The organism is Thiocystis violascens DSM 198 (assembly GCF_000227745.2).
GTDB lineage: Bacteria > Pseudomonadota > Gammaproteobacteria > Chromatiales > Chromatiaceae > Chromatium > Chromatium violascens.
The window spans coordinates 4,835,997-4,893,667 of sequence record NC_018012.1 but is presented as its reverse complement, the minus strand read 5'-3'; the positions used below and the strand labels follow the sequence as shown (position 1 = coordinate 4,893,667).

Below are 57,671 nucleotides of genomic sequence, written 5' to 3'. Positions count from 1 at the left end.
TTCATGGCCGAGCTGGAACGCATCGATGCCCTGCTCGACGAGCACGGCAAGACCATGCGGGCGATTCGTCACCGGATCACGCCGGACTACTTCAACGCCAAGAACTCCAAACTCAACCGGACCCTGAAGGAAAAGCTCGGCGCACTGGCGGCACGGCCGTATCTGGTGTTGCAGGAGAGCGATGGCGCGGGCTATGCGCTGGCACTGGCGCCGGAGGCGATCCGGTATGGCGCCGTGGCGGCATCCCCGTGAAACGATGCGAATGCCAGCAGACAAACGCGCATCCGAGAAGATGACGCAACAATTTTTGACAGGATGGAGAATCGTCGATGAGCAAGGTTTCAACCACGCTGGTGAGCTTTTTGGGACGCGCTCGCCAGGATCCTAAAACCGGTTATCGAACGGCGCATTACCGCTTTGCCGATGGCTCCATCCAGACCACGCCTTTCTTCGGGTTGGCGCTGCGCGAGGTCATCCGCCCCGAGCGACTGGTCTTGCTCGGCACGGCAGGCAGCATGTGGGACGTGCTGATCGAACAGTTGGCCGTCGAGGGCGAGGATGAGGAGTTGCGTCTGCGGCTGATCGAAGCGGCGACGGAGAATCGCGTGGACGATGTGTTGCTTGCCGAAGTCGTGCCACTGGTTGAACGCGCGCTCGGTCTTCCCTGTGTCCTGCGACTGATCGACTATGGGCGCGACGCCGGCGGGCAGGCGCGGATTCTCGATGCCATCGCCGCCGCCGTACCGGCGGGTCGGGTCGCTCTCGATCTGACCCACGGCTTTCGTCATCTGGCCGCAGTCGGTTTGCTGTCGGCGTTGTTTCTGGAGCGGGTACGGGGGTTGAAGATCGAAGGCGTTTACTACGGCGCACTCGATATGACCGAAAACGATCAGACGCCGGTGATCCAACTCGACGGATTGCTCGCGATCGCGCACTGGATCGATGCACTCGGGCGCTTCGATCAGAACGGCGATTACAGTCTGTTTGCCCCCCTGCTGGAAGCGGACGGCGTGGCGGCGGATAAGGTCGGCTGTTTGCGTGACGCGGCGTTTTTCGAGCGGACATTGAATCTGAGCGATGCCAGACGGCGTATCCAGACCTTTTTGCCCGCGCTCGATCGCCCGCTCGCCGGGGTCTCGGGATTGTTTCAGGACGCACTGCGTCAACGGCTCGCTTGGGTGCGCGGCGGCACCCTGTCCGAACATCAACGCCGTCTGGCCGAGTTCTATCTGGAACAACGCGATTATGTCCGCGCCGCCATCCTGGGCTTTGAGGCGGTGATCACGCAGGAATGTGACCGGCGCAAATTCAACCCGCTGAATTTTCAGCAAGGACGCGAACCAGCAGAAAAAGAATTCGAAGCGGAAATGAGGGCCGGTGATATTCCGCGCGTGGTGTGCGATGCGTATTGGTTGCTCAAAGATCTGCGCAACGCGCTTGCGCATGGCAACCCGCCGAAACGGGAGGATGTACTCCAAGTGGTCGTCAACCCCGAACAATTGCCGCTCGAACTGCGCCGGGCATTGGATCGGCTGACTCAATTCGTCACAGCGTATGAATAACCACGCATTGGTCCGGAAAGACCACGATCAACCACGTCGGCAGGAGTGACGCGCGATGCCTGAAATGCTTGAAGCCACCTTCCAGATCGTCACCCCGATGTTCCTCGGCGGCGCCAATCAAACCCCCGAGGACGGTATCCGTCCGCCATCCGTCAAGGGCGCTTTGCGGTTCTGGTGGCGGGCGTTGAATTGGGGGCGCTGTTTACGGGAAGCCGGCGGCGACGAGTCAGCCGCGCTCCGGTTGTTGCATGGTCAGGAAGCGCGATTGTTTGGCATTGCCGCCAACGGTGAAAACACCGGGCAGAGTCTTTTCATGCTGCGCGTCAGCCGCCAACCCAAACTGGCGACTGAAATGCAGTGGCCACAGAACAACACCGGTAGCGGCTATCTCGGTTATGGCCTGATGGCAACGACTCAGGCACCCCATCGCCAGGGCATTCGTGAAGGTGTCGAATTCGATTTGGAACTGCGTTTTAAACCGAAAACGGATCAAGCCGACATCGATGCGATCAAGAAGACGCTGCATGTCTGGAGTCTGTTTGGCGGGTTGGGAAGCCGGGCGCGGCGCGGATTCGGCTCAATCACGCTACGCCAGCTCAACGCTCAGGACATGACTTTAGATCAAGCCGGGTTTGAGGTAGGAGTACGCAACTTGATGCGCGAAACGGAGAACATTGCCGATTTTCCGCCTTACACCGCCTTCAGCGAACACGCCCGCTTCGGTATCCTGGCCACCGACACCGACGCACGGCGGATACACAGCCAAGCCGGGTTGATCTATAAAACGCATCGCGGTCAAGCCAGTACCTTGCGCGGCGCGGACAAGATTCCGTTTGGCCTGCCCCTGCAAGGCATCGATCAAGACAGCCGCCGCGCAAGTCCTCTGTTGTTTCACGTTCATGCCCTGCGCAACGGCCAATTCGCCGCCGCAGTGCTCTATTTACCTGCGCATTTCCACCACGATCCTCGTTACCAAGCATCTGACTTGACGGCTTTCAATCGTGACGTTGCGCGGTTCGTGCCAGCGACGGTGTCCCGCCCATGACCACGCCAACGACCTTTCATTTCACCCTCGGCCCGGTCCAGGGCTTTGTCGCCCAAGCGCGACGGACCCGCGATTTCTGGGCCGGTTCCTTTCTGCTGTCGTGGCTGGCGGGCGCGGCGATGCAGGCGGTCAAGGAGCAGGGTGGGGAGATCAAGTTTCCGAAGCCCGAGGATGGCTATCTTCACTGGCTGACCGGGAAAGGTCAGGGCGAAGCACCGCGCCAAGGTTGTATTCCCAACCGGTTCAAGGCGATTCAAGCCAAGGTGCCAAGCGATTTCGATCCGCTGAAAATCGAGCAGGCGGTATGCGGTGCGTGGCTGGCGCTGGCCGAAGCGGTCTGGCAGCGCGATCTACAACCCCATGTGCCAGACCCGGAGCAAGCGCGGGCGATCTGGGAACGCCAGTGCGCGCAATTCTGGGACATTGCCTGGGCGCTCGGCAACGACGATGCCCTGCTGGATCGACGGAAGAACTGGCGCACCCAACTGCCGCCGGACGAGGCGGGCGTCAAATGTTCGATGATGGCCGGTTGGCAGGAACTCTCGGGCGCGACGCATCCCAAGGATGAGCGGCTCACGGCATTCTGGAAGCCTTTCCGGGAGCCTTTGCGCAAAGAATTCAATCGCGATTTCGACCCCGATGAAGCACTCTGCGCCATCGCCTTCATCAAGCGCCGGTTCGTGAAGGGCTTTGCCGATCTGCGGGTCTCCATGCCCGGCGGTTGGACACTGCACGGCTGGCGGGTCGATGGTCAGATGCCCTCGACGCTCGACCTCGCGGCGGCGCATTGGGTGGCGCAACTGAACAATGTGCATGAGGATGTGCTGAAGTCCTTGGCGGCTACCGTCGAGTTGCTGCTTGAGGTGTCGCCGCTCCTTGGAACATCCGACGGCGGCCTAGGCAAGCTGCGCTGCGTTCGTGACACCGGTCAGGAGTCGCTCAAGCGCCTGCATTCCAGCGCCCTCTTCGCGCATGTCCTCGACAACCGCAAACTCTGCCCGGACCGCGAGCGCGTCAAGGCGGTCAGGCAGGCGCTCAAGGCGCTAGGCCAAGCAACACCGCCGTCGCCCTTCTACGCCATTCTGAGGATGGACGGCGACAGCCTCGGTCAACTGCTGCAATCCGATCCGGAGGCCCCGCCGAAAATCTCCGAGGCGCTCAATACCTTCACCGCTGCCGTGCCTAAAATCGTCGATGACCGCAACGGCTTTCTGATCTACGCCGGTGGCGATGACGTATTGGCACTGTTGCCGCTGGAGGATGCGCTAGGCTGCGCGACGGCGATTCGTGCCAGCTATCTCGCGGCGTTCAGGCAGGCTTTTCACGGGGATGGTCGCTCGACCATCTCGGCGGCCGTGACCTTTGCCCATGTCAAGATTCCGCTCACCCGGATGCTGCGCGATTCGCACCAGTTACTCGATGACATCGCCAAGGACGCGACCGGACGCGATGCGCTGGCGGTGCGCGTAGCCAAGGCCAGCGGCGAGGCGCTGCAATGGGCGCGGCCCTGGGAAAAGGCATTCTGCCAGACGCAACCGCACCGGCTGGAAATCGAATGTCTTGCCGACGACTTCGCGAACGCCGCGAATCGCTCGGCGGATGCCACCGACCGCGCGGCGTTCAGCAGCAAGTTTTTCTACAAGATCCGCGAGCGATTCGAGTTTCTCAATCCATCGGGCGATCCATCCAGCGCCCTGTTCAACGAGCAGGATGCCCGGTCATTGCTGGCGGTCGATTATCTGGCCTCCGGCGTCAACGACGGGCGGCGCGACAAGTTGAAGATCGCGGATGCCGAGCGCTTGATTGCACCGTTATTGGAGCAGTGCCACCCGGTGACGCGCCTGAACGATGCGGGCAGTTTGACCTTCCCGCTCAGCAATTGTTTGGAACCCGACGGCGCGCTACTGGTACGTTTTCTCGCCCAAAAAGGAGTTGAAACCCAATGAGCGATTCGATTCAACACTGGCGTTTCGATCCGCTCGATACCTGGTTTTTCCGCGAAGCGCGCGGTTTCGATACCAGCGGCAGCAATGCCTTGAGCAGCCTGTTTCCGCCCCCGGCGCGCACCGTTGCCGGGGCGTTGCGGACCCTGATCGGTGAACAACAGGGCGTCGATTGGGCGCGGTTCGCGGACGCGGGCGAATACGCCGATCTCAAGCAGATCATCGGCAGCGGCGACGATCTCGGCGCGCTGCGGTTAACCGGACCCTATCCGCAGTGGAACGACGAACGTCTCTATCCCGTTCCGCTGCATCTGCTGGCCAAGGATGACGACTATCGTTTTCTCGCGCCCGGCGAGGAGGATGCGGCGGTCGTCTGCGATTTGGGTCGGGTACGGTTGCCGCGCATCGTCGAACAGCCGGACAAACCGCTCCCCGGCGCAAAACCGCAGGAAGACGGCTGGCTGACGGGCGAAAACCTGCAACGCGTTCTCAGAGGGTGTAGACAAAATCAAACCGTTGTGGTCAACCGCCGCAGCAGGATGCGCGCCTCCGCCAGCCAAACCCAGGTTTCGGAGACCGCTGGCAGACGGTCATGATGCATGATCAATCGACGGGCACGCTCATTCCACGCATGGGTGCGCTCGACAACCCAGCGCTTCGGCAGCGGAACGAAGCCGTCGGCGTTGGCGATCACCACTCGGTCAGGCGCCCCGTCCACGTGCCAGGAGCCAACGCTTTTGTTGGCTGGATGGCGCACGACTTCCACGCGGATCGCGTGGGTCTGCTCGGTGGTTTGGGCAAATTGACCGGCGTAGGCGCTATCGACAAACAGCGTGTTGATCTGGGGGTACTTGGCGGCCGCGTCAGCGACGGCGCCCGAGGCGGCATCGCGGTCCTGAAGATTGGCCGCGACCACGCTCACCGCCAACACGAACCCCAAGGTATCGACCACCAGGCTGCGCTTGCGCCCCTTGACCTGCTTGCCCGCATCAAAGCCGCTCGGTCCACCCTGCGGCGAGCCGCGGGTCGATTGCGCATCCAGCACCGCCGCCGTCGGCGCGATCTCACGCCCCTCGCGTTCGCGCCATTGCCCCCGCAGTCGATCATGCATCTGCTCAAACTTCCCAGCCGCACTCCAACGGCGAAACGTCTTGTAGACATTCTGCCAAGGCGCGAAATCGTGCGGCAGCATCCGCCACGCGCACCCCGTGCGCACCACGTAGCAACACGCCTCCAGGATGCTCCGGCGCGACACGCGGGGCGGTTGACCCCGCCCGCCCGGCATCTCAAAGAGAGCGGCGACCAAGTCCCACTCCGCATCGGTCAGACAACTTGGGTAGCTTTGGTCGGGGTCGTGGCGACGATGCGCATCCGTATACCCATACCGACGCGGCGTTGCGCGCGCTTGCGCCTCGAGACCACTCTCGCCCCGGAGGCGCGTGACGCCCGCCTCCCGCAAGGACTTGCGAATCGTTGCTTCATGAGCCTCGATTCCCGTCCGTGCCGCGAGTTCCCGGGCAATCTCTGACAGCGTGGAGGTCGGGCGATCCGTGACAATTTGACGCAATACCGCTTGCTCCGCCTCGTGAATCTTGGGGGGACGACCAGCTTTCGACATCAGCGCACACCAGCTCAGTTGTAGACTGGTATACAAATAGCAGCTCAATTATTTTTGTCTACACCCTCTTAGTCAACGTTATTTTGAGTTTGTTAAAACTCGCAAAAACACCGGCGCGGACTTGACCAATGCGTTCGCCCGCTGGGAAGAAATGCCGGATGTGCAAACCCTGTTGCGCGGCAAGGTCAAGCAAGAGAGTTTTCTGGTCCTGAACGAGGAAGAAGACGGTCTACGCCGCGATCTGGAAGCCGCGCTTGCGGTCAAGGATCGCTGGGACCGACGCGAAGCCCTGCGCCAACTGGCCGCCGCGCTCCAGCAGCGTACCGTGACCGTCTACGCCCGCCAGGGTTTTCATCCCGAAGATTACGCCGAACCGATTGGGCCATTCTGGCTGCTCAAGCCCGGTTACTACCATCCCGACAGCGGGCTTGATTTACGACTCGACGAGGAAGACCCCGCCACATGCATCCTCTAGCCCAAATCCCCCTCGCCCAGGTCGAACTGCACTGGGACCGCGCACTCTCCGGCGGGGGCGAAACGCGCACCCGGCAGTTACGCGGGGCGCTGGCCACGGCCTTTCGCGAGGATGACCTGTTTCACCAGCACGATCCGCTCACCGGCAAATCGCTCTACCGCTATCCCAAGGTGCAATACCGCTGGCACGACGGACACGGCCTGATCCTCGGCTGGGGCGACGCCGCGAGCCGGTTGCTCGGCTTGCCCTGGCTGGATCTCGCGCTGCGGCTTGGCGAGGACACGGTCTCCGTGACCGATGCCGCCCTGACCCTGACGCACGGTCAATTCGCCATTGGCGACCGCCTCGCGTATTACCGGATACAGACGCCGGTGCTGCTGTTCAACCAGGACAACTATCGACGCTATCGCACCCTCGCCGAACGCGAACGGCGCGACGAACGCGACCGACTGCTGATCGCCCATCTCCTCACCGCCCTGCGTGGACTGGATATCGAATTCAAGGGACAGTTGTACGCCGTCTTCACGCAATCCATCGGCCACACCTGTCATTACAAAGGCGAATCGCTGCTTGGACTGCGTGGCGAGTTCGTCACCAACGCCATCCTGCCCGTCGGTTTTGCCTTCGGTCATGCCGTCAGTCACGGCTATGGCGAAGTGATCGCGATGCCAGGCGCTCCCCGGAAGCAGGAGCCCGCCAAATCATCTCGGCAATCGCTCGCCAACTAACATCAACCATCGGGAGTCTCAGCGACATGGCACTCAATCCTCAACATCGCGACAACTTTGAAGACTGGCTGACCGACGAACGCGAACGCCTCGAAGAGCGCACCGAATACGTCGCCGGCGAGGTCTTCGCCATGACCGGCGCGACCGAGCCGCATAACCTGATCGTCACGAATATCGTTCGTGAACTGAGCACACAAATGAAAGGCCGCCCCTGTCGCGTCTATGCCAACGACCTGAAAGTCCACATCGCCCCGGCGGACGCCTGCTGCTACCCCGATGTCCTCGTCATCTGCGACGCGCCAGATTTTCACGATCAGCGCCGCGATGTCGTGCGCAATCCCATCCTCATCGTCGAGGTGCTGTCCAAATCGACCGAAGCCGATGATCGCGGAGATAAATTCGCGCTCTATCGCCATCTGCCAAGCCTGCAAGCCTATCTGCTGGTGACCCAACAGCGACCCCAAGTCGAGATCTATACTCGCGAGACGGACGGTCGCTGGATCATGAGCGACGTTCATGGTCGCGACGCACAGTTCAACATCGCCGCCATTGACGCCAATCTGAGCCTGGCGGAGATATACGACAAAGTCGATTAGCGCCGCCGTTCCCGCCCCCGGAAGCACTGCCATTAAGTTAAGCCGTTCGTGATGAGGCCCTCGAACCATGAGCGGCTTAACGCGCAGAGGCTTAGGATTTTCCGTCCGCCCTTCGACAAGCTCAGGGCGAACGGAAAATCCTTAACTTAATGGCAGTGACCCCCGGAAGGGGTTGAAGCGACGGCAACCCGGCTCTTTAACAATTCGATTTCAAGCAAGGCCATTTAGCCCCTCTCCCCGTTGGGGAGAGGCCTGGCCTGAGCGGAGCCGAAGGGGGTTGGGGTGAGGGGAGACGCACGAGTACCGCCAAAACACCAAAAGGAGCCATCATGGACCTGATTCTAACCACCTTCGGCACCTATCTTCACCGGCAGGGCGAGATGTTCCTGATCAAGGTGAAAGAACAAAAACAAGAAGTTTCCTCGCGCAAGGTGCGCTCGATCCTCATCACCACCGGCGCCAGTCTCTCGACCGACGCCATTCAACTGGCGATCGAAAAAAACATCGATATCGTCTTTCTCGATCAGGTCGGACACCCTTACGGGCGTGTCTGGCACGGTCGACCCGGCTCGACCACCGCGATCCGCCGCGAACAGTTGCGCCTGGCCGATACGGAAAAAGGTTTGCGTCTCGCGCAGGGCTGGTTGCTGCGAAAATTCGACAATCAGATCGAATTTCTGCGCGAAGCGCGCCAGCGCCGAACCCGTCTCTCCGCGGCCCTAACCGAAAAGCGCGACGCACTCCTGGAATTGCGCCAGTCGCTCGCAGCGGTCACCGGCGACCTGGACGAGGTACGCGGTACGATCATGGGTTACGAGGGCCGGGCGGGACGCACCTACTGGGAAGCCGTGAATCTTCTGCTCCCCGACAATTTTCAGTTCGCGGCGCGTTCGCGCAATCCCGCCAAGGACGAATTCAATTGCCTGTTGAATTACTCCTATGGCGTCCTCTATGGCACGGTCGAACGCGCTTGCATACTCGCCGGTCTCGACCCTTACGTCGGTTTTGTGCATACCGACCATTATCAGAAGAAATCGCTCGTCTTCGACCTGATCGAGTGTTACCGCATCTGGGCCGATGAAACGGTCGTGGGACTGTTTGCCGCCCGCAAAGTCAAGCCGGACATGTTCGATCCATTACAAAACGGTCTCATCCTTAACAAACCTGGCAAAGCGGTCTTGATGGAACGCTTTGGCGAGTATCTCGACGAAAGCATTCGCTACCGCAATCGCAACATCAAACGGCGCGAGACCGTGCAACTGGACTGTCACCGCCTGGCCAATGAATGGATTGGGAGACCGGCCGATGAAGATGACATGTTTAGCCCCTCGCCCCAGCGGGGAGAGGGGTTGGGGTGAGGGGAGAAGGTCTAAAACCACATGAAAACAACCGAAACGCTAGTATGGATCATCTATGACATCGTCGAAGACAAACCGCGCACCAAAATCGCCAAGCGGTGCAAGGAAGCCGGACTCTACCGCGTGCAGAAATCGGTTTTTCTGGGAACCCTCGAACGCAACCGGCTGGATGAATTGCGACTTCAAATCGAGGAACTCGCCGATGCAGAGGTCGATTCGGTCTATCTCTTCCCGATGTGCGAGGGCGATTTCAAAAAAGTCATTCTTCTCGGACAGGCATTCGACAAAAAACTGGTCACCGATGAAGTGCGGGCGTTATTTTTATGAGCGAACCAACCGGCAATTGGTCATTGGACACCGAGCGCACCCCGATGATCACGCCATCGGAGGTGCTGGAGCATGTGTATTGCCCGCGCTTCACCTGGTTCATGAACGTGCAGAACATCCCGCAACATGAAGAAACGCGCTTCAAGGTCCAGAAGGGCCGCGAGGTGCATCGGCGACGGGCCACTGAAAATCGCGAATATCTGCGCCGCAAGATTGGCGCGGTCAAGCGCGAAATCGAAGTGTATCTGGCATCGCCAGCCTTGCGATTACGCGGCATCGTCGACGAGGTGCTGTGGTTGAAAGATGGCAGCCTAGCGCCTCTCGACTACAAATATACCGAATCGCGGGAAACCGTCTTCAAAACGCACGAAACGCAGATCGTCCTCTACGCGATGCTGATTCAGGAGATCTATCGACAGCCGGTCACACGCGGCTATCTGGCGTATATCCGGGATGGCAGTCAGCTCATCGAAGTCGCCGTCACCGAAGAGGCCATGACCCAGGGCAATCGCATCAACGCATTAGCGCATACTGTTAGACAATCCGTACTGCGGCCCCAATGATTTGAGTCTTTAGAATCTTGGGGAGATCTCGCCGATGTGCGACTTGAGTGTGGAGCGATCGATTGCGCACCATTTTGCCCCGCTGGACGAGCCGCGCAGCGCGATCCAACGACGGCACCTCTTAAGTGAGATGATCGTGATCACCATCGCGGCGTCCTTCAGTGGCGCCGACGGTTGGGTGGGTGTCGAGACGTTCGGACAGGCCAAGGAGGCGTGGCTGCGCACGTTTCTGAAACTGCCCGCGGGCATTCCGTCGCACGACACCTTCGGGCGGGTGTTTGCGCTCATCGATCCCGCACAGTTTGCCGCCTGCTTTCGCCAATGGAGCGCGTCGGTGGCCGAACTGATCCCCGAAGAGATCATTGCCGTCGATGGCAAGACCCTGCGCCGCTCCCACAGCCGCGGCAAGGGCTTGGCGGCGTTGCACCTGGTCAGTGCCTGGGCGACGGCCAATCGGGTGGTGCTCGGACAGGTCGCCACCGACGCCAAATCCAATGAGATCACGGCCATTCCACGTCTGCTGGAGTGGCTGAAGCTGGAGGGCTGCATCGTCACCATCGACGCCATGGGCTGCCAGACCAAGATTGCCGCGCAGATCATCCACCAGGGAGGGGACTATGTGCTCGCGCTCAAAGGCAACCAGGAAACGCTGGCCGCCGAGGTCGAGGAGGCGTTCATCGACGCCGACGCCAGAGGCTACGCCGGTGTCGATTCGGCATTCCTCGAAACCGTCGAGCGAGGGCATGGTCGTCTCGAAACCCGTCGCTACCAAACCTTGGGCGATCTTTCCGGCGTGCCGCACAGCGCCTCGTGGGAGGCAATGAACATGATCGGCATGGTTGAATCGCGCCGTGAGGTCGCCGGCAAGGTCTCGGTCGAGACCCGCTATTTCATTGGCAGCATCGGCACCAGCGCCGCGCGCTTTGCCCACGCAGTACGCGGTCACTGGGGCATCGAAAACGGGTTGCATTGGAATCTCGATATCGCCTTTCGTGAGGATGAGTGCCGTGTCCGCGATCCGGTGGCGCGCGAGAATCTTGCCGTCCTGCGTCACCTCGCCCTCTCGCGCCTCAAGAATGACGGCACCAAGCTCGGCATCCAGAACAAACGCTTGAAAGCCGGTTGGGACGAGTCCTACCTGTCGAAATTGCTCTTCGAGTCGCCTCAGAGGAAGGGCGACGCTGATACATCGGTACCCGCTAATGTTAGCAGCGCTTGATGCGATTGCCCTGGGCCATGACCCGAACGCGCTCGCTCATCGGGCAGATCTTCGATATTATCCGGACGGGACGCCTACCGGCACGGACCTCCTCGCGGCTTCGGTGCGAGGACTGCTGCTACAAAAATATTTGCGTCTAGCGTTGACTTTGCAATATCCATTTGATTCCGATTGCGAAAAATCGCATTTTTCGATGTAGAACAGGCTCGAAAGAGGCCCTTTCGCGCAGCAACACGGGGTAGAATGCCTAAAAAAGACCCAGTAAATTTTTTGTATATCGCTAATTTAGAAAGATTTATTGGCAAAATGCGGCTGCAGCACCCAATCCAATACAACAAGGATTGAAACGCTCCTGTCTGATGCGTCCAAGGCGTCAAGCGCATGCTGCAGCACCCAATCCAATACAACAAGGATTGAAACGCGAGGATTTCATACAGATCCTCGACCACTTGGGGGGCTGCAGCACCCAATCCAATACAACAAGGATTGAAACGTGTTGAAATCAAAGCGCATCTGTTCCTCGGGGAGGACGCTGCAGCACCCAATCCAATACAACAAGGATTGAAACGCGAAGGATGGCGGTTTCGGTCTGGCGTTCGGTGCTGCTGCAGCACCCAATCCAATACAACAAGGATTGAAACTTGGTAGGTGCCGAGGTGGACGCGGTCGGCGAGGTGCTGCAGCACCCAATCCAATACAACAAGGATTGAAACTGCTGATATCTCTGCTCAATACGGGTCTGTCATGGGGCTGCAGCACCCAATCCAATACAACAAGGATTGAAACACGTGCATCTCGTTCTCCTGTCTGGTCTCGGTTCGGCGCTGCAGCACCCAATCCAATACAACAAGGATTGAAACCTTCGGTGATGGCGCCTGGGTTCCGACCGCGTGGGAAAGCTGCAGCACCCAATCCAATACAACAAGGATTGAAACGCGATCAGAAGCGGAATCTTCATGGTCCCAGCGGAGGGCTGCAGCACCCAATCCAATACAACAAGGATTGAAACGTCGCGCGTCAACCGCTACGCCGAACGCTCAGACCAGCTGCAGCACCCAATCCAATACAACAAGGATTGAAACCATGGGGAGTGTCCTTCTTGAAAATGCCCGGGCGAGGCTGCAGCACCCAATCCAATACAACAAGGATTGAAACCGTGCCATGTCAGATCCTCCTGAGCGGTGGCGGGTGGCTGCAGCACCAGGGCAATCGCATCAACGCATTAGCGCATACTGTTAGACAATCCGTACTGCGGCCCCAATGATTTGAGTCTTTAGAATCTTGGGGAGATCTCGCCGATGTGCGACTTGAGTGTGGAGCGATCGATTGCGCACCATTTTGCCCCGCTGGACGAGCCGCGCAGCGCGATCCAACGACGGCACCTCTTAAGTGAGATGATCGTGATCACCATCGCGGCGTCCTTCAGTGGCGCCGACGGTTGGGTGGGTGTCGAGACGTTCGGACAGGCCAAGGAGGCGTGGCTGCGCACGTTTCTGAAACTGCCCGCGGGCATTCCGTCGCACGACACCTTCGGGCGGGTGTTTGCGCTCATCGATCCCGCACAGTTTGCCGCCTGCTTTCGCCAATGGAGCGCGTCGGTGGCCGAACTGATCCCCGAAGAGATCATTGCCGTCGATGGCAAGACCCTGCGCCGCTCCCACAGCCGCGGCAAGGGCTTGGCGGCGTTGCACCTGGTCAGTGCCTGGGCGACGGCCAATCGGGTGGTGCTCGGACAGGTCGCCACCGACGCCAAATCCAATGAGATCACGGCCATTCCACGTCTGCTGGAGTGGCTGAAGCTGGAGGGCTGCATCGTCACCATCGACGCCATGGGCTGCCAGACCAAGATTGCCGCGCAGATCATCCACCAGGGAGGGGACTATGTGCTCGCGCTCAAAGGCAACCAGGAAACGCTGGCCGCCGAGGTCGAGGAGGCGTTCATCGACGCCGACGCCAGAGGCTACGCCGGTGTCGATTCGGCATTCCTCGAAACCGTCGAGCGAGGGCATGGTCGTCTCGAAACCCGTCGCTACCAAACCTTGGGCGATCTTTCCGGCGTGCCGCACAGCGCCTCGTGGGAGGCAATGAACATGATCGGCATGGTTGAATCGCGCCGTGAGGTCGCCGGCAAGGTCTCGGTCGAGACCCGCTATTTCATTGGCAGCATCGGCACCAGCGCCGCGCGCTTTGCCCACGCAGTACGCGGTCACTGGGGCATCGAAAACGGGTTGCATTGGAATCTCGATATCGCCTTTCGTGAGGATGAGTGCCGTGTCCGCGATCCGGTGGCGCGCGAGAATCTTGCCGTCCTGCGTCACCTCGCCCTCTCGCGCCTCAAGAATGACGGCACCAAGCTCGGCATCCAGAACAAACGCTTGAAAGCCGGTTGGGACGAGTCCTACCTGTCGAAATTGCTCTTCGAGTCGCCTCAGAGGAAGGGCGACGCTGATACATCGGTACCCGCTAATGTTAGCAGCGCTTGATGCGATTGCCCTGGCTGCAGCACCCAATCCAATACAACAAGGATTGAAACTCGAAGCCAAGGCAGGAGTATCCATAAGGCGCTTCGGCTGCAGCACCCAATCCAATACAACAAGGATTGAAACAACACGAAGATTTCCGTGCTCTCCGAACGAAGGACGGGCTGCAGCACCCAATCCAATACAACAAGGATTGAAACGCGCACTGACCGGCAACATCGCCAAGGTCACCGCAGGCTGCAGCACCCAATCCAATACAACAAGGATTGAAACTGCTCGCGCCCCAAACGCATCGCCTCGTGGTACGCCGTTGCAGCACCCAGTCCAATACAACAAGGATTAAAATTTCAACTGCGCCGAAAGCGCGCGCGGATTGATGATATCCAGACATGGCCTTCGCGTAAGGGGCGGGTTTGAAACCCGCCCCTACGTCCGGTTATGACATTCGGTGTCTCGATCCAACCATCATCCAGCCGGGCGATACCCTCATCGGCTCGCTGCCGGTCAACCTCTCCGCCGAGATTCGCGAGCGCGGCGGGCGTTATCCGCACCTCTCGCTCGATCTACCGGCACCGCTACGCGGGCAGGAACTGAGCGCCGCGCAAACGCGCGATCACGGGCATGGGTCGAGGAATTTCGCGTCTGGCGGGGCGACGTCTAGCCGACTGACCGCGACGCAAGCTTGCGGGTCCGGACAAACAAGGTGCGGAGGCGTTTCATAAGCGCCATCGATTCACCTTTCAACATCCTGCAGGCTCCATGCGATGCGTTCCAACCCTCTCGCCCTCACTCTCGTCGTCGCTTTCATGCTCACCACGGGTTGCGCGACGGTGACCCGCGGCACCAACGACACCCTGGTCATCAAAAGGCGCGACTAACATCCTCACCACCGCAGACGGGCGCGACGGTGACCCGCGGCACCAACGACACCCTGGTCATCGAAACCGATCCACCCGGCGCCGACGTGAAACTCTCCAACGGGATGGTCGGCAAGACACCGGCAACCTTCAAGCTGCCCCGGAAAGACTCCCTGGTCGTCGACCTCCACAAGGTGGGTTACGAGGCGGTGAAGGTGAACGTCCGGCCGCAAATCTCTGGCGCCGGCGGTGCCGGCATGGCGGGGAACGTCTTGCTCGGCGGAATCATCGGCGTCGCCGTGGATGCGGGCACAGGGGCGATGAACGATCTCAAGCCCAATCCCATCCACGTGCGGCTCTCCCGTTTGGACGACGATCTCGGCGAGGCGTCGGTTGACGGTGTCGAGCAACGCATGGCTACCCTCAAGACCATGCGCCAGTCGGGCCTGTTGACGGAAGCCGAGTATCGCCGCAAGCGGACGGCGCTCCTGAGTCGTCTATAACGCCTTGAGAGACGCAAGCAACAAGCTCATCGCTCGCGTTTACGATCCTTCAATTTCGGCGCGGGACGCCATTTGTCAAGCAGATGGCCGAGACTCAGGATGGGATGGGGCCACGGCATGCGCGGTCCGGCGTCACGCATGATCACGCGTACCCGCTCGCGCTGCAACGGCGCATAGCAATGGACCTCGCACAGGTTGCAGGCCGGCTTTTCCTCCTGGAAAAGACAGGTGTCGAGCCGGCGCTGGGCATAGTCGAGCAAGCCGGCACAGTCGGCGCAGAGGCCGCCAGCGGTGGCGTGATGGTCGCGACAGTAGATCGCCATCATGGCGGCGATGGTTTTTTTCTCGCGGATGATGCGACGTCCGGCTGACATAAGCGGTCCTTTGGGGTTGAGCGTCAGGTTGAGGCCGCACATCCGGCAACCGACCGACGGTGCGACGAGGAAATTCACGCTTGGAGGCTCTCACCGACGCCTGGGCGTTGCCTTGAGATCGGTCAAAAAGGCGTCTTCCGCGTCAGATCCCAGATGCTTCCAAAGGCATTCTCCAGGCCATTGCCATGGGAGGGGATGTTCAGGCATCAACCCCCGTAGGAGCCCGCTTGCGGGCGACGGGCCACTGCCATTCAGTTAAGCCGTTCGTGGTTCGAGGGCCTCACCACGAACGGCTTAACTGAATGGCAGTGGGGCAACACTTCATGGCAGTGGGGCAACACTTCATGGCAGTGGGCAACACTTCATGGCAGTGGGGCAACGGGTGGGCGCAGGGAAGGCATCCTGGCGGGTCGCGTCGCCCGCAAGCGGGCTCCTACGGATAGAGCGTCGCCCGCAAGCGGGCTCCTACGGGTTGGGTCTTTCACGGAAATCGCCTCGGGGCCGAGCTGCGTCAGCGCATCATTACGCCCGCGCTGTCTCCAGGCGCCGCCCCAGCATCCGATCCGCTACCCGCAGTGCGTTGGCGTAGATGGTCCAGGTGTAGGGCACGCTGCCGCCGGTGGGCATGAAACTGCCGTCGGTGACGTAGAGGTTCTCGACCTCGTGGGCACGGCAGTCCGGATCGAGCACCGAGGTGGCGGGGTCGGTGCCGAAGCGGCAGCCGCCGGCCATGAGATTCGCTGGCGGCGCGCCGCTGACGCTGGAACTGACGCGCACCGCGCCCAGTTCGCGCAGCACTCGTTCGCCCCGCGTGGCCAGATAGCGTCCGACCTCCAGGTCGTGCGGGTGATGGCCGATGCGGATGCGCGCGACCGGCTGACCCCAGCGGTCCTTGAACTGGGGATCGAGGGTGACGCGGCAGTCGTCGGTCGGGAGCCAGTCGCCAAAGACTTCGAAACGCAGGGTGCGGTCGGTGCGGAACCACTGCTCCAGGCGCCGTTTCAGCGGCGCGCCCCACAACAGTTCGCCGTCGCGCCACTTGGCGCGGTTGGCCTTGCCGGTGGGATTGGGATGGGCGAGCAGGAATTCGACGATCCCGCCCTTGTGCCGGCCGGGCGCGAAGTCCGGATCCTCGATCAGATACCAATCGTCGAGCGCGCGATTGACGAAGGGCCCCATGACCTTGAGCTGGGCGGCCCGCTCAGGCGTCAGGCGCGCGTATTCCAGATCGCCCGAACCGGACCCGCCAGCGGAGAACAGCAGGTTGCGCCCGACCTGACCCTGGTTGTTGGCTAATCCATTGGGGAAGCGCGGACCGGGCGAGTTGAGCAGCAGCCGGCTGGTCTCGACCGCCTGACAGGCGACGACGAAGCGCTTGGCGGTCACCCGCTGGAGGCGGCCGTCGGCGTCGACATACTCGGCCGCGGTGACCCGGCCGCGTGGGTCGCTCAACAGACGGTGCACCTTGGCCTTGGGGCGGATCTGGCAGCGGCCGGTGGCGAACGCCGGGTCGAGCAGGGCCGCGCGGGCGCCGCCTTTGGCGCCGCTGGCGCAGCCGAAGCTGCCGCAGTAGCCCGAATACTCGCAGGCACGCCGTCCCAGATCCGGGCGCGAGAGGATGGCACGCGGCACCCGCAGGGAATGAACGCCGAGCGTCGCGCAGGCGTCGTCGATCCAGGCGGAGACCGGATGCTCGGCGGTGGGCGGATAGGGGAAGTCCGGGCTAGATCGCGGCTCTTGACCCGGATGCGGGGTGATCGTCCCGGAGACCCCGATCAGGCGCTCGACGAGGTCATAGTAAGGCTCTAGGTCGGCGTAGCCGATGGGCCAGTCGACCCGGTTGGCGCCGGCGATCGGGCCAAGCTCGGACAACTGGCGAAAATCCACCGGCTTGAGCCGATGGAAGAAGCCGCTCATCAGGTTGCTGGAGCCGCCGACCAGGTTGCCGTTCCAGAAGTCCCAGCCGGATTCGGAGGTCGGCGTGGCGGTCCAGCCGCCCTCCCCGTCCGGCTCCTCGATGACGTGCTGTTCGTGACGCAACTCCGGGGTGTAGACGCTGCGCCGGCAGCAGGCCAGTTCGTCTTTGTAGAAGTGCTCGTCGCGCAGCCAGGGGCCTTTCTCCAGCACGATGACGCTCTGGCCCGCCGTGGCCAGGGTGTAGGCGACCGGCGCGCCACCGGCGCCGCTGCCGATGATGCAGACATCGCAATCGGTGGTCATGGGGCGATACTCACGGTTCGATTTTCAGAGAGGTCGGTAGAGCCGGCTTCCAGTCGGAGCGGCGACTCGTTCGGCTACCCGGCGAGCGATAGCGCGCCGGACGTTTGGCCGCCCAACCGCCACGGGAAATCCTTAACTTAATGGCAGTGGCCCTCATGATGCGTTCGACAACCGCCAGGCCGGAACGACTCGGTTACGCCCGGTCTCCTTCGCGCGGTACAGCGCCGCGTCAGCCGCGGCAACGATCTCCCTGGGCCCTGGATAGCGGCTATCGTTGATGGCGACACCGACGCTCGCCGTGAGTGCGTGCCCAGGAAAACGCTCCTGGAGCATCTGTCCCCGACGCTCGATTTCTTTCCTGATCCGCTCCGCATACACGAGCGCGGTCTGCTCGCTGGCGTCCAACAGGACAAACAGAAACTCCTCGCCACCGTAGCGCCCGAGAAAATCGCCGGGCCGGGTCAGACTACGCATGGTATCGGCCACGATGCGCAAGACGTCGTCGCCCGCTTGGTGGCCAAAACTGTCGTTGAATACTTTGAAGCGATCGATATCCAAGAGTCCCACGGCAAAACGCCGCCCCGATTCGGCTGCCTGGCGGAAAGATTGGTTCAGAAAGCGCTCCATGGCGCTCCGGTTGTGGAGTCGGGTCAGTGGGTCGATCTCGGCCTTGGCTCGCTCCTGCGCGAAGATTCGGCTGCGCTCCAGGGCAATGCCAAGCTCGCTGGCGACTCGCATCACTTCCGCCAGTGGACCGATCCCCACGGGGGCTTCATCGCGTCCGTTGGACAGACACAGCACGCCCAGCAGCCGCCCATGATTCATCACCGGCACCACGGCCGCCTCGGATGCCTCCAGGCTGGCGAGGATCTCTGCGTTCTCGGGGGACTCCCTGATCAGGGTCGGTCGGTGTTCCCGCAGACAGCGCACCAGATCGCCGGATAGGGTCAGGATGGCCAGTTCCAGCGGCGGGCGGGGATTGGAGGACATTGGCGCCGGCAGGGCATGGGTCGCCACCAAGCTGCGGCGCTTGGGCTCGATCTGCATCATGAGCAGGCGCCGGATCCCGAATTCCCGCTGGAGCGCCTCCAGGGTTCGGGGAATGAATTCGTCCGGGTCCAGACTGTGGTGGGGCGCGGTGTAGCTCGCGCGGGATCCCGCTGGCATCGGCGCTCGATGTCCGGAATCGGCCCGGCTCAGACCGATCACGGTCGACACCAGATTTGCCCTGAGCTGCTGGGACGACGGGAACTGAAGGCCATAAAAGGCGCCGATCTCGGAGATTTCCTTGTCGGCCCGTTCCAGAATGTCCGGGAGATCGATCCGCTCCAGGGGCACCAGCGTCACGACGTCCGGCGATAACGCTGGGCTGCCGCGGGTGTTTGTCGAGCCGATTCCCTGGGTCCAGGCGATGAAGTCGGCCAGGACGACGATCGCGACCTCTTGCGCCTGCAGGGGCGTGAGTCCGGCATCGGAGAAGGAACTGTGGTGCAGTCTCTGCACCCGGCAGATCAATTCCGGCAATTGCCAGCGTTCGCCGATGACCGCGCCGACCGTGTCATGCGAGACGCCGAAATAGGTCTGCTCATCCTCTCTGACGGGATTGCCGCTATTGCTGGACGCGGCGAGAAAATCGCTATAACGGACGCGTCCATGGGACTCCAGAATCATCTTCCCCAGGTCGTGCAGCAGCCCGGCGGCATAGAGCGAATCGGGGTCGGGATGCTCCAGCCGCTCCGCCATGTCGCGACTCAGAATCGCGACCAGCAGGCTGTGCTGCCAGAAGTAGAGACGGTCGAAGACACCCTTGTCGCCGCGCTGGATCAAACCCTCGTAGAAGAGCAGGTGCAGCGCCGCCTGGCGAACGGCGGACAGGCCCAGCAAGGTGACCGCGCGGTGGATGGAACGAATGTGGCGGGGAAAGCCGTAGAAAGCGGAATTGACGATGCGCAGAACCTTGGCGGCCAAGGCGGGTTCGGTCTCGATCACATGCGAAATGGCACCCACTCCCGCGTCTTCGTCGCGGGTGAGTTGCAGCAACTTAACGGCCGCGGCCGGCGCCGGGAGCAGTTCGCTCACCTCCCCGCGTAATGCGGCTCGCACGGCCTGCGCGTTTCTGTCCGGATCGTCCACTCCTTCTCTCCCTCACGCCGTCCCGCGCCGATGTTGTCGCCCGAAGGGGTTCCGCATTCATCATTTTAGGTGAAGAGACCGTGCGACGAATCACATTTTGGCGTGAAGGGATGGCGCGAGCGCGGCTGGACAGGCTTCGCGCAAGGGACAGTCCGGACAGATCGGGCGGGCGCGGCACGCCTGCTTGGCGTGCTGGACGATCAGCGCGTGATATTCCTTGAACAGCGGCACGTCAGGACCGAGGGTCTGCTCGAAGCCCGCCCGGATCTGCTCGTAGGCTTCGTCGCCGGCGATCGCGCCGAGCCGCGCGAAAATCCGGCGGGTATAGGCATCGACGACGAACACCGGCCGCTCGAAGGCATAGAGCAGCATGTCGTCGGCGGTCTCAGGGCCGATGCCGTTCACCTTCAGCAGCGCGCGTCGCAAGGTCTCCGTGTCGAGCGCGCCCCATCCCTCAAGACCTCCCGCCGCCAGATACTCGACGCAAAAAGCGCTCAGGCGACGCGCCTTGAGGTTAAAGTAACCCGCCGGACGCAAGGCTTCGGCCAACTCCGCCGGATCCAGCGCCAGGATCGCCGCGGGTTCGAGCGCACTCGACGCACTCAGACGCGCCAGAGCCCGTTCGACATTGCTCCAGGCCGTGTTCTGGGTCAGCACGGCGCCAATCATGACCTCGAAGGGGCTCTCGGCGGGCCACCAATGCTGATGCCCGTAGGCCGCGAACAAGGCCGCATGGACCCACCGCAACCGTCCTTCGTCGAATTCCAGATGATTGACTTGTCTGCGCAAGGGTGCGGACCTATCGGTTAAACTCTCTCTATCGACACGGCGCGCGGACTGCAAAGTCGCCATCGCGATGACCTGGTTCGCCTCGCCCCCGATCGCCACCCGCGCGCCCCGAGGATTTTGTCCCATGACATGCAAGCCCGTCGCCGTCCGCCTGAACCTGCTCGCGCTTCTCGCCATCCTGACCTGCATGCCAGCCGAGGCGGTCGACGTGGTCTTGACGCTGGACCGGTCGCTTAGCATGAAGGCCAACGATCCGAACCGGGACAGCACCAAGGGGGCGGAACTCTTCGGCGAACTCCTCGGCGCCGAGGATCGTCTGGCGCTGACGACATTCGCGCAAGAGAGCGAACGTCTGCTGGCGCTGACGCCACTGTCCGGCACCGGAACGCGCGAACGGGTTTCCTCCCTGATCAAGCAAGTAAGGATGGATGGCATACGGACCAATTTCGAGGCCGCGCTGCGCACCGCCTATCGGCTCTATCCGGACCAACCCCCGGATCCGGCGAACGAGCGGGTGCTGGTGCTGTTTTCCGATGGACAGCTCAACCTCGGAAACGAGGATGCCAACCAGACCTCGCGCGCCGCCGTCATCAAGGAAATCATCCCAAAATTTCAGGCGGCCGGCATCCGGATCCTGGGGGTCGCCTTTTCTCCCGAGGCCGACCTCGCGTTTCTCCGCCGCCTTGCCGACGCCACGGGCGGCCAGGCATTTCGCGCGGACAAGCCCGCGGATATTTACGACGCCTTCGTCCGGCTGTTCGAGCAGACCGATCAACCCTTGACGGCGCCCGTGATCGACGGCGAGGTCAAGGTCGACGCCAATGTCCGCGAATTGAAATTGCTCGTGAAGCGCGACACGGGCGATGGGCCGATGCAGCTCACCGATCCCAGCGGCCGGACGTTCGGCGTGGACGAACAAACGCCAGGGGTGGATTGGAAAAGCACGCCGTATTTTGACCGCATCTCGATTCAACAGCCAGAGGCTGGATCCTGGAAAGTCACCTCGGATAACGCGGACAAGAAGGCATATATCGAGAGCGATCTCGATTTGCACGCCACGCTTCCGGTGTTGGCGAGCCTGGACGAGACGGTGACCGTCGTCGCCAAATTGCTGTATCGCGGCGTGGCGGTCGATCCAAGCCTCATGAAAAACACGCGCTTCACGGCCACCTCGCTCGACGCGTCCGGGGTCATTCAGCAGCAACTCGAATTGCAGCCAGGCGCGAGCGATCCGACCGCCCGGAATTATCGTGGCACGTTCGCCTTCAGCACGCCGGGCCTGTTCCAGGTGCGCGTCAGCGCCGAGGGGGTGGATTTTCAGCGCCAAAAGACCTACTTCCTGACCATCCTGGGGACCGAACAACCGGAGTCAGCCAATGCCCAAGCAGGAGCCGGCTCGCCGGACAACGCCACGGACGCGGACTCGCCGGATTCCGATCCATCCAACCAGCGCGCCGCATTCTTCATGCTCTTGTTGGGGAATCTCGGCCTTTTAGCCCTCGCCGGCGTTGGTGTCGGCGTCTGGTGGTGGCGCCGACGCGGCCGAATCGAACCGGACGAGGTCGACCCGGATGACTGACGCCGCCCCACCATTCCAACCAGACCAGCGCATGACCAACGGGGACAACCTCCCATCATGACTCCGGCTCACTATGTTTGGATCTATGGCCTGGCCGAGGCACTGGCCCTGAGTCTGGTCTTGACCGCGCTGTTTGGAATTCAGTGGTGGCGCCTGCGCCGGGATCGTCAAAAATTGGAGCAAACCCGTCGGGCGATCGCCGGCATGCTCAAACAAGAGATCGGCAGGATCACAAGCAAACCGACCGCAAGACCGGAATTACGCAAGAGCCGGGCAGACTGCCTGGCCGCACTAGCGAAGCCATTTAAAACACGGCAACTGGCTGACGAAGAGGCTTGGAGAGCGGTCATGGAAAACGTCGGACAGTGCTTCGACCACTTGATGCGGACCACTCAAGAGGTGTCCGAGCCAGGCCATCCGTCGGTACTCGACGCAAGCGATGACACGGACGGATTGTCGACCGCGGAACTGGATTCGGGGATCGATTCACTGCTGACCGGATATCAAGCGGGCAAGTCCGCGATCGAAACCAATCGGGAGGCAACCGCCGAGCTGAAACGCAACTACCAACAATTGCAGCTTGCCAACCGGAATCTCCGGCATAAACTCCAACTGGACAAAAACAGCGATCTGTGGCAACTGTTCGAGACTTACGAACGCAACAACGCCGTGTTCATGAAAACGCTCTCGGTGAAGGAGCGCAGTTACAACCTTCTTGTCAAGGAATTCGAGGCGCTGCGGGAAAGCCTTCAACATCTCCAGGCGATCATCGGCAACTATCGAAAATCAGTGCATAAATTACTGCTCGAACGAAGCGGTCTCGCCGAGGAGAACAAACAGCTTCGCGAACAGCATGAGGTCACGGACCGGCTCGTGACCCGCTTGAATCGCAATTACGACACCTTGCGCAACGAATACACAAAATTGTTTGAAACGATCCGATAACGGCCTGCGACCGACTGAAGACATCAGGTTCGATCAACGACATCCGCGCTATCGCTTTCCCAATATTGACGGTGTTTTTCCAGTGCATCCGCAAGCGCTTTCGGGGTCATTTTACCCTGCCTGACCAGCACTTCGCCAAGCGGGATATTCTGTCGAGCGAGTACCGTCATTGCCGCCGTGCATGCGTCGAGCGCCAGAATCCCCAGCGCATCGACGGCCTCGCAGAAGGTCGCCATGTGCTTCCATTGATAGGCGCGCGCACGGGTGACATCCTCAATGGTCAGGGTTCCCTGCTCGATGAGCCGAAACAAAGGGTAGGCATTCAGCTCTTTTTGGACCCTCGCGGCTTGCGCGATATCCGCCTCGCTCAGGATGTCGTTCAGAACCAGAAATCGGCCGAAAAGAACCGGAACATCCAGGAAGGCCATCGCGTCGTCATTCATCATTCGCCTTCCGACACCGTGGCGCCTTTCGACACGATCACGACCCCCTCACGGGAGACGGTGAAACGCTCGCGGTCGCGTTTCGCATCGAAACCGATCCGCTCTCCGGCCGGAATCTCGATGTCTTTCTCGACGATGCAGTGGCGCAGATGAGCGCCCTCCCCTACCACCACGCCATCGAACAGGATCGACGCCTCCACGATGGCGCCGTCGTTCACGCGCACCCGCGGAAAGAGGATCGAGTGATTGACCCCGCCTCCGCTGATCACGGTGCCGGCGGCCAGCATGGAATTGACGAAGACGCCCTCGTTGCCCGTCACCGCGCCGGGAACGGTGCGGGCCGGCGGATATTGTCCCTGATAGGTATTGATGGTCCAGTCCGGCTGATAGAGATCGAGCGGCGGTTGCGCGAGCAGGAGCGCCATGTTGGCCTGATAATAGTCATCGATGGAGGCCAGATCGCTCCAATAACGATCCGGCGTCACGCGCCCGCGCGTTTGGCCGAAGCGATAGGCGCAGACACGATGATCCTGCGTCAAGGGGGCAATCAGGTCGAGCGCAAGGTCATTGTCCGAAATGGCGCCGCGTTCGATCCGAGCCAACCGTTCAAGCAGAAATGGCTTGTCGAACAGATAGACGCCCATGGTTTCGAGATGCTCGTCGCCCTCCGTCCCCCTTTCGTCGGGACGCCGATCAACCATGACAGGCTCGGTCAATCCCAGAATGCGTTCCTCGTCATTGATCGTGACCCGCGCCTGGGTTGCCGATCCCGGATCCGCAGTCGCGCGCACCGCGACCGTGATCTGAGCATCGGATTCGCGATGCGCCCGCGCCAGTTCGGCGTAGTCCATGCGGTAAACCGCGCCGCCGTCGAGCACCAGCACCTGACTGGCCCGATTGCGTTCGATCAGATAGCGATTCTGGCGAATCGCATCGACCGGACCGGCATACCATTCCTGGCTCTCGCGCATCTGCGGCGGCACCGGGGTGATGAATTCGCGCAGTTCGGGATTGAAGATCGACCAACCGTCGCGCAGATGCTTATGCAGCGAATGGCTCTTGTATTGGGTCAGAACCAGAACCTGGCGCAGTCCCGAATGCAGACAATTGGCCAGACTGAAATCGATGACCCGATACTTGCCGCCGAACGGCACCGCGGCCTTGGTGCGGTGGATCGTCAGCGGATCGGGACCGGCGCCGCGATCGATGGCAAGCACGAGGATCAGGGTATCGGCGGACATGGCGCTTCTTCGGATAAATGGAGACCGGTCGTCACAGCCGCGCAGTCTAGCGGGAACGCGGGTCGAAAAGCCAATCCCCGTGGTCGTCGCCAGCCATTTTCATTCTGACGTAGGAGCCCGCTTGCGGGCGACATGATCTGCAAAAGCCTTTTGGGGCTGCCAACCCCCATCGCCCGCAAGCGGGCTCCTACGATGGCGGATGACGCCAAGATGACACGCCCTAGGACACCGCCACCTCGGCGGGCAGTGCGGCGATCCGAACCTCATCCGCCGTGAAATCCCCGCTCGGAACACCATTCACCCGTGCCTCCCGCACCGGACCCGAAACGGGCGGGGCGAGTCGGATGCCGCCCGGCGGGAGTCGCAGGTCGCCGCCGAGACGGACCGCGATCCGCCCCTCGGCCGTGCGCCATAGCGCCAGATCGAGCTTGCCGTACCAGGTTGGCAGACCCTTGACCGAAACCTCTCCAGCGTCCAGCCACGCGGACGGAATCCCCGCGCCGACGACCAGCGACTGGTCGGATTCGCGCTCGTAGGCGAACATGTCCCGAAAGGCCAGGCAGTATTCCGAGCCGATCCAGGCGTGCGGCAGATCGCCATGATGTCCGGGCGCGCGGGAATCGTGCCAGGCGATTTCGGGCCATTGATTCCAGACGGGCGGGCGACGTTCGGCCAGGAAAAAGCGCGCCAGTTCATGGGCGTCGTCCCGGCGGCCCAGTCGGACCAGCGCGCCGACGATGCGGATCTCGTAGGGGGTGTAATTGGTCCAGGGCACCGGATGCTCGCCGTGCATGGCCCGGAAGCGTTCCATGAAAAGGTCGAAACTGCGGTGCAGGGCGACGGCGGGCAGGTGGTGCGTCTCGTCGATCAGGGTCAGGGCATTGGCGGTCGCCGTGGGGTCCGGGTCGGCCCACTCCACCGAACCGGGCAGGAAGTCGATCCCGCGCGTGTCCATGGTGCGGAGGATGGAGTCGTGGAGCGTGGCGCGGAAGTCGTCGCGCAGTCGGGCGAGCCGATCCGCCTCGACGCCCTCCCTCATCAGCGTCGCCAGTTCCACGGCGTCCTTGAGACCCCGCAGCGCCCAGAAGTCGTCCCAGTAGGAATGCACCGGATGGGCCAGATAACCTTCGTGGCTTACCGATTCGGTCAAGAGTCCATAACAGGCGCGCCGGTCTCCCGAGCGATAGTCGTCGGTGAGTCGCTGGGCGCGCAGGTGCTCCAGATACCCGACGGCCTTGCGGACCGCGGGCCAGAGGTCTTCCACCAGTCGGCGATCCCCGGTGAAGCGGTAATAATCCGCCACCGCGAAGATGAGCTGACCGTGGCTGTCGTGCTCGGGCAGCCAGTCGGCGCCGTCTTTGTCGACGCAGCAGGGAACATTTCCGTCCGGTGCCTGATAGGGGGCGTACCAGCGGATGAACGCCTCGGCCTCTTGATGTCGTCCCAAACGCAGCAGCGCGGCGGCCATCCCTGCCCCATCGCGAATCCAGGAGCGGGTGTAACGGCGCGGGCCGGGTTGGAACGCCGGACCGTCACGGTTGATCAGGATGTGTGCCAGCGAGCCTTTGCAGGTGTCCAAATACTCCTGCACCAGGGCCGGCAGCTTGAATTCGACCGCGCCCACCACACGCGACCACTGCTCCAGCGCCAGCGCGAATTGATCCGGACCCGTCACGCCAGCCGGCAGCGAGTCACGCGGATCGGATGTGGCGAGCGGCCCCTGCATCGGCTCCAGCGGCGCGGCGAGATAGACCTCGCCGACCGCGCCGGGCTCCAGCGCCACGTCGAATCCCAGGGCGCCCGAGGCGTAGCCGAAGGGGTCGCTGACCGCCGTCGCGACAGGGAGCCCGCCGGCTGCGAGAGCGTCGCCGATCGTCCCCTCGTCGAAAGCCGCCGCGCCGAAGGCGGTCGGCGCGGTCAGCGGAACCAACGCCAGTCTGCCGTTGACCCAGACCGCGCCGTCGCGCTCGGCGATCTCCTGGATCGGACTGACCCCGCCGATGTCGCGCCAGCCCTGCCAGGACGGCGAGACCTGGAATGGACGCAGCACGGCATGAATGGCGATCGCATGGCGTCGGGTTCCGCGGTTCTCCACCCGGTAACGCAGATAGATCCAGATCCGACCCGGCGCGCCCGTCGCGCAGGCGGTCACGGTCAATCCGAGGTCGATCCCGGACACGGACGAGGCATCGCCCCAGGTCCAGATGGATTCGGGAATCGGCAGAGGGGGTCGGGCCAGTCCCTGACGGAGCGCACAATCGGCCCAGGTCACCAGCGCGCCGTCGACGACCAGACAGGGCTCGATGGAGAAGCCCGCGCGGAGAATCTCGATCATGCCCTCCTCGTTGAAGAGCGCGGGCACCGCGCCGTCGGGCACGTCCACCGGCGTCCAGTAGCTCTGTTCCCGAGAGAGCCAGCGGGGATAGCGTCCGCGCGGCGCATCCGCCGCCAGACGGTGGAAGAAGTCGTTGACCGAACGCGCGAACGACTCGGGCTGGACCGCGATGGAGACCAGTCCGGGAACCCGGTCGTCCTCGCCTTCATCGAGCGCGAGCCGCAGGAAACGCGAGCAACCGCCCGGCAGATAGACAGGGTTTTGCGCGCCCGCCGCCCGTGGCGCCGCATAGAGAGCGCGCCAGGACGCGCCGTCATCGCTGGCCATCACCTGGAAACATCGCGCCTGGATCGAATCCCAGTGCAGAATGAGCCCCCCATAGTCCCGTTCCTCCCGGAAATCGAGATCCACCCAGGCGGGCAGCCGGTCGGCGCGCCAGCAGGTGTCGGGGCAGCCGTCCAGGACGCAGGCGGCGGCATGATCGGGCTGGGCGCCCGAGGCATGGATCAGCGGCATTTCCGCCGGGGTGCGATCCTCCAGGCGAAGATCGGCGATCCAGAGACGACCCGCGCCGCCAGGACCGGCGGCCACCACGATCTCGATCGCGCCCACCTCGCGGGCCACGCCGCCTCCGGCCGGTCCCCAGCCGAAGTCGATGGCGCTGCCAGGGATGCGCAGGGTGCGCCAATCCGTCTCGAACGCGAAAGATTCGTCGCGAAACCGCCAGACATTGGCGCCGCTCGGGTCCACCAGCTTGAACTCGAAGGCATTCGCCGGCGCCGAGGCGCGTACCTCCAGCACGAAGGCGTAACTCTCCGGCAGGATCAGCGGCAAGCCTCTGCGCGCGACCACGAAGCCGCCTCCGGCCCCGAAATCGAACTCCAGACACATGGCCTGGCCGCTCGGGGCCACATCAGGCAAAAGTTCCAGCCGGGCCTGCCCGGAGGCGACAGGAGACCAGTCGGAAAGATCGGCGAAATCGTCCAGCGTCAGGATTTGCATACAGGGATACCGGTCAAGAATGGCGCGCGTTCCGGGCAGTAAGATGTCAGCCCAGGGAGCAAAGGATGACACGCGACAAGGCGTGTGTATAAGCTATACTGCGTCAGTTTCAAAGTCACTCGAAACCACCCGGCCCACCCGATAGCGGCCATCCCTTCTTCATCATTCCTCGACTCCCGCGATGCGTACCGTCTGGTCTCTATTGAATAAACTCGGAGTGCCCATGACTCCCGCGATCTGGAATCGTTTTCTCCGGATGTTGCGGGATCTCGGTCGCTCCGAGGTTGGCGGCAGGGCTCGCCTGCTGTTCGCGGCGTTGATTCTCTTTCTATTTGCGATCAACGGGCTGAACGTCCTGAACAGCTACGTCAATCGAGACTTCATGACCTCGATCGAAAACCAGAACATGGACGGATTCGTGTTTTATGCCCTGGTCTACGTCTTCGTCATCGGGGTGTCCACGGTCGTCGCCGTGATCTATCGTTACGCGGAAGAGAGTCTGGGTCTACTGTGGCGCAAATGGCTGACCCGACACGCCATCGACCGTTATCTGGATGATCGCACCTATTTTCGGCTCCACGCCACCGGCGAGTTGACGAATCCGGATCAGCGCATCTCGGAGGACATCCGGGCACTCACCGCCACCACGCTCTCCTTCACCCTGATGTTTCTGAATGCCACCTTTACCGTGGTGGCCTTTTCCGGGGTGCTGTGGAGTATCAGCCCACTGCTGTTCGTGGTAGCCGTCGCCTATTCCATCCTTGGTTCGCTGCTCGCCATTTATCTGGGCAAGCCCCTGGTCAAGCTCAATTACGACCAACTCGACCGCGAGGCCAATTTCCGTTCGCGCCTGGTGCATGTGCGGGAGAACGCCGAATCCGTCGCGCTGCTGCGCCGGGAGGGGCGGCTCAAGGCCCGTCTGCGCGACCGGCTGGACGACCTGACCGCGAATTTCCAGCGCATCATCCTCATCAACCGCAATCTGGGTTTTTTCACCACCAGTTATAACTATCTGATCCAGATCATCCCCGCCCTGATCGTCGCCCCGCTCTTCATCAAGGGCCACGCGGACTTCGGCGTCATCACCCAATCGGCGGTGGCTTTCACGCACCTGCTCGGCGCCTTTTCGCTGATCATCACCCAGTTTCAGTCGATCTCGGCCTACACGGCGGTGGTGGCGAGGCTCAATGCGCTGCGTGACGCCATGAGTCAGGAGCGGCCCGGCCAGTCTCCGTCACTCGAATTCAGCGATGCCTGCGGCAGCGTCGCCTTCGAGCGACTCACGCTGTACGAGCCCCGCGACGGGCGGATCCTGGTCAAGGATCTGAGTCTGTCGATCCCTGCCGGGGTCTGTCTGCTGGTCCGTTCCACCAGCGAATCGGCGGAAAAGGCGCTCTTCCGGGCGACCGCCGACCTCTGGTACCGGGGGGAGGGGCGCATCCTGCACCCTGGACATGACGAGATCTTCTTCCTGCCCGAGCGGCCCTATCTGCCGCCGGGAACGCTGCGGGAGGTACTGCTGCGCACCGGGCAGGAAAAAGGCATGCCGGATTGGAAGATCCGCGTCAGCCTCAAGACCCTGAATCTGGACCATGCGCTGCTGAAGGCCGGCGGACTCGACGTGGAGCAGAACTGGGCGGATCTCCTGTCGCTGGGCGAGCAGCAGCGTCTGGCGTTCGCGCGGGTGCTGCTCGCCGCGCCGCGCTTCGTCTTCCTGGATCACCCCAGCCGCTCGCTCAGCGAATGTGCGGTCGGCGAGTTGCTCAATCTCCTGCGTCATCAGGATATTACCTATCTGACCCTGGGAGACGCGGCGGACGATCCCCGTTTCTATGATCGGCTCCTGGAGATCGCGGAAGGCGGCACCTGGCAGTTGAGCCCACCCGGCGGGTCGAAGACGCTCGGCAACGGCGCCGATGCGCCGCCCGATATCGCCGCGCCTGTCATTCCAGATGCCCCACCCAAGCCCAATGGAGATCCGGTATGACATCCGAGGCGGCTTTTCCGGCGAACTTTCTCTGGGGCGCTGCCACCTCCGCCTATCAGATCGAAGGCCAACCGCTGGCGGATGGCGCCGGCCCCAGTATCTGGCACCGCTTTGCCCACACCCCTGGGCGCGTGGCCAACGGAGACACCGGCGATCTGGCCTGCGATCATTACCGGCGTTTCGAGGAAGACGTGGCGCTGATGGCGGATCTTGGCTTGGGCGCCTATCGCTTCAGCGTCGCTTGGGGCCGGGTGCTCCCCGAGGGCCGGGGGAGCGTCAACGCCAAGGGGCTCGATTTCTACCGGCGTCTGGTCGATGCCCTGCTGGAGCGCGGCATCGCGCCCATGATCACGCTCTATCACTGGGATCTGCCAGCCGCCCTGCACGATCGCGGGGGCTGGCTCAATCCCGACAGTCCCGCCTGGTTCGCCGACTACGCGCAGGTGCTGTTCCGCGCGCTGGACGATCGGGTGCCGCTATGGGTGACCATCAACGAGCCCTGGGTAGTGACGGTTCCGGGCTATCTGGATGGCGAACTGGCGCCGGGTCATCGCGATCCGTTCGAGGCGCCACGGGTCGCCCATCATCTGCTGCTGGCGCATGCCGAGGCGGTCGCCGCCTATCGGTCGCTGGGCGGCCGCCACCGGATCGGTCTGGCGGTCAATCTGGAGCCCCAACATCCCGCCTCGCCAACGCCCGAGAACCAAGCCGCCGCGCGCCGACGCGACGCCTTCATCAACCGCTGGTTTCTCGATCCGCTCTACCTGGGCCGCTACCCGGCGGAACTCGCGACCATCTTCGGAGCCGCCTGGCCTGAATTCGCCGACGCCGACCTAGCGCGCATCCGCTCCACGTCCGACTCCGTTCTGGGCGGATCGCTCGGAACAGGCTGCGCCACGGACTTCATCGGCGTGAACTATTATTCGCGGGGGCTGGTACGGGCCGATCCCAACACCCAGCCGCTTGGCGCCATCCGAATCAGTCCCGAGAACGCCCCCCGCACCACCATGGGCTGGGAGGTCTATCCGCCGGGACTCACCGAAACCCTGCTATGGATCAAAGAGCACTACGGCAATCCGCCGACCTATATTACGGAGAATGGGGCGGCCTTCGACGACCCGCCGCCAGCGGACGGACTGGTTCCGGATCCCGAGCGGGTGGACTATCTGCGCGCGCACCTTCGCGCCGCGCATGCGGCACTTGAACAGGGAGCGGATCTGCGCGGCTATTTCGTCTGGTCGCTGTTTGACAACTTTGAATGGGCACAAGGCTACTCCCAGCGTTTCGGGCTGATCCGGGTCGATCCTCCGAACCAGGCACGCATCCTCAAGGCGAGCGCTCGTTTTTACCAAAATGTCATTCGCGCCAATGGCGTATGAGCCAGCAACGCATCCAGGATCCGATTTCTCTTCGTAAAACGCTGAAAAAAGCGATCGAATTCAATCGAGACGATGCGCTTTCAGACTCGATCTTGTTGGCGAGCATGCGGTAGAGAAGCGTAGCCGACTTGCGAGCGGTGGCGGTGCTGGCCTTCGGTGCGCCTAAGCGCGCTTTTTGCCGCCGGCGGTCGCTCAGAGCGGCAGGCGCGGATAGAGGGTCGCGACGCTCGGGCGCGGGTAGCCGGGGGTATGCTCCAGCCAGCGCCAGCCAATGCCGTCGGGATTGCCGCCGTAGGCCGGGTCCGTCAGCAGGGCTTCCATCAGATAGAGCAGCAGGGTCGAGAGCCAGTTCTCGCCCTGCGGGCTGGCGGCGACCTGGCGCAGCAACGACTCGCGCGCCGCTTCGTCCAGATCGAGAAATCGGCGGTTGGCGCGCTGCTGGCTGAGGTCATCGAGCCAGGCGGTACCGGCGAGAATGAAGCGCCGCTCCTCGGTATCCACCTTGGAATCGGCGAGGACGAAGCGCAGATAGGTCAGCGCCTGGATCTCGCGCGCGCCAGGGCTGTCGAGCTCGGAGGGGAAGAGGTGTTGCTGCACGGCGTCCAGCAGCGCCCAGCGGTGCTCGGAGTCCTGCTCGGCATCAGCGGCCGCGGCGCGGGCCGCCGTGGGGCCGAAGAGCGCGGCGGCCGAGACGCCCGCCAACCGGACCAGAAAGGCGCGGCGGCTCAAGAGCGCGCGATGCCAATCGAGCAACTGAAGGGGGATTGGCATGCCGGCCTCGGGCCGGGTCGGTCGTTCTCGGCGCATGGGCGTGGCTCCCGCTGGCGGAGGCTTGTTCACTGCGATGACTGAAGGATGGGATTGGATCCCGGACGCATCCCGCGATGCGCCCCGGATAAGCTCCGTGCCCTGGCGCGGGACCGCGCCCGGACACGAAGCGGTCAAGCGCCTCGGTTATTTCTTGCCACCGCACTTGCCTTCGCCGCATTTCCCTTCGGCCGCCTTGTCGCCCTCGCCCTCGCCCTCGCCCTCGCCGCACTTGCCTTCGGCACTTTTCCCTTCCCCACATTTTCCCTCGGCGTCCTTACCCTCGCCGCACTTGCCCTCGGCATCGGACTCGGCGAGTTGGACGTAGCCGCGATCCAGTGCCTGTACCGCGAACGGATTGTCCGCCGCCTGGGCCAGACCGAAGGTCGCCAGACTGCCCACCAGGGCCGCGCCCGCCAGCGTCGTATAAATCAGGGTCTTGTTGCTCATAGCATGACTCCAGATCGATCGTCAGTTGGTTGGATAGATGGAAAGACATCGGCCGATCATTGGTGAAACCTACGCAGGGCTCGCCCTCGGTTAAGGTATCTCAAGAGGAAGCCTGATGCTTTCAGTGCAAGCAAGCCCCGCAGCCTTGAATGCGCGGATTCTACCGAGCGGCTCGAACGCTCGGTAGCAGAAAAGTCCGACAGGCTGCTAGCCTTGTTTCCGGTCGAAGCGGTCGGCTGTCATCACCTTGGTCCAGGCGGCGACGAAGTCGCGGACGAATTCCTCGTCACCATCCGCGGAGGCATAGACCTCGGCGACGGCACGCAGTTCGGCGTTCGATCCGAAGATCAGATCCACCGGCGTCGCTGTCCACTTCAGCTCGCCCGAGGCGCGGTCGCGGCCCTCGTAGATCCCCTCCGCGTCCGCCGATTTCGACCACTTGGTCGACAGATCGAGCAGATGGACGAAGAAGTCGTTGCTCAGCGTCCCGGGACGATCCGTGAGCACGCCATGCTTGACGCCGCCAGCGTTGGCGCCCAGGGCGCGCAGGCCGCCGACCAGCGCGGTCATCTCGGGAACGGTCAGTCCCAGCAGGTCCGCGCGATCGACGAGCATCTCTGCCGGCGACAGGCGGTTGCCGCTCCCGAAGTAGTTACGGAAGCCATCCGCCGTCGGCTCGAGGACGGCGAAGGAGGCGACATCGGTCTGCTCCTGGGTCGCATCCCCGCGGCCGGGGTTGAAAGGCACCTCCACCAGATAGCCGCCTGCTTTCGCCGCCTGCTCGATGGCGGCCGCGCCGCCAAGGACGATCAGGTCGGCGAGGGAGACCTGCTTGCCGCCGGGCGTCGAGCCGTTGAAATCCTTCTGGATGCCTTCCAGTGTCGCCAGCACCTTCGCCAGCTCCGGCGGGTCATTGACCGGCCAATCCTTCTGCGGGTTCAGGCGGATACGCGCACCGTTGGCACCACCGCGCATGTCCGAGTCGCGATAGGTGGCGGCCGATGCCCATGCGGTCCGCACCAGCGCGGCCGCGGAGAGGCCAGAGTCGAGGATCTTCTGCTTGAGCACGGCGATATCCGTCGCGTTGGCCGGCTCGTCATCGACCTCCGGAACCGGATCCTGCCAAATCGACATCTCGTCTGGCACCTCGGCGCCCAGGTACCGCGCACGCGGTCCCATATCGCGGTGCGTCAGCTTGAACCACGCCTTGGCGAAGGCGAGCTCGAATGCTTCGGGGTTTTCCAGGAAGCGCTTGGAAATCTCGCGGTAGGCCGGATCGAACTTCAGCGCCAGATCTGTCGTGAACATCATCGGGGCATGCCGCTTGCCCTCGACATGGGCATCGGGGACCGTGTCGGCGCCAGCTCCACCCTTGGGTTGCCACTGAATGGCGCCGGCGGGGCTGCGGGTCTGTTCCCAGTCGAAGTTAAACAGGTTCGTCAGATACAGCATCGTGAACTGCGTCGGCGCCTGGGTCCAGGCGCCTTCCAGGCCGCTCCCGATGGTGTCCTCGGCATTGCCTTTGCCGCATTGATTGGCCCAGCCGAGACCCTGCTGCTCGATGGGAGCCGCCGCCGGTTCCGCGCCCACGCACTCGGACGGTTTGCCCGCGCCATGGGTTTTGCCGAAGGTGTGGCCGCCGGCGATCAGGGCGACGGTCTCTTCATCGTTCATGGCCATGCGGCCGAAGGCCACGCGGATCTGCTCGGCGGCCGCAAGCGGGTCCGGGTTCCCGGCGGGGCCTTCCGGATTCACATAGATGAGGCCCATCTGCGTGGCCGCGAGTGGGTTCTCCAGCTTCCCTTGTTCGTCGTAGCGCTCCCGCCCCAGCATGTCGGCTTCCGGACCCCAGTTGACCATCTCTGGCTCCCAGTCGTCCGCTCGGCCGCCGGCGAAGCCAAAGGTCTTGAAACCCATATCCTCCATAGCGACGGTACCGGCCAGGACCATCAAGTCGCCCCAGGAGATGTTGCGGCCGTACTTCTGCTTGATCGGCCAGAGCAGGCGCCGCGCCTTGTCGAGGTTGACATTGTCGGGCCAACTATTGAGCGGATCGAAGCGCTGCTGGCCGCCACCGGCGCCGCCGCGCCCGTCCGAGACGCGGTAGGTGCCGGCGCTGTGCCAGGCCATGCGGATGAACAGGGGGCCATAGTGGCCGAAGTCGGCCGGCCACCAGTCCTGGGAGGTGGTCATCAGCGCCTTGAGATCCGTCTTCAGGGCCTCGAAATCAAGGCTGGCGAAGGCTGTTGCGTAATCGAAGCGCTCGCCGTAAGGGTTGGACGCCGGATCGTGGTCGCGCAGCGGCTGGAGATTGAGCTGATCAGGCCACCAGAATTGGTTGGGCCTCGGCTTGCCGGACGCCATGGCCGAGGCTTGGATATCGGCTATCGGCGCAGTGGTACTCGCCTGAGTCACGGCCGTGTCTGCCGGGCTGCCGGCATCGGCACGACTGGGCTTCCGAACCCAGTCGAACGAGGGCAGAGAGAGACCGAGCCCCAGGGGAGCCTCGCTGAGGGGCAGGTTAGGCTCGGTCTCGGCTTGGGCGACAGGAACTGCGGGAGCGGTGAGAAGCGCGGACATGATGGCGGCGGGGATGGTTGCTCGGCGCATTGTTTTGTCTCCTCGTCATTGGTGAATCGAATGATCTCTCGCGAAGCCCGCGTTTTTCCCGGCTTGACCGTGCTCCAGAGCCGGTCCGCGGTAGGCACATGGAGCACATATTCCGCGCTCTAGTACCTTGATGAAGAATGAACCGATCGGAAGAACGACTCCAATCGGAACGGAAGATCGACACGACAGGGAAATTCAATGGATGGACGAAGGGAGAAGCTATCTTCCGGAATAGAAAACCGTTTAGGGGCGATTTAAATCGCCCCTAGAACACTCGAAATTGGGATACTCATTCCCGGATATCGCCTAAGGACCAAAGCATGGGGAAATATCCAGCATGAGCGAGCCATCGCACCAAACGAATCGACCCGAGCCGCTCGATACAGACCTGATCGACGCGGGCCTCTGGCCCTCCGCCGACTATCGCCGCCAGGTCGAGCGTCTGCGCGCCGCCGTTGGCGAGACCCTCTATCTGGTCGAACTGGTCGAGAGCGCCATTCAACTCGGCGTGCAGCTCACCGGCCAGCCCTTCGAGTTGCTTGGGGTCATCGACTTCCCGCGCCCCGACCCGACGCGCGGGCTGGCCCCGCACCTGCTGCTGCTCGACGACGGACGCGGGGTGAACCTAGGGCGGATCGCCCGCGTCAGCCGCCGCCCCTTTGCACCCGCGTCGGCGGATCTGCTGTATCTGGACCAGGCCGCCCATCAACATCTGCTGTTCGCCGAGCGGCGTCTGTCGCGCGATTTTCTGACCGCGCGCAGCCGGGCTGCGCTGGGCGAGTGTCTGGGCTATGCACCGCCCGAGTTGGCCCGGCTCCTCGCCGGTCCGCCGGACGACAAGACGGATCTGGGGAGAGGGATATAGCTAAGGGTTGGAATTTCTGGTCGCGGCGCACATCGTTCGCACCGTTGCCGTGACTCCCACACTTGAGGGCGTTCTGGTCGGGTACGACCTTGCAAGCGAGCGAGAAGCGCAGTTGAACTGCCGTGTCACGACACGTCACGCGGGATTGCCAAAGGATGGGAATGAAGCGGATCAAGCGTTTGATTTGATTGGCGCGCCCGACAGGATTCGAACCTGTGACCCCAGCCTTCGGAGGGCTGTACTCTATCCATCTGAGCTACGGGCGCAGACCAAGTATTATGGATGTCGGACGCGCTTCCGTCAAAGGCAATTTTGCCGGCTCAAACAGTGTTCGGCATGGCTTGGCATTCGCCGTCTCCTGAAGTAACTCGTGGCGATGCCCTCGAACCGCGAATAATGGGATGGTCAGCCACGCTCCTCCAACGCGCCCAGACACAGTCTGAACCTCACTGCCTGAACAACGAAAAGACCGGCCGTCCGTTGAGCGGCTGAAGCGGACGCGCATTCGCGCCCACCGCCTGGGCGATCCGCTGAATCTGCCAGGGACTGACTTCGAGCGCTTCCTTCATGACAAACCACAGCACGGGCTCGGTACAGGGCGGGGTGACCAGCGATCCGACATAGCGAAAATAACTGTGATCGGTCGGTAACAGAAAAATTGGATTGATCCCGACCTGGCGGTGTCTCACCTGTTCCCCGCCACGCATCGGCAGATATTCAAGGATGCGCGACAGGATGCGGTTTTCGCGCTCGCCCGCGCGAACCGGCACCGCGACAATGACGTACCCCCCCTGACGATCACGATGCACCAGATGGATTTCGGCCTCGGCCGTGACGCCATTGAAACCGTGTTCTCCCGGTACATGAAAATTGAACTCCTCCAGATCGTAGGCATCGCCGCGCACCAGCAGGGCGCTTCCGGGAGGCGAAAGAACATGCACGCCATGCCCGTTATTGACGGCCTCAAGGCGTTGGGAGCGGTACTGGAAACTCAGCGGGGTAAAGGCGGCCGGCTGCGTTTGCGCCAGATCGACCGGAGATTGCGACAGCCCCTTGACGCAGGTCTCGTTCGCCGCGTCCAGATCGCCCCAGTGCGCCGGACCCGACTCGCCCGCATAGCTCCAACGCGGGCCGGAAGCGTCCGAGGCGGCGGCAATGCTCGATCCGCTACCTGCGGCAGCGATCAGCGTGACCAGGAAAACGAAGGCGCGGCGCGGCGCTCGGATACAACCGTCAAGCAGGATCGTATCGACCATGTTCTCAAGCCCCGCGCTTCTTGATGCGATCGATCGAAACCACCTGGACGCTCTGGGGCTCGTCGGCATAATAGGGACGCTCGCCGCCGCGTCCCTGCTCGTCGGCCAGTTCCTTTTCGCGCGCCGCGATCAAACCCAGGCACTTCCGCACGTCCTGGATGGTGGCGTCCGACAGCGGATGACGCATTCCAGGCGGCGGTGTCACATCCTTCACGATCGCCGACAGGGTCCAGCGCATGGCGATCAGGATTTCCTGTTCTTTCGTCAGGTCGGTCATGGTGTCTCCAATTGCGGTAGTGGTTTGGGGCGATTCTTATTCTTGAACGAGCAGGGCCGCAAGTCCGGCCTCGTCGAGCACCGGGATGCCGAGCGCCCGCGCTTTGTCGAGCTTCGAGCCAGCGGCCTCGCCCGCCAGCAGATAATCGGTTTTGCTGGAGAGGCTGCCCGAGACCCTGGCGCCGAATCCTTGCAACTGCTCCTTGATCGCATCGCGCGGGCGACTCAGCGTGCCCGTGATGACGAAGGTCTTTCCGGTCAGCGGCGATGCGCCTGCGGCGCTCGGTTGGGGTGCGGTCTCCGGCCAGCGAATTCCAGCCGCCAGCAGTCGCGCGATGGCCTCGCGATTGTGCGCCTGGGCAAAAAAACCGGCGAGATGGGCCGCGACCACGGGGCCGACGCCTTCGACCAGACGGGCGCTGTTCCAATAGAGATCCTCCAGCCCGGCCAGACGCAGCGCCTGAAGACTCCCGAAGCGCTCCGCCAGCAGGGACGCGCGCGCCGGCGTCAGACCGCGAATCCCGAGTCCGGTCAGCCAGTCCGCCAGGTTGCCGTCTGTCTCCTGCTCTGGGTGCTCGACCAGAAAACGGTGCAGCGCGGTTGCGGTCTCGATGCCGATCCCCTTGATCCCGCGCTCCCGGACAAAATCGGATTCGCGCGCCTGCATCAGAGACGCCATCCCGTCGAAGCGCGCGGCCAAGGCCTGCGCGGTGGTCTCGCCGACCTCCCGAATCCCGAGCGCGAAGATGAAGCGGGCGAAGCTGGTCTCCTTGCTCCGCTCCAGCGCCGCGAGCAGGTTCGCGGCCGATTTTTCGCCCATGCGTTCGAGTCTGGCGAGCTGTTCCGGTGTCAGGCGATAGAGATCGGCGGGCTCGCGCACCCAATCCAGATCCACCAGTTGCTCGATCAGCTTCTCGCCCAAACCCTCGATATCCATCGCGCGGCGCGAGGCGAAATGCCGGATCGCCTCCTTGCGCTGGGCGGGGCAATAAAGTCCGCCGGTACAGCGGGCCACCGCCTCGCCCTCCGGACGGATCACATCGGAGCCGCAAACGGGGCACTGGCTCGGCAATTCGACCGCGCGGACATCCGGCGGACGGCGCTCGGGGACGACCCGCACGACCTCCGGGATCACCTCGCCGGCGCGGCGCACGATGACGGTATCGCCGATGCGCACATCCTTGCGAATCACCTCGTCCATGTTGTGCAGGGTGGCGTTCGCGACGGTCACGCCTCCGACCTGCACGGGCCGCAGTCGCGCGACCGGCGTCACCGCGCCGGTCCGTCCGACCTGAAACTCCACCGCCTCGACCTGGGTGAGTTCCTCCTGGGCCGGAAATTTGCGGGCGACCGCCCAGCGCGGATGATGCGCGGTCGCCCCGAGACGCACCTGATCCGCCAGTCGATCGACCTTGAACACCACGCCATCGATGTCGTAATCCAGCGCGTCGCGGCGCTCGCCAAGCGCATCGAAGTAGGCACGGCAGCCGTCCAGCCCCCGCACCTGTTGCAGTTCTTTTGAGATCGGCACGCCCCAGGCAGCCAGGCGTTGCAGCATGACGAACTGACTCTCGCCGGCTGACGCCGAAAGTTCACCCCAGCCATAACAGCAGAAGGCCAGCGGCCGCCCGGCGGTGATCCGCGCGTCGAGCTGGCGCAGGCTCCCGGCCGCCGCGTTGCGCGGGTTGGCGAAGGGTGTCCGACCCTTGCGCCGCATCTCCGCGTTCAGCCGCGCGAACCCGGCGCGGGTCATATAGATCTCCCCGCGAACCTCCAGGATCGCCGGCCAATCCTCCCCGAGCAGACGCAGCGGAATCGTCTGAATGGTGCGCGCGTTCTGCGTCACGTCCTCGCCGGTCGTCCCATCGCCCCGCGTGGCGGCCTGGATCAGAATGCCCTGTTCGTAACGCAGGTTCACGGCCAGACCGTCAAGCTTGGGCTCGGCGAGGTAGAGAATCGGAGCGTCGTCTTGAAAGGACTTGGCAAGGCGCTGATGGAATTCCAGCAGTTCCGCGTCGCTCATCGCGTTATCGAGCGAGATCATGGGGATGCGATGACGGACGGCGAGAAACTCGGGGCGGGGCTGGCCGCCGACTCGCTGAGTCGGCGAATCGGGCGTCACAAGCGCCGGATACTCGGCCTCCAGCGCCTGAAGTTCGCGGATCAGGCGGTCATATTCGGCATCCGGGATCTCCGGATCGTCGAGTACGTAATAGCGATGATTGTGATAGCGGATTCGTGCGCGCAGGGACTCGGCGCGCCGATGCGCATCATCGGGCATGCTCACCGCCGACCGGTCCTTGACCAATGCAGCTGATGGTTGAGCACCGCCTTGCGCATCTCGTCCTGCTTCTTCACCGTCAGCGAACGCCGGGTGTCGTCGAGGACATCGCCATTGAGTGAAATGGCCAGCTTGCGCGCCGTGGCGATCATCTCGTCAAGGATGGTCATGTCTTCCGGGTTGCCCTCCAGTTGCGCGAACAACATGAGACCGGGAGTCGAAAAATCCTCCATGTCGTCGAAGGGGAAGGTTCCCGGCTTGACCATGTTCGCCATACTGAAATAGACCCGGGTCTCGTCGTCGAACTCGTCGAGACAATGAAAGATGTCCATCTCGCCCGGATGCAGTCCGCACGACTCGGCCATGTCCATCAGTGCCGGCCCCGGAAACGGCTGTCCGCGCGCACTGACGCTGACCTGAATCAACAGCGGTTCGAGCTTGGACCCGGACGCGACAGGCCTGGACTCGGGGCGAGGCGCATCCTCGCTCTTGACGTCATCGCCATCCCATTGGTTTTCGGAGCGCGACACCGATCTTGCGTGGACAGTGGCCCGGTCTTCATCCAGTGCGCCAAGCGTTGGCTCCTGCTTGCCTTTATGTACACCATAAGGCGAATCGACATCCTCTTCGGCATCGAAATCCTCCTCGTATCCCTCTTCTTCCGCGTCCGCTTCTTTCTCGCGGTGGCGTTCCCACAGATAGAGAAGCAGAATCATCAAGGCGCCGACGACAATCAGGATCAGGCGGATGGTATTGGGGTCCATGCGAATTCTGGTTGTAGAAATAATGTGAAATGTGTTCGTCGAGTATATCAACGTGCGTCGAGGCTGTATTGTCCCGCAATGACGCCCATTCAGGAAACCGCCGCCAGCCGAACCGCCTCGTCCACGTCCACCGAGACCAGACGCGAGACGCCCGGCTCGTGCATGGTGACCCCCAGCAGATGGTCGGCAATCTCCATCGTCACCTTGTTATGGCTGATGAAGATGAACTGAACCCGCTCCGACATCGAACGGACCAGCTCGCAAAAACGCACCACGTTGGCGTCGTCCAGCGGCGCGTCCACCTCGTCGAGCATGCAAAAAGGCGCCGGATTGAGCTGAAAAATGGCGAACACCAGGGCGACCGCGGTCAGCGCCTTCTCGCCGCCGGAGAGCAGATGAATGGTCGAGTTGCGCTTGCCCGGCGGCCGCGCCATGACACTGACCCCGGTCTCCAGCAAATCCTCGTCAGTGAGTGTCAGATAGGCTTGTCCGCCGCCGAACAGACGCGGGAAAATCTCCCGGAATCCCTGATCGACCCGGTCATAGGTTTCCTTGAAGCGGTGGCGCGTCTCCCGGTCGATCTTGCGAATAGCCTGCTCCAGCGTCTCCAATGAGCGCGTGATGTCCTCGTGTTGAGCATCCAGATACGTCTTGCGCTGCGACTGTTCCTTGAATTCGTCGATCGCGGCCAGGTTGATGGCACCCAGGCGCTGGATGCGCGCGCCGACCTTGGACAGTTCCTCCTGCCACACCGCCTCGCCGTCCTCGGCCGCGCTCGCGGCGCGCGCCGCGTCGTCCATGGACGCCAGCACCGCCGCCGGAACGGTATCCGACTCGGCAAGCTGTTCCTCCAGGGTCCGCCGCCGCACCAGACGCTCCTGACGTTCGAGCCGCAGGGCATCCAGGCCGCGCTGATTCGCATGAACCCCCTGCTCCACCCGCAGGCGTTCCTGTTCCAGCCCGCGCACCTCGGCATCGAGCGACTCGCGCCGGTTGCGGGCATCGCCGAGCGCCTGTTCGACCTCGACCCGCAACGCCAGATGTTCGTCGAGCCGTTCGCGTTGTTCGAGCAGCGGCTCGACGTCTTCCTCCAGCGCATCCTGCAACGCGTCGCGCCGCTCGCTCAGTTGGGTCTGCTGCTCATCTGCGCGCGTCAGGCTCTGCTGGGTCGCCGCCCGCGCGGCCCGGTTGGATTCGACACTGACCCGCAGACCCTGGCTCCGCTCGCGGCAGGCGCGCTCGCGCTCGCGCCCCTGGGCGACCGTCGAGCGCAGACGGTCGCGCTCTTGCACCATGAAGTCACGCCGCTCGGCCAGCGCATCCATCTCGGCCAGGTGTTCGTGAAGACGCTCTCGGGTCTCTTCCATCTCGGCGATGGCGTCGGCGGTCTGTTGATCGAGTTCGAGCCGTTCGTCGGCCAGCGCCCGCAGACGTTCCTGCTGATGCTCGCGACGGGTGCGCGCGCTACTGAGTTCGGCCCGCAGACTGGATAACTCGCGCTCCAGCACCGTGCGTTGCTGATCCATGGCCAGACGCGACTGTTCCGCCTCGGCCCGCGCCGCGCGCAACTGCTCCGCGTCCGCCAACAGGGCCGATTCATCCGCCAGCAGATCCGCGATCTCGCTTCGCAGCGATTTGACGGCATCCGCCCGCGCCAGCACACCGCCACCGTCCTCGGTCGCCGGCGCGCCCAACCAGTTGCGACCGACCTGCACGCCCTCGCGAGTGATCAGACGTTCGCCTGGCCCCAGAGTCTCGCGCGCATCGAGCGCGTCCGCGAGTCCCTCGGCAACCCGCACGCCTCCCAGCAGACTCGCCAGCGACCAGGGCGCACGCACTCTGGACACCAGCGTGTCGAGCGCATCGTCCGACCGCGCACCTTCCTCTGTGCCAAGCTCCCTCGCCCCTTCCTCCTTGCCCCTTGCCCCTTGCCCCTTGCCCCCTTCCCCAAGGGCAGGCGTTGTATCCAACAGCACCAACCCCGGCAGCAGCGGCTCGGCCACCGTGCCATGCCGATCCAGCCCGGTCGTTCCCACCGCCCGCAGCGCGTCGCCCAGCAAGGTTTCCACCGCCGTTTCCCAGCCGGCGTCAACTTCAAGATGATCGACCAGACGGGGCGCCTCCGCGAGCCCCTGACGCGCGAGCCACGCGGCGCGCTCGCCATCCCGGTCGGCGAGCGCCGCCTCCTGCAAGGCGCTCAGCGAGGCCAGGCGTCCCCGCGACTCCTGAAGCCCCGTGCGCAGCCGGTCGAGTTCGTCGGCCAATTCACGCAGCGCCGACTCCCGACGTTCCAGATCCTCGGCGCAACCCTGTTGATGCGACTCGACCTCGCCGATCTGCTCTTCAAGCCCGAGTTCCCGTTCGGTCAGCTCTTCGATCCGCGTCGCGACATCGCCCGCGTCCAGACGCGCGGCCTCCTCCTCGATGCGGCGCAGACGCTCCCGATCACGCCCGACACGCTGTTCCAGCGCATTCATGCGCGCCCGCTCGACCTGCGCCTGCTGGGCGGGACGGGCCGACGCCTGATTGAAAGCGTCCCACTCGGACTCCCAGACCTTGAGTTGATCCTCGGCGGTCATCAAAACCCCGACGGCCTCGCCCAGCGCCTGTTCGGCCGCCTGCCATTCGGGCTCGTCGCGCGCCAACTCGCCCGCGATCTCGGTCAGGCGTGTCTGATCGCGCTCCAGATGGCGTTCGGCCTCGTACAACTCCTGTTCCAGCCGGACCAATTCGGCCTCGCGCCGGCCGCGCGCCTCCGCGGCGAACTGGATCGCCTGCTCGGCCCGCGCGATTTCCGCTCCCACGGCATAGAAACGCCCCTGCACCTCGTTGAAGCTGTCCGAAGCGGCGTTCTGATCCTCGCGCCGCGCCTCGATATCCGCCTCCAAGCGACGCTGTCGCGCGATCCCGGACTCGGTGGCGTTTTCCGCCTCGGCCAGCAGACGCTCCTGGCGCTCAATCTCCACGTCCAGCGCACGCCAGCGCAGCGCCTTCAACTCCAGATCCAGACGCCGCTCGTCGGCCCGAAGCTGGGTGTATTTCTCCGCGGTGGCGGCCTGACGCTCCAGATGCTGAAGTTGCTTGCCCACCTCCTCGCGCAGATCGTCGAGTCGGTCCAGATTCTCGCGGGTGTGACGGATGCGGGTTTCGGTCTCGCGCCGCCGCTCCTTGTACTTGGAAATCCCCGCCGCTTCCTCCAGAAAGAGCCGCAGATCCTCCGGGCGCGACTCGATGATCCGCGTGATCATCCCCTGTTCGATGATGGCGTAGGAGCGCGGCCCCAGACCGGTGCCGAGAAACAGATCCTGAATGTCGCGCCGACGGCAGCGCGAGCCGTTGAGAAAATAGCCGGACTGACCGTCGCGCGAGACCTGGCGCTTGACCGCGATCTGATTGAAGGCCGCGTACTCGCCGCCGACCCCGCCGTCGCTGTTGTCGAACACCAATTCGATGCTGGCCACGCCCACCGGCTTGCGCCCGGTACTGCCGTTGAAGATGACATCGGCCATCGACTCGCCGCGCAGCATCTTGGCCGAGCTTTCGCCCATCACCCAGCGCACGGCATCGATTACATTGGACTTGCCGCAGCCGTTCGGCCCGACGACGCCCACCAGATTGCTTGGGAACGAGACCGTCGTGGGATCGACGAACGACTTGAATCCGGCCAGCCTGATCTTTTCGAGTCTCATGTCTCAATACTGACGCGCGGTTCTGCCGCTACGCGCGAATCTGCGCGTAGATGTCGAGATACTGTTGACCGGGTAGGCTCCAGGAAAAATCGGCGCGCATGCCGTTGACCCGCAATTGCCGAAAATATTCCGGGAAGCCCCGCCACAGACCGATCGCGCGGCTCAGGGCGCTCTCCAGTCCGGCCTCGGTGAGGTCGTCGAAGAGATAGCCATTGCGCACCTCGAAGGGTTTGTCCGAATAATTGGCATCGAACACCGTGTCCGCCAGCCCCCCGACGCGCCGGACCACGGGCACCACGCCATACTTCATGGCGATCATCTGGGTCAGCCCACAGGGCTCGTAGAGACTTGGAATCAGGATCAGATCCGCGCCGGCATAGATGAGGTGGGCAAGCGCCTCGTCATAACCCAGTTCAAGATGACAATCCGGGTTGGGCTCGGTCTCATGCTTCAGACGCGCAAACCGCTCGGCGATGACGGGATCGAGCGCCGTGCCCAGAAGCACCACCTGACTGTCGTGCGCGAGCGCGTAACGAATGCCGTGCTCCATCAGATGAACCCCCTTCTGGCGGTCCAGTCGGCTGACGATCGCGAGGATGGGCTTTTCCGCGTCCCGCAGGCCCAGGCGTGCGCGCAGCGCCTGCCGATTGGCGGCCTTGCTCGGAAGACTGTCCGATCCGAAGTTGACCGGGATGAGTGGATCGACCTCGGGGCTCCAGATCGAGGGGTCGATGCCATTCAGCACGCCGCCAAACTTGTGCGTGTGCGTTTTCAGCAGTGACTGTAATCCCATCCCCTGATCGGTCTCCTGAATCTCCCAGGCATAGCGCGGCGAGACGGTATTGACGAAATTCGAGAACACGATGCCGCCCTTCAACAGATTCGCGACCCGCGTATCCTGGGGATCGAGCAACCGATCCGGCGCCATCAGACGCCGTGGGTCAAGCCCGACCTGACGCAGGATGGATTCGCCGACCTGTCCCTGGTAACCGAGGTTGTGCAGGGTATAACAGACCCGGGTGCTCGTGAGTCCAAGCGCCTGATAAATCTCATATAGCAGGACTGGAATCAGCCCGGTCTGCCAATCGTTGCAATGCAGAATATCCGGCCGCCGCCCGGATTGGAGCAGAAACTCCAGCACCGCGCGCGCGAAAAAGGCGAAGCGTTCCGGGTCGTCCGATTCGCCATAGATCCGGCCCCGCTGGAAAAAACCGTGCGGCGACCGAGGGTCGATGAACAGGCAGTTGACGCCCTCCATCGCGCCGCCGAGCACCCGACAGGTCAGCCACTGGTCGTGGAAAGGCACCCGCAGCTCCCGATAGACCTCGCGCAGGCCGGTGACGGAGTCCAGTCGCGACACGTCGTAATACGGCAGAAAAACGTCCACCGTTGCTCCGCGGCCGACCAGTGCGCGAGACAAACCCTGAACGAAATCGCCAAGGCCCCCTGCTTTTGCGATGGGCGCGCACTCGGCGCTCACCATGGCGATCTGCATACGTCAAATCCCCTTCACGAAGGTGGTGTGTGTGTTCAATCATCGCGCGGATCGCTCAACCCCGGCGGCGGATGGAGTGTCAACGCCTGTTTCAACAGGGTTGGATCATCGACTCTGACCAGGAACTGGAAGCGCCCGCCGGGACCGACACGATAGCGCTGACCGAAAAGGTCGATCTCGGTATTAGGCGCGGCCCAGCCGTGGATACGCAGTTCGGCCTCGATCAGAGGCGCGGCGCACGAGGGCGCCGAGCGACCGTAGACCAAGGTCGGGATGGCGGAGACGCCGATGCCCGCCGGCTCGGTCGCTGCCCGCGCGATTGGCGCGCCATCATCGGCCGGCGCCAATGACCTGTTATTAAGAATCTCCCGCGCCAACCGGGTGGCGAGTGCCGCGTGTTGCGCGGAATCGACGTGCGCGGATCCGCTCGGGGCTCCGGGACCGCCTCGGTTGGATTCGGATCGATCCAGCAGCGCGATCCGCGCTTCAGGAATTCGCCCATCGATCGGATCGGGGAATGGAAACGTCTGCGCGAGTTCGGTTCGCGGAGGGTCCAGAGTCGGGTCCGATACGTGTCGATCTCCCTCCCCGTCCCGGCGAGGCGGGAAATTGAGCCCAAGACTGGCCGCATGTTCAAGTCGATTCGAGCGCGCGAGAAGCAGCCAGCCGCCCTCCCCGTTGACGAGACCAAGTTCCGCCTCGAAGCGCGATGCATCCTGCCCCACCCTGAATCCGGCATCGCCCCTGCCGCGCTGTTCGGCCAGACGGAGCGAAATCTCGTCGACGTACTCGGAACCGCCATCATCGCCCACGCGTCGCAACCGTAGAACCGGAAACGGCGCCCCACCCGCGAGCGGAAAATCATGGCTTGCAACGACATAATCGTTGGCTTGCAGACTCCAGTTCGCCCGAACCTCGCCAGGCGCGCCCTCGTAAAGATCCAGCCGGGTCGTCTGGCTCGCCAGCGGGAAAACGGGGTCAAGGGCGACTGAAGGCGGCGCCAGATCGGGCGCGTCCGGGGCCGGACTGCGTTCGGACAAGGCCGCCAATGGATCGTGCGCGTCCTTGGGAAACCTGTTCATACAGGCATCCGCGATTGCCGGAATACGATCCGTATCGATGGCGATTGTGATGTCCCCCGGCTGAGAAACGCAGTGGCACCCCAGAACGAACTCAAAGGTTGGAGCCGCTACCCGGCTCGGCAAGGTCATCGGATGCCGCCGCGCGCGCGTCGGCCGCCAAGATTCCCTCCGCTGCCGTCGCGGAGGCGTCGACAAACCTCCTCGACGTAGCGGCGGCGCTTGCATGCAAACGTTCCTCGACCTCGCGTAATGCCAGCTCCGCCGACGCGGTACGTGCATAGAGATGGGGAATCCAGGCATCGCTCCAAAACAGAAAACAACTGGTTTCGGCCTCCAGAATCAAACGCCGCGCGCGGAACATCGCCTCGCTGGCCAACTGAAAAACCTCGGGCTGGCGACGGCACAAATCCCAGTAGCGCGCACTGAGTCGCGTGACCTCGGCGACGGCCTGACGCTGACGCTCGCTGCCCGACCATTGAGAGAGATCCTCGCCCGAGGTCGAGCCGACGTTCCATGCTCCGGTCTGGATCCGCGCCAGCGGCAGCGGCCGCGCCTGGGCGAGATACTCGGTCAAGCAGACAGGCTTGATCGGATAGTCGCCGGCGCGACACTGTTCCATGTAGGGGGCGAAAAAATGACCGAAGAAACCGGAATCCTCATGGGTCTGACGAAACCAACTGCCATTTTCCCCATCCGACCAGGTGGTCATCAGCCGGCGATCCCCAGGACGCGGCGAACCGGCGACACGCCAGGAGACTTCATCCTGGAACCATTTCAGGTTGAGACCGTTCGACTGCGCATTGGACACATCCCGATCACGCGGCACAATGCTGATACACACGCCGTCATGACAGGCCACATAGGGCCGGAAGATGTCGCTGATGCCATCCTCGGGACGCACATGCACCCCATCGACGACAACATATTCGTAACCGGCCTGAACCAGGGCGGGGATCATCTCCATGGTGAAGGCCATCTCGGGCGGCCAGAAACCGCGGGGCGCGCGTCCGAAGACCCGTTCCATGATCGCGCGCCCACGCTCAAGCTGTTCGAGCCAGTCCGCGCGCGGAATCAGTGGGAAGATCGGATGATAATAACCCATGCCGATCGGCTCGATATTCACGGCCTCCCGATACCGATCGAGCATCGCCGGAAGATCGACGAGATGACGATAGCGGTCGACGATGTCGGGATCGAGCAACTGCTCCAGAAGGACGCCGGAAAACCCAATATGCAACCGCGCCACGTCGCGATATTCCAGGGCGAAGCGCACGGCCCGCTCATAACAGCGAACGATTTCCTCCGCTTCCCAGGGATTGACCTCGATCAGCAGGCGCAGATTGCCCGGGGGCTGGTGCAGGTGAAGCCCGAGTGCGTGGTGGATGATGGTTCCAGTCATGGCTCCTCAACAAGCAGACGCCGCGCCGCCGATTCAGCACAGCCGGAGGCTTCGCGAGAGATCGAAACCAGTAAGCCGGACATTGCGCTTACCCCCACGCAGACAGAGTCGCCAGCCAGCTTCGCCAACATAAAACAAAGGGCATGAGACGGTCAAAGGCTTAATGCAAACCTCAGGCGATCGGCCCCTGGCCTTCGGGTGCCGTCGGGATCGCTCCCGCGTCTCGATGCACTTTCGCGGTTGGCAGAACCGCCCCCGATGGCTTAAGATCCATGACAATTATCAATATGAAGCGCGCCGGACGCCCCCTGCATGGGGTCGCATAGGCGGTCGCCGCCATGGAATTTAGAGAGACCGTGAAAGAGCCAAAACGTGTTCCGCGTCGCTTTTCGCTGCTTGCCTTGGTACTCGTGTTCCTCGCGGGCATTGCCTTCGTGGGCACGGCCAACTATGCCATTACCGCCACCAACACCCTGGAATTCTGCACCTCATGCCATACGATGCAGACCAATTACCAGGAATATCAGGAAACGCTTCACTTCAAGAATCCCTCGGGCGTCCAAGCCACCTGCGCCGATTGTCATGTCCCCAAGGAAATCGGCCCCAAGCTGATCACCAAGATCGTCGCCGCCAAGGATGTTTACCACGAGATCATGGGCACCATCGACACTCCCGAGAAATTCGAGGCGCGCCGCTGGCACATGGCCAACAATGTCTGGAAGAAAATGAAGGCCAGCGATTCGCGCGAGTGCCGCACCTGTCACGATTTCGCGAACATGGATCTGTCCGAGCAGAGCCGCTCGGCGCGCAGCCGGCATGCCGCTGCGGAAGACAAAGGCGAAACCTGCATCGACTGTCACAAGGGCGTCGTCCATCACGAACCGGACGAGCCGGACGGGTCGGATCATGCAGAGACGGCCCAGGCGACGGTTGACCCATCCTGAACGCGCGACGCCGCCAAGGTTCCGAGTCCATCATGAAAAGATCGCACACCCTCAGCGCTGGCGTCGCACTCCTGCTTTTGGTCCTCTTCCTGCCCGGCCCGCTGGCCTGGGCCGAGGAGACGGATTCCGGCACCGCCCTGCGACTGGCGGCCATGATCGGCGATCTCGACGCCGTGGTCGAGCAGCTCGACCGGGGCATCCCGGTCGATGCCCCGAGCGCCTTCGGCAAAACGGCGCTGATGCTGGCCGTGGAGACCAACGACCTTGCCACCGTCGCGCTCCTGCTCACGCGCGGCGCCAATGTCAACGCGCGCACCGTGGCCGGCTGCACGCCACTGACCTTTGCCGCCGAATCCGGGCACATCGGCATCTCCGCCCTGCTTCTGGAACGCGGCGCGCATGTCCATGATCGGACCCGCGCGGGCTGGGACGCGCTGATGATCGCCTCGCGTTACGGGATCGCCGACATGGTCGAGCAATTGCTCTTCCGCGACGCCGACCCCAAGGCATCGGACCGGGAGGGACGGACCGCACTGATGCTGGCCGCGCGCAACGGCCATGCCGGACTGGTCAGTCTGCTGGTCGACGCGGGCGCGGAACCGGAATCCCGCGACCGGGAAGGCGCCACGGCCCTGCTCATCGCCGCGGAACATGGCCATCTCGACATGGCGCGGGCGCTGCTTGAGCACGGGGCTGATGTCAACGCCCGCGATACGCTCGGCGCCAGCGCGCTGATCATCGCGAGCGGACAAGGGCACGCGGCGCTGGCCGAATATCTGATCGAACAAGGCGCCGACCCGAACCTTCAGGATCGGGACGGAACCTCGGCGTTGATGGCGGCGGTGAACGGCGGCCACCATGCGCTGATCCCGCTTCTGACCAACGCCGGCGCCAGATCGGATCTGAAGGACAACCAAGGCTACACGGCGCTGGATCTTGCGAACCGAAAGAATGATCGGGACGCCATCGATTTGCTCGCGCGGGTATCCGAATAATCGCAACGATGGCAAGGCAAGACCCAAGCGCCGAAACGGCGCTTGCATGAACCATAAGAATGCCGTGGCCATGATCGCCACGCACCCATCCATCCGCACCACCCGGATGGCTCCAGCTCCACCGATTGACCCTATCATAACCAGAGGAAAGGAGGAGGAATCAAAACCATGGCTAGAAAAATCCTGCAAACGACCCTGTTGACCGGCGCGCTCGCCCTTGGTGCCTCGTCGGGCGCCTGGGCCGAGGCCACCGGCGCGATGCTCGCGAATAGTTGCGCCGGTTGCCATGGCACCCATGGCAACAGCGTCGGTCCCGCCTCGCCGAGCATCGCCGCCATGGATCCGGTGGTCTTCGTCGAGACGATGGAAGAGTTCAAGAACGGCGAGACCTATTCGACCATCATGGGCCGCATCGCCAAGGGCTACTCGACGGGCGAGTTCGAAAAAATGGCCGAGTATTTCCACGCGCAGACCTACCAGCCGGCCAAGCAGTCGTTCGACACCGCGCTTGCGGACAAGGGCGCCAAACTCCACGACAAATATTGCGAGAAGTGTCACGCCGAGGGCGGCAAGCCGCTGGTCGACGAAGAGGACTACAACATCCTGGCCGGTCAGTGGCTGCCCTATCTTCAATACGCCATGGAAGATTTCCGCGCGGATCGCCGCGAGATGGAAAAGAAGATGCGGACCAAGCTCAACGAACTGCTCAAGGCCGAGGGCGAGGACGGCATCGCCGCCGTCAATGCCTTCTATGCCAGCCAACAATAACGACCCCGGAGGAGAACAAAGGCATGAAACTCAGCAGACGCGATTTCGTCAAGGTCTCCGGGGCCGCGACCGCGGTCGGACTCTTCGGCTTCCCCTATCTCGCGCTTGGCGCCACCCAGAAGGTAGTCGTCATCGGCGGCGGAACGGGCGGGGCCACGGCAGCCAAATACCTCAAACTGGCCGATTCCAGCATCGATGTCACCCTCATCGAACCCAACGAGGTCTATTACACCTGCTATCTCAGCAACGAGGTGATCGGCGGCGAGCGGAAACTGGAATCGCTCCGGCAGACCTACGACGGGCTCAAGGCGCATGGCGTAAAGGTGGTCCATGACAGCGCCACCGGCATCGACCCCGACAAGAAGACGGTGAAAACCGCTGGCGGCACCGAGTACAGCTATGATCGCTGCATCGTCGCCCCCGGCATCGAACTCCTCTACGAGAAGATCGATGGCTATAGCGAGGCGGCGGCCGAGACCCTGCCCCACGCCTGGAAGGCCGGCGAGCAGACCCGCATCCTGCGCAAGCAGTTGGAAGACATGAAGGATGGCGGCACCGTGATCATCGCCGCCCCGCCGGCGCCCTTCCGCTGCCCGCCTGGACCCTATGAGCGCGCCAGCCAGATCGCCCACTACCTGAAGGCTCACAAGCCGAAATCGAAGGTCATCATCCTCGACAACAGCCAGAAGTTTTCCAAGCAGGCCCAGTTCACCAAGGGTTGGGAGACGCTTTATGGCTTCGGGACCGACAACGCCCTGATCGAATGGCGTCCGGGGCCGGACGCGGCGGTGGTCAAGGTGGACGCCGGCCAGATGCTCGCCGAAACGAACTTCGGCGACGAGATCAAGGCGGATGTGATCAACGTCATCCCGCCGCAGCGCGCAGGTTCGATCGCCCAGACCGCCGGGCTTGCCAACGAGAGCGGCTGGTGCCCGGTCGATGTCAAGACCTTTGAGTCCAAGCTGCACAAGGGGATTCATGTCATCGGCGACGCCTGTATCGCCACCGAGATGCCCAAATCCGGCTATTCCGCCAACAGCCAGGGCAAGGTCGCGGCGGCGGCCGTGGTCGCACTGCTCAAGGGCGAGGAGCCCGGAACGCCGTCCTATCTCAATACCTGTTACTCGATCATCGGTCCCGCCTACGGCATCTCGGTCGCGGGCGTCTACCGACTCAGCGAGGATGGCGCGACCATCGCCAGCGTCCCGGACTCCGGCGGCGTGACGCCGGTCGATGCCCCGGACTGGGCCCTGGCGCGCGAGGTCGAGTACGCCTACAGTTGGTACAACAACATCGTGCACGATATTTTCGGATAAACACAAAATCCGGTTGAGCACGAGATTGACAGGCCCGTTCGGGTCATCGCTTCAAAGGGGCCGCAAGGCCCCTTTTTTCTGCCTTGATTCTGTGTTCTTCTCCCACCAAGCACCTTGAATCCCGAGGAAAGAACAACATGCCAGAGGAAATCGTCGGTCATTGCTGGAATTGCGGACAGGGCCTGACCAAGCTGGATTATGGCCGGGAGTCGACCTGCCTGAACTGCGACAAACCGACCCACTGCTGCCGCAACTGCCGCCACTATGCGCCGGGGCGACCGAACGAATGCATGGAGCCGCTGGTGGAGCGCGTGGTGGAGAAAACGCGCGCGAATTTCTGCGAATTTTTCGAGCCGGCCATGCGCGCGGGCGGCCCGGCGGCCAGCGCCACGGATCCGGAACGACTGCGCGGCGCGGCCGAGGATCTTTTCAAATAGGCGGCTAAACTCCGTGAAACCACTCCTTCTCGCGTCGCTGCTGTGTCTCGCCATCGGAAGCGGCGCCTGTGCACGGGACGACGACATGAGCGATGCGCGCAACCGGTTGATCGAGCAGATCGAAAACGAGGTTCGGATGACCGCGCGCGAGTTGGGCGTCAACGGGCTCGATCCCCGGGTCGCCGACGCCCTGCGCCGGGTACCGCGCGAGCGTTTCGTCCCCGAGTCGGAACGCCATCTCGCCTATCGCAACCATCCGCTCCCCATCGGCGACGGACAGACCATCTCCCAGCCCTATATCGTCGCCATCATGAGCCAACTGCTGGCGGTCGGCCCGGGCGATCGGGTGTTCGAGCTGGGGACCGGTTCCGGTTATCAGGCCGCCGTCCTGGCCGCCCTGGGCGTCGAGGTCTACTCGGTGGAAATTGTGCCGGAACTGGCCGCGCGGGCCGCCGCGACACTCGCGGCGCTTGGCGAGGACAAGGTCCGGGTGCGCGCGGGCGACGGCTGGCTTGGCTGGCCCGAGGCGGCCCCCTTCGATGGCATCATCGTCACCGCCGCCGCGCCCTCGTTACCGCGCCACCTGATCGATCAACTCAAACCGGACGGTCGGCTAGTGATTCCGATGGGCGGCGTCGACACGATTCAACAGTTGGCGCTGTTCGAGAAGGACGCGGACGGACGCTTGCAACGTCGCAACCTGATCGATGTCCGCTTCGTCCCGGTGACGGGATCCATGGCCCCTTGATCGTCGCGCACGCGCTGTCCGTCGACCTTGTCAGAAACCTTTGGGAGCAGGCACGGGCCAGCCATCATCGGCGCGTCCTACTCCTCGCCGGCGCGGCCGACTGGACGGCGTCTGGCGCGCGTCTGGCCGTCGCTGCCCTGCCCGAACTCTCGCCGGTCTGGCTCACGCAGCGCCCGCTCGCCGACAGCATCCGGCCCATCCGCGACGCCATCCAGTTGCTCGGTCAGGATCTGGAGTTGCTGATCTACGACGCCCATGGCGGATTCGACCCGGACGGCTTCGGCGCGGCCACCGGCGCCATTCGCGGGGGCGGTCTCCTGATTCTTCTGACGCCGCCGCTCGCCGATTGGCCGAACCGGAGCGATCCGGAGGCCGAACGCATCGCCGTCTGGCCCCATTCGGCGGACTCGCTGACCGGGCGCTTTCTCGCGCGACTGGTCCGCGTACTGATGGCCGATCCGACGATCGTCGCCATCCAGCAGCAGGACTTGTTGCTTTCGCTTCCCGATTGGACGGCGTCACAACCAGCAGGGTGCGCAACGCCTGGCCTGAACGAAGCCGAAGGGCGAAGCGTGACCAGCGTGACGGTCCCCTCGCCCAAGGACGAGCGTCGGCGCGTGGAAGATGGGCACGGCCCATGGCCTTTGCCCATCCTACGATCGGTCGAACCAGCGCGAGCCGAGACGCCCGAGCGCATCCGCCCAGGCGTCCTTCGGCCGCGCGCGGAGCCTGTCACCCTCGATCAACAACAGGCGGTCGACGCCATCCTTAAAACCTCGCATGGACGCGCCCGCCGACCACTGGTCCTAACCGCCCATCGCGGACGCGGCAAAAGCGCGGCGCTTGGACTGGCGGCCGGACACCTGTTACATGCCGGCGAGTGCCGAATCCTAGTGACCGCCCCCAGACGCGCCTCGGTCGATCCCGTCTTTCGGCATGCCGAGGCCGTCCTGCGCGAGACGGAACATCCAGAGGTCGCGGCGGCCATCGGCAAGCTGTCGTTCCAGTCGCCCGCCGAACTCATCGCCGCTGGTCCGGACGCCGATCTGCTGCTGGTCGACGAGGCGGCGGGCATCCCGGCACCCCTGCTCGAAACCCTGCTCGCCCGCTATCCGCGCGTCGTCTTCGCGACCACGGTGCATGGCTACGAAGGCACTGGCCGGGGGTTCGAGATTCGCTTTCGCGCCACCCTGGACCGCCTGACCCCAAACTGGCGCGCGCTCAGGCTCGACACCCCGATCCGCTGGGCGCCCGCCGATCCGCTGGAGACGCTCACTTTCCGCGCGCTCCTGCTCGACGCCGCCCCGGCGCCAGACGACCAACTGACCGCCGCCAGTCCCGCCACCTGCCGCTGCGAGCGACTCGATCCCGAGGCGCTCGCCCAAGACGAGCCGACCTTGCGCGAACTCTTCGGCCTGCTGGTTCTCGCCCACTACCAGACCCGCCCCATGGATCTGCGGATGCTGCTTGACGGAGCGAACGTGCGGATCTATGTGCTGCGTCACGGCGAGCGGATCGCCGCGACCCTGCTCGCCGCCGAGGAAGGCGGTTTCGCGGACCCCGCGCTGCGCGAGTCGATCTATTTGGGACAGCGCCGACCGCGCGGCCATCTGCTGCCGCAAACGCTCTCCGCGCACGCCGGTCTGCTGGAGGCGCCCGCTTTCCGCTATCTGCGCGTGATCCGGATCGCCGTCCATCCGGCACTCATTGGGCGCGGCCTGGGACGCCGGCTGCTGCGCGCGCTCTTTCGCGACGGACGGGCGGACGGCATCGACCTGGCGGGCGCCAGTTTCGGGGCCACGCCCGAACTGCTGCGCTTTTGGGACCGCTGCGGCTACCGACCGGTCCAGATCGGCACCAGCCGCAATGCCGCCAGCGGCGAACAGGCGGTCGTCGTGCTGCGGCGTCTGAACGTCCACGGCTGGCGGTTCGCCGCGCTGGCTCGGCAGCGTCTGGCCTCCCGTCTGCCGGTCCTGCTGGCCGGACCGCTGCGGGCACTCTCCCCCGACGTTGCCGTGGCGCTGCTCGCGTCGTTACCCGCTGGAACAGAGTCGCCGACGCAAGCGCGCGAGAGTCGACACGAACTGGCGGGCTTTGTCAGCGGCCATCGCACCCTCGATGCCACCCTGCCACTGCTCGCGCACATGACGCGACACCAGCTCCGAACCAGCCTGGATGCCGGCTCGATCACCCCGCGCGAAGCGGCCCTTTTAGTCGCGACCGCCTGCCAACTGCGCCCGATGGCGGAACTGATCTCGATCTTCCTGTTCCCGGGGCACAGCGGACTCCTGTCGGACTTGCGCCGAATCGCCGGCCAATTGCGAAACCCTGACAAAGCCGAGACCGCGAACGACGACAACGGCCACGCCTTGGGTTAGGTTCGCACCTCTTCCACGCCATCGGAACGAAAGGATGCTTTTTTTCCTGCGCGCCAAACCTCGCCCGGCGCAAAATACATTCCTTTCGACTGACTCCAGCCGCGCGGCAGCCCAGCATCCATTGTCGAGGAGACCTCTGTGCAACCCATCGAACGTATCAAGGAATTCGGCGGTTGGCTCAACCGCTACCGACATGCCTCAACCGCCTGCGGCTGCGAGATGACCTTCTCGGTCTATCTGCCGCCCCAGGCCGAGACCGGCCGGGTGCCGGCGGTGTACTGGCTGTCCGGATTCGCCTGTACCGACGACAGCGCGCGGACGAGGATCGGCGCGCAACGCGACGCGGCGGAACTCGGTCTCGCCCTGGTGATGCCAGACACCAGCCCGCGGGGCGCGGAGGTTCCGGATCTCCCCGACCGTGACGACCTGGGTCAGGGCGCCGGTTTCTACGTCAATGCCACGCAGTCGCCCTGGGAAACGCACTACCGGATGTACGACTATGTCACCCGCGAACTCCCCGCCCTGGTGGAACAGGAGTTGCCGTTGATGACCGGCATGCGTTCCATCGCGGGGCATTCGATGGGAGGACACGGCGCTTTAATCTGCGCCCTCGGGAATCCGGGCATGTTCTGGTCCGTCTCCGCCTTCGCGCCCATCTGCAATCCCAGCCTGTCCGGCTGGGGTCGACAATGCTTTTCCGCCTATCTTGGCGACAACCGCGAAAACTGGAAAGACTACGATGCAACCTGTCTCATCGAGAGCGGCGCATCCGCGCCGCCATTGCTGATCGACCAGGGCACCGATGACGAATTCCTCGCCGACCAGTTGCATCCCGAGAACCTGAAGGCCGCCTGCGAACGACACGGCATTCCCTGCAACCTGCGGATGCGGGAGGGCTACGATCACAGCGACCGCTTCGTCGCCACCTTTATCGGCGAGCATCTGGCGTATCACGCCAAGGCGCTGGGGCTGATGCGGGACGGATGATGGCCAATCGCTGAAACCGACGACCGAGTCGCCCGCAAGCGGGCTCCTACGGGACGCGTAGGAGCCCGCTTGCGGGCGACGCCGATACAGGGGAAAGTTGTTGATGGACGGCTCCTAAGCCGCAGCGTCGCGCCGAGCCGCCGGCAGTCGCACGCTGACCGCCAGACCACCCTCGCGCGCCGCGTCGAAAGCCAGCGCACCCCCATAGGCATCGACGACATCCTGCACGATCGCCAGCCCCAGCCCGGTGCCTTCCCGACGCTGGTCCAGGCGCAGACCGCGCTCGCCGAGGCGCGGGCGTTGGTGGGCCGGAACGCCAGGGCCGTCGTCGCTGACACAAATCTCGATCCATGCGTTCGCGGTCTGCCCGGCGCGCGGTCCAGAGGACACGCGCAGCCAGACGCCCGCGCGTGCCCATTTGGC

Annotated in this window: 48 protein-coding genes, 1 tRNA gene and 2 CRISPR repeat arrays (2 of these 51 cut by a window edge); of the genes, 28 read left to right on the top strand and 21 right to left on the bottom strand. The window is 63.3% G+C overall.

The genetic code is table 11. The features are described 5' to 3' along the window. The 5 genes from THIVI_RS21865 to THIVI_RS21845 all read left to right on the top strand — a co-directional run. Positions 1–252 carry the 3' portion of a hypothetical protein gene (locus tag THIVI_RS21865; protein ID WP_157174543.1) on the top strand. The gene continues 282 nt to the left of window position 1, outside the view, so 252 of the gene's 534 nt are visible here — the last part of the coding sequence; its start codon lies beyond the left edge, outside the window; it ends in the stop codon at positions 250–252. A gap of 77 nt (positions 253–329) precedes the next feature. Beyond that, a complete protein-coding gene (gene csx2, locus THIVI_RS21860; protein ID WP_014780689.1) occupies positions 330–1,562 on the top strand; it encodes a TIGR02221 family CRISPR-associated protein in 1,233 nt (410 codons plus the stop codon). Between the two features lie 55 nt (positions 1,563–1,617). Then, positions 1,618–2,607, top strand: a complete 990-nt coding sequence (gene cmr1 / locus THIVI_RS21855; RefSeq protein ID WP_014780688.1) for a type III-B CRISPR module RAMP protein Cmr1 — start codon at positions 1,618–1,620, stop codon at positions 2,605–2,607. Further along, positions 2,604–4,553 carry a type III-B CRISPR-associated protein Cas10/Cmr2 gene (cas10, locus tag THIVI_RS21850; protein ID WP_014780687.1) on the top strand — a complete coding sequence of 650 codons (1,950 nt, stop codon included), beginning with the start codon at positions 2,604–2,606 and terminating at the stop codon, positions 4,551–4,553. The genes cmr1 and cas10 overlap by 4 nt, the downstream gene beginning before the upstream one ends. Then, complete coding sequence (locus THIVI_RS21845) at positions 4,550–5,146, top strand: type III-B CRISPR module-associated Cmr3 family protein (RefSeq protein ID WP_014780686.1); 597 nt, start codon at positions 4,550–4,552, stop codon at positions 5,144–5,146. Before cas10 ends, THIVI_RS21845 begins: the two co-directional genes overlap by 4 nt. On the opposite strand, the gene THIVI_RS21840 is transcribed toward THIVI_RS21845, so the two are convergent. Beyond that, positions 5,059–6,168, bottom strand: coding sequence for an IS5 family transposase (locus THIVI_RS21840; RefSeq protein ID WP_041447215.1), 1,110 nt, complete (start codon positions 6,166–6,168; stop codon positions 5,059–5,061). The genes THIVI_RS21845 and THIVI_RS21840 overlap by 88 nt on opposite strands. Before the next feature lie 121 nt (positions 6,169–6,289). Between THIVI_RS21840 and THIVI_RS21835 the strand changes: the two genes are divergently transcribed. The 10 genes from THIVI_RS21835 to THIVI_RS21795 all read left to right on the top strand — a co-directional run bounded on the left by THIVI_RS21835 (position 6,290) and on the right by THIVI_RS21795 (position 15,274). Then, entirely contained in the window at positions 6,290–6,643 is a 354-nt protein-coding gene (locus tag THIVI_RS21835) for a hypothetical protein (RefSeq protein ID WP_014780685.1), read from the top strand. Next, positions 6,631–7,371 (top strand): CRISPR-associated endonuclease Cas6, encoded by a 741-nt coding sequence (locus THIVI_RS21830; RefSeq protein ID WP_014780684.1) that lies wholly within the window; start codon positions 6,631–6,633, stop codon positions 7,369–7,371. Before THIVI_RS21835 ends, THIVI_RS21830 begins: the two co-directional genes overlap by 13 nt. 26 nt (positions 7,372–7,397) lie before the next feature. After that, positions 7,398–7,967 carry a Uma2 family endonuclease gene (locus THIVI_RS21825; protein ID WP_014780683.1) on the top strand — a complete coding sequence of 190 codons (570 nt, stop codon included), beginning with the start codon at positions 7,398–7,400 and terminating at the stop codon, positions 7,965–7,967. A 329-nt stretch (positions 7,968–8,296) separates the two neighbouring features. After that, positions 8,297–9,325 carry a CRISPR-associated endonuclease Cas1 gene (gene cas1, locus THIVI_RS21820; RefSeq protein WP_014780682.1) on the top strand — a complete coding sequence of 343 codons (1,029 nt, stop codon included), beginning with the start codon at positions 8,297–8,299 and terminating at the stop codon, positions 9,323–9,325. A 21-nt stretch (positions 9,326–9,346) separates the two neighbouring features. Continuing rightward, entirely contained in the window at positions 9,347–9,652 is a 306-nt protein-coding gene (gene cas2 / locus THIVI_RS21815) for a CRISPR-associated endonuclease Cas2 (protein WP_014780681.1), read from the top strand. Then, positions 9,649–10,215: a CRISPR-associated protein Cas4 gene (cas4, locus tag THIVI_RS21810; protein ID WP_014780680.1), complete on the top strand. Its 567-nt coding sequence runs from the start codon at positions 9,649–9,651 to the stop codon at positions 10,213–10,215. Before cas2 ends, cas4 begins: the two co-directional genes overlap by 4 nt. Positions 10,216–10,249: 34 nt before the next feature. After that, positions 10,250–11,434 carry an ISAs1 family transposase gene (locus THIVI_RS21805; RefSeq protein WP_014776993.1) on the top strand — a complete coding sequence of 395 codons (1,185 nt, stop codon included), beginning with the start codon at positions 10,250–10,252 and terminating at the stop codon, positions 11,432–11,434. A gap of 311 nt (positions 11,435–11,745) precedes the next feature. Beyond that, positions 11,746–12,589: a CRISPR direct-repeat array (repeat unit 37 nt; unit sequence GCTGCAGCACCCAATCCAATACAACAAGGATTGAAAC). A 143-nt stretch (positions 12,590–12,732) separates the two neighbouring features. Continuing rightward, positions 12,733–13,917, top strand: a complete 1,185-nt coding sequence (locus tag THIVI_RS21800; RefSeq protein WP_014776993.1) for an ISAs1 family transposase — start codon at positions 12,733–12,735, stop codon at positions 13,915–13,917. Between the two features lie 12 nt (positions 13,918–13,929). Then, positions 13,930–14,260: direct repeats of the CRISPR family, unit length 37 nt; unit sequence GCTGCAGCACCCAATCCAATACAACAAGGATTGAAAC. 67 nt (positions 14,261–14,327) lie between these two features. Continuing rightward, complete coding sequence (gene csx16, locus THIVI_RS24170) at positions 14,328–14,636, top strand: CRISPR-associated protein Csx16 (RefSeq protein WP_083845802.1); 309 nt, start codon at positions 14,328–14,330, stop codon at positions 14,634–14,636. A 185-nt stretch (positions 14,637–14,821) separates the two neighbouring features. Further along, positions 14,822–15,274, top strand: coding sequence for an SHOCT domain-containing protein (locus THIVI_RS21795; protein ID WP_014780678.1), 453 nt, complete (start codon positions 14,822–14,824; stop codon positions 15,272–15,274). Positions 15,275–15,300: 26 nt separating this feature from the next. On the opposite strand, the gene THIVI_RS21790 is transcribed toward THIVI_RS21795, so the two are convergent. The 4 genes from THIVI_RS21790 to THIVI_RS21775 all read right to left on the bottom strand — a co-directional run bounded on the left by THIVI_RS21790 (position 15,301) and on the right by THIVI_RS21775 (position 20,790). Beyond that, positions 15,301–15,648, bottom strand: a complete 348-nt coding sequence (locus tag THIVI_RS21790) for a nitrous oxide-stimulated promoter family protein (protein WP_014780677.1) — start codon at positions 15,646–15,648, stop codon at positions 15,301–15,303. 522 nt (positions 15,649–16,170) lie between these two features. Beyond that, positions 16,171–17,868 (bottom strand): GMC family oxidoreductase, encoded by a 1,698-nt coding sequence (locus THIVI_RS21785; protein WP_014780676.1) that lies wholly within the window; start codon positions 17,866–17,868, stop codon positions 16,171–16,173. Positions 17,869–18,021: 153 nt separating this feature from the next. After that, positions 18,022–20,001 (bottom strand): sensor domain-containing diguanylate cyclase, encoded by a 1,980-nt coding sequence (locus THIVI_RS21780; protein WP_014780675.1) that lies wholly within the window; start codon positions 19,999–20,001, stop codon positions 18,022–18,024. A gap of 90 nt (positions 20,002–20,091) precedes the next feature. Further along, positions 20,092–20,790, bottom strand: coding sequence for an endonuclease III domain-containing protein (locus THIVI_RS21775; RefSeq protein WP_014780674.1), 699 nt, complete (start codon positions 20,788–20,790; stop codon positions 20,092–20,094). A gap of 124 nt (positions 20,791–20,914) precedes the next feature. Here THIVI_RS21775 and THIVI_RS21770 point away from each other — a divergent pair, with 124 nt between their 5' ends. Beyond that, positions 20,915–22,369 carry a vWA domain-containing protein gene (locus tag THIVI_RS21770; RefSeq protein ID WP_014780673.1) on the top strand — a complete coding sequence of 485 codons (1,455 nt, stop codon included), beginning with the start codon at positions 20,915–20,917 and terminating at the stop codon, positions 22,367–22,369. Between the two features lie 120 nt (positions 22,370–22,489). Continuing rightward, on the top strand, positions 22,490–23,314 hold the full coding sequence (locus tag THIVI_RS21765; protein WP_157174541.1) for a hypothetical protein: 825 nt from the start codon (positions 22,490–22,492) through the stop codon (positions 23,312–23,314). Positions 23,315–23,337: 23 nt separating this feature from the next. Here the strand turns inward: THIVI_RS21765 and THIVI_RS21760 are convergent, their stop codons facing one another. The 3 genes from THIVI_RS21760 to THIVI_RS21750 form a co-directional block, all read right to left on the bottom strand. Further along, positions 23,338–23,760, bottom strand: coding sequence for a hypothetical protein (locus THIVI_RS21760; protein WP_014780671.1), 423 nt, complete (start codon positions 23,758–23,760; stop codon positions 23,338–23,340). After that, on the bottom strand, positions 23,757–24,998 hold the full coding sequence (locus tag THIVI_RS21755) for a glucose-1-phosphate adenylyltransferase family protein (protein ID WP_014780670.1): 1,242 nt from the start codon (positions 24,996–24,998) through the stop codon (positions 23,757–23,759). Before THIVI_RS21755 ends, THIVI_RS21760 begins: the two co-directional genes overlap by 4 nt. Before the next feature lie 220 nt (positions 24,999–25,218). Next, the gene (locus THIVI_RS21750) at positions 25,219–28,335 is read right to left on the bottom strand and encodes a discoidin domain-containing protein (protein WP_014780669.1); all 3,117 of its coding nucleotides are present in this window, start codon (positions 28,333–28,335) and stop codon (positions 25,219–25,221) included. A gap of 223 nt (positions 28,336–28,558) precedes the next feature. Between THIVI_RS21750 and THIVI_RS21745 the strand changes: the two genes are divergently transcribed. Both THIVI_RS21745 and THIVI_RS21740 read left to right on the top strand, forming a co-directional pair. Next, the gene (locus tag THIVI_RS21745; RefSeq protein ID WP_014780668.1) at positions 28,559–30,322 is read left to right on the top strand and encodes an ABC transporter ATP-binding protein/permease; all 1,764 of its coding nucleotides are present in this window, start codon (positions 28,559–28,561) and stop codon (positions 30,320–30,322) included. Then, positions 30,319–31,701, top strand: coding sequence for a GH1 family beta-glucosidase (locus THIVI_RS21740; protein ID WP_014780667.1), 1,383 nt, complete (start codon positions 30,319–30,321; stop codon positions 31,699–31,701). The genes THIVI_RS21745 and THIVI_RS21740 overlap by 4 nt, the downstream gene beginning before the upstream one ends. A 192-nt stretch (positions 31,702–31,893) precedes the next feature. Here the strand turns inward: THIVI_RS21740 and THIVI_RS21735 are convergent, their stop codons facing one another. The 3 genes from THIVI_RS21735 to katG all read right to left on the bottom strand — a co-directional run bounded on the left by THIVI_RS21735 (position 31,894) and on the right by katG (position 35,322). Beyond that, positions 31,894–32,508 (bottom strand): gluconate 2-dehydrogenase subunit 3 family protein, encoded by a 615-nt coding sequence (locus tag THIVI_RS21735; protein ID WP_014780666.1) that lies wholly within the window; start codon positions 32,506–32,508, stop codon positions 31,894–31,896. A gap of 147 nt (positions 32,509–32,655) precedes the next feature. Further along, positions 32,656–32,958, bottom strand: a complete 303-nt coding sequence (locus THIVI_RS21730; protein ID WP_014780665.1) for an HvfA family oxazolone/thioamide-modified RiPP metallophore — start codon at positions 32,956–32,958, stop codon at positions 32,656–32,658. 207 nt (positions 32,959–33,165) lie between these two features. Beyond that, positions 33,166–35,322, bottom strand: a complete 2,157-nt coding sequence (katG, locus tag THIVI_RS21725; protein ID WP_086013627.1) for a catalase/peroxidase HPI — start codon at positions 35,320–35,322, stop codon at positions 33,166–33,168. A 583-nt stretch (positions 35,323–35,905) separates the two neighbouring features. Here katG and THIVI_RS21720 point away from each other — a divergent pair. Further along, positions 35,906–36,433, top strand: a complete 528-nt coding sequence (locus tag THIVI_RS21720; protein WP_014780663.1) for a hypothetical protein — start codon at positions 35,906–35,908, stop codon at positions 36,431–36,433. Positions 36,434–36,622: 189 nt separating this feature from the next. Here THIVI_RS21720 and THIVI_RS21715 read toward each other — a convergent pair. From THIVI_RS21715 to THIVI_RS21675, 9 genes are all read right to left on the bottom strand, one after another. After that, positions 36,623–36,699 (bottom strand) — tRNA-Arg (locus THIVI_RS21715). A 180-nt stretch (positions 36,700–36,879) separates the two neighbouring features. Then, complete coding sequence (locus tag THIVI_RS21710; protein ID WP_014780662.1) at positions 36,880–37,689, bottom strand: carbonic anhydrase; 810 nt, start codon at positions 37,687–37,689, stop codon at positions 36,880–36,882. A 4-nt stretch (positions 37,690–37,693) separates the two neighbouring features. Beyond that, positions 37,694–37,966, bottom strand: coding sequence for a hypothetical protein (locus THIVI_RS21705; protein WP_014780661.1), 273 nt, complete (start codon positions 37,964–37,966; stop codon positions 37,694–37,696). 36 nt (positions 37,967–38,002) lie between these two features. After that, the gene (ligA, locus tag THIVI_RS21700; protein WP_086013620.1) at positions 38,003–40,246 is read right to left on the bottom strand and encodes an NAD-dependent DNA ligase LigA; all 2,244 of its coding nucleotides are present in this window, start codon (positions 40,244–40,246) and stop codon (positions 38,003–38,005) included. A gap of 2 nt (positions 40,247–40,248) precedes the next feature. Then, entirely contained in the window at positions 40,249–41,010 is a 762-nt protein-coding gene (locus THIVI_RS21695; RefSeq protein ID WP_014780659.1) for a cell division protein ZipA, read from the bottom strand. 89 nt (positions 41,011–41,099) lie between these two features. Next, positions 41,100–44,699 (bottom strand): chromosome segregation protein SMC, encoded by a 3,600-nt coding sequence (gene smc / locus THIVI_RS21690; protein ID WP_014780658.1) that lies wholly within the window; start codon positions 44,697–44,699, stop codon positions 41,100–41,102. A 28-nt stretch (positions 44,700–44,727) separates the two neighbouring features. Beyond that, the gene (locus tag THIVI_RS21685) at positions 44,728–46,194 is read right to left on the bottom strand and encodes a glycogen synthase (protein WP_014780657.1); all 1,467 of its coding nucleotides are present in this window, start codon (positions 46,192–46,194) and stop codon (positions 44,728–44,730) included. A 35-nt stretch (positions 46,195–46,229) separates the two neighbouring features. Beyond that, entirely contained in the window at positions 46,230–47,276 is a 1,047-nt protein-coding gene (locus tag THIVI_RS21680) for a hypothetical protein (RefSeq protein ID WP_014780656.1), read from the bottom strand. A 91-nt stretch (positions 47,277–47,367) separates the two neighbouring features. Then, positions 47,368–48,675, bottom strand: a complete 1,308-nt coding sequence (locus THIVI_RS21675; protein ID WP_014780655.1) for a polysaccharide deacetylase family protein — start codon at positions 48,673–48,675, stop codon at positions 47,368–47,370. A gap of 338 nt (positions 48,676–49,013) precedes the next feature. Between THIVI_RS21675 and THIVI_RS21670 the strand changes: the two genes are divergently transcribed. The 8 genes from THIVI_RS21670 to fghA all read left to right on the top strand — a co-directional run bounded on the left by THIVI_RS21670 (position 49,014) and on the right by fghA (position 57,248). Next, a complete protein-coding gene (locus THIVI_RS21670; RefSeq protein ID WP_014780654.1) occupies positions 49,014–49,619 on the top strand; it encodes a NapC/NirT family cytochrome c in 606 nt (201 codons plus the stop codon). A gap of 32 nt (positions 49,620–49,651) precedes the next feature. After that, positions 49,652–50,614, top strand: coding sequence for an ankyrin repeat domain-containing protein (locus THIVI_RS21665; RefSeq protein ID WP_014780653.1), 963 nt, complete (start codon positions 49,652–49,654; stop codon positions 50,612–50,614). 168 nt (positions 50,615–50,782) lie between these two features. Next, a complete protein-coding gene (locus THIVI_RS21660; protein WP_014780652.1) occupies positions 50,783–51,382 on the top strand; it encodes a c-type cytochrome in 600 nt (199 codons plus the stop codon). Positions 51,383–51,405: 23 nt separating this feature from the next. After that, positions 51,406–52,698: a sulfide-cytochrome-c reductase gene (gene fccB / locus THIVI_RS21655; RefSeq protein ID WP_014780651.1), complete on the top strand. Its 1,293-nt coding sequence runs from the start codon at positions 51,406–51,408 to the stop codon at positions 52,696–52,698. A 137-nt stretch (positions 52,699–52,835) separates the two neighbouring features. After that, entirely contained in the window at positions 52,836–53,135 is a 300-nt protein-coding gene (locus tag THIVI_RS21650) for a hypothetical protein (protein WP_014780650.1), read from the top strand. A 13-nt stretch (positions 53,136–53,148) separates the two neighbouring features. Further along, positions 53,149–53,883: a protein-L-isoaspartate(D-aspartate) O-methyltransferase gene (locus THIVI_RS21645; protein WP_014780649.1), complete on the top strand. Its 735-nt coding sequence runs from the start codon at positions 53,149–53,151 to the stop codon at positions 53,881–53,883. Next, entirely contained in the window at positions 53,880–56,261 is a 2,382-nt protein-coding gene (locus THIVI_RS21640; protein ID WP_014780648.1) for a tRNA(Met) cytidine acetyltransferase TmcA, read from the top strand. Before THIVI_RS21645 ends, THIVI_RS21640 begins: the two co-directional genes overlap by 4 nt. A gap of 138 nt (positions 56,262–56,399) precedes the next feature. Continuing rightward, complete coding sequence (gene fghA, locus THIVI_RS21635; RefSeq protein ID WP_014780647.1) at positions 56,400–57,248, top strand: S-formylglutathione hydrolase; 849 nt, start codon at positions 56,400–56,402, stop codon at positions 57,246–57,248. A 114-nt stretch (positions 57,249–57,362) separates the two neighbouring features. Here fghA and THIVI_RS21630 read toward each other — a convergent pair whose 3' ends face one another. Next, on the bottom strand, positions 57,363–57,671 hold the 3' end of the coding sequence (locus tag THIVI_RS21630) for a sensor histidine kinase (RefSeq protein WP_014780646.1). 1,089 nt of this gene lie beyond the right edge of the window; the window shows 309 of its 1,398 coding nt (coding positions 1,090–1,398); its start codon lies beyond the right edge, outside the window — the gene reads right to left on this strand; its stop codon occupies positions 57,363–57,365.

What these genes read in the sequence shown, in the direction of transcription:
- cas10 (WP_014780687.1), top strand. Translation starts at nt 2,604, where the DNA reads ATGACCACGCCAACGACCTTTCATTTCACCCTCGGCCCGGTCCAGGGC.
- THIVI_RS21730 (WP_014780665.1), bottom strand. Translation starts at nt 32,958, where the DNA reads ATGAGCAACAAGACCCTGATTTATACGACGCTGGCGGGCGCGGCCCTG.
- cmr1 (WP_014780688.1), top strand. Translation starts at nt 1,618, where the DNA reads ATGCCTGAAATGCTTGAAGCCACCTTCCAGATCGTCACCCCGATGTTC.
- smc (WP_014780658.1), bottom strand. Translation starts at nt 44,699, where the DNA reads ATGAGACTCGAAAAGATCAGGCTGGCCGGATTCAAGTCGTTCGTCGAT.
- THIVI_RS21680 (WP_014780656.1), bottom strand. Translation starts at nt 47,276, where the DNA reads ATGAACAGGTTTCCCAAGGACGCGCACGATCCATTGGCGGCCTTGTCC.
- THIVI_RS21745 (WP_014780668.1), top strand. Translation starts at nt 28,559, where the DNA reads ATGACTCCCGCGATCTGGAATCGTTTTCTCCGGATGTTGCGGGATCTC.
- THIVI_RS21790 (WP_014780677.1), bottom strand. Translation starts at nt 15,648, where the DNA reads ATGTCAGCCGGACGTCGCATCATCCGCGAGAAAAAAACCATCGCCGCC.
- ligA (WP_086013620.1), bottom strand. Translation starts at nt 40,246, where the DNA reads ATGCCCGATGATGCGCATCGGCGCGCCGAGTCCCTGCGCGCACGAATC.
- THIVI_RS21805 (WP_014776993.1), top strand. Translation starts at nt 10,250, where the DNA reads ATGTGCGACTTGAGTGTGGAGCGATCGATTGCGCACCATTTTGCCCCG.
- THIVI_RS21760 (WP_014780671.1), bottom strand. Translation starts at nt 23,760, where the DNA reads ATGATGAATGACGACGCGATGGCCTTCCTGGATGTTCCGGTTCTTTTC.
- THIVI_RS21735 (WP_014780666.1), bottom strand. Translation starts at nt 32,508, where the DNA reads ATGCGCCGAGAACGACCGACCCGGCCCGAGGCCGGCATGCCAATCCCC.
- THIVI_RS21650 (WP_014780650.1), top strand. Translation starts at nt 52,836, where the DNA reads ATGCCAGAGGAAATCGTCGGTCATTGCTGGAATTGCGGACAGGGCCTG.
- THIVI_RS21705 (WP_014780661.1), bottom strand. Translation starts at nt 37,966, where the DNA reads ATGACCGACCTGACGAAAGAACAGGAAATCCTGATCGCCATGCGCTGG.
- THIVI_RS21785 (WP_014780676.1), bottom strand. Translation starts at nt 17,868, where the DNA reads ATGACCACCGATTGCGATGTCTGCATCATCGGCAGCGGCGCCGGTGGC.
- THIVI_RS21720 (WP_014780663.1), top strand. Translation starts at nt 35,906, where the DNA reads ATGAGCGAGCCATCGCACCAAACGAATCGACCCGAGCCGCTCGATACA.
- THIVI_RS21660 (WP_014780652.1), top strand. Translation starts at nt 50,783, where the DNA reads ATGGCTAGAAAAATCCTGCAAACGACCCTGTTGACCGGCGCGCTCGCC.
- THIVI_RS21830 (WP_014780684.1), top strand. Translation starts at nt 6,631, where the DNA reads ATGCATCCTCTAGCCCAAATCCCCCTCGCCCAGGTCGAACTGCACTGG.
- THIVI_RS21665 (WP_014780653.1), top strand. Translation starts at nt 49,652, where the DNA reads ATGAAAAGATCGCACACCCTCAGCGCTGGCGTCGCACTCCTGCTTTTG.
- THIVI_RS21670 (WP_014780654.1), top strand. Translation starts at nt 49,014, where the DNA reads ATGGAATTTAGAGAGACCGTGAAAGAGCCAAAACGTGTTCCGCGTCGC.
- THIVI_RS21755 (WP_014780670.1), bottom strand. Translation starts at nt 24,998, where the DNA reads ATGTCCGCCGATACCCTGATCCTCGTGCTTGCCATCGATCGCGGCGCC.
- cas4 (WP_014780680.1), top strand. Translation starts at nt 9,649, where the DNA reads ATGAGCGAACCAACCGGCAATTGGTCATTGGACACCGAGCGCACCCCG.
- THIVI_RS21695 (WP_014780659.1), bottom strand. Translation starts at nt 41,010, where the DNA reads ATGGACCCCAATACCATCCGCCTGATCCTGATTGTCGTCGGCGCCTTG.
- THIVI_RS21740 (WP_014780667.1), top strand. Translation starts at nt 30,319, where the DNA reads ATGACATCCGAGGCGGCTTTTCCGGCGAACTTTCTCTGGGGCGCTGCC.
- THIVI_RS21845 (WP_014780686.1), top strand. Translation starts at nt 4,550, where the DNA reads ATGAGCGATTCGATTCAACACTGGCGTTTCGATCCGCTCGATACCTGG.
- cas1 (WP_014780682.1), top strand. Translation starts at nt 8,297, where the DNA reads ATGGACCTGATTCTAACCACCTTCGGCACCTATCTTCACCGGCAGGGC.
- cas2 (WP_014780681.1), top strand. Translation starts at nt 9,347, where the DNA reads ATGAAAACAACCGAAACGCTAGTATGGATCATCTATGACATCGTCGAA.
- THIVI_RS21675 (WP_014780655.1), bottom strand. Translation starts at nt 48,675, where the DNA reads ATGACTGGAACCATCATCCACCACGCACTCGGGCTTCACCTGCACCAG.
- THIVI_RS21685 (WP_014780657.1), bottom strand. Translation starts at nt 46,194, where the DNA reads ATGCAGATCGCCATGGTGAGCGCCGAGTGCGCGCCCATCGCAAAAGCA.
- csx2 (WP_014780689.1), top strand. Translation starts at nt 330, where the DNA reads ATGAGCAAGGTTTCAACCACGCTGGTGAGCTTTTTGGGACGCGCTCGC.
- THIVI_RS21750 (WP_014780669.1), bottom strand. Translation starts at nt 28,335, where the DNA reads ATGCAAATCCTGACGCTGGACGATTTCGCCGATCTTTCCGACTGGTCT.
- THIVI_RS21770 (WP_014780673.1), top strand. Translation starts at nt 20,915, where the DNA reads ATGACATGCAAGCCCGTCGCCGTCCGCCTGAACCTGCTCGCGCTTCTC.
- THIVI_RS21710 (WP_014780662.1), bottom strand. Translation starts at nt 37,689, where the DNA reads ATGGTCGATACGATCCTGCTTGACGGTTGTATCCGAGCGCCGCGCCGC.
- fccB (WP_014780651.1), top strand. Translation starts at nt 51,406, where the DNA reads ATGAAACTCAGCAGACGCGATTTCGTCAAGGTCTCCGGGGCCGCGACC.
- katG (WP_086013627.1), bottom strand. Translation starts at nt 35,322, where the DNA reads ATGGCGTCCGGCAAGCCGAGGCCCAACCAATTCTGGTGGCCTGATCAG.
- THIVI_RS21840 (WP_041447215.1), bottom strand. Translation starts at nt 6,168, where the DNA reads ATGTCGAAAGCTGGTCGTCCCCCCAAGATTCACGAGGCGGAGCAAGCG.
- THIVI_RS21800 (WP_014776993.1), top strand. Translation starts at nt 12,733, where the DNA reads ATGTGCGACTTGAGTGTGGAGCGATCGATTGCGCACCATTTTGCCCCG.
- THIVI_RS21825 (WP_014780683.1), top strand. Translation starts at nt 7,398, where the DNA reads ATGGCACTCAATCCTCAACATCGCGACAACTTTGAAGACTGGCTGACC.